A 55,021-nucleotide genomic window follows, 5' to 3' on the forward strand; every position below is an offset into this window, starting at 1 on the left:
GGGCGGCCCCCCTTTCCTGTGTTAGGGGGGCTACCCGGAGGGGGCGGCCCCCTTTTTTTTCTGTGTGAGGGGGGCTACCCGGAGGGGTGGCCCCCTTTTTGTTGTGTCTGGACCCTGTCCGGCAGAAGGAAAGGTCCACGGATGAGCGGCGGTCCCTCGTCTGCGTTTCGGGCCTAAAAGGTGTTGACGTGCCCAGCCGTACCGGAATTCGGGAAGCTGGGAACGCTCCCGCCAACGGCGTTCCCAGCCCAGCCTCAGCCTTGCCCAGGCGACAATGGCAGAGGGCGCTGCGAGCGCGCTGGTGGCCGCTGTCCCGCCCCGCGCGTCGCCTCTATCCACACCTGGTCTTCAAGAGGAGATATCCACAGGAGGCAGTCGGCGTGTGCGAGGCTTCCCGCCAGCTCAGTAGGGTTGGTTACGTGGACTTTCGTGCTGTCGAGCGCGCCATCATGGAGCGCGGTGTCGAGTGGGACTTCGAGCCGACCCTCGACCGGATCAAGGTGTTGCTCGAACTACTCGGCGAGCCGCAGCGCGCCTACCCGATCATTCACATCGCGGGCACGAACGGCAAAACCAGCACCGCCCGGCTCACCGAGGCGCTGCTGAGGGAGCGCAACCTGCGAGTGGGCCGCTACACCAGCCCTCACCTGGTGACGATGCGCGAGCGGATCGTCGTGGACGGCAAGCCGCTGAGCGAGGAGCGCTTCGCCGAGCTGTATGAAGAGATCATCCCGTATGTCGAGATGACCGACGCCGGTGGCCGCCGGATCCAGTTCTTCGAGCTCCTCACGGCCATGGCGTATGCCGGTTTCGCCGACGCTCCCGTGGACGTCGCGGTGATCGAGACGGGCATGGGCGGCTCCTGGGACGCGACGAACGCCGCCGACGGCACCGTGGCCGTCATCACGCCCATCTCGCTCGACCACACCGACCGGCTGGGCAAGGACATCGCGTCCATCGCCGGGGAGAAGGCGGGGATCATCAAGCCCGGCGCGACGGCCATCTTGGCCCAGCAGGAGCTGGAGGCCGCGGAGGTGCTGATGCGCCGGGTGGCCGAGACCGGCGCCGTGGTCGCGCGAGAGGGGCTGGAGTTCGGCGTGATGAGCCGCGAGGTCGCCATGGGCGGCCAGCTCCTCACCCTGCGCGGGCTCAAAGGCGTCTACGAGGAGGTCTACCTGCCGCTGTATGGGGCCCACCAGGCGAGCAACGCCGTGTGCGCGCTGGCCGCCGTGGAGGCGCTGACGGGCGGTGATGAGCCTCTCGACGTGGATCTGGTACGGCAGGCGTTCGCCACGGCCTCGTCGCCCGGACGGCTGGAGGTGGTACGGCGAGGCCCGACAGTCGTGATCGACGCCGCGCACAACCCCGGCGGCATGCAGGCGACGCTGGAGGGGCTGCACGAGTCGTTCGACTTCACGAAGGTGATCGGGGTCGTCGCCGTCATGCGGGACAAGGACGTCGAGACGCTTCTGGAGCTGCTGGAGCCGGTGCTGGCGGAGATCGTGGTGACGACGAACTCCTCGCCGCGGTCGATGCCCGCCGAGGAGCTGGGCGGGCTGGCCGAGGGGTTCTTCGGGGAGGAGCGCGTCCACGTGGTACCGCGGCTGGACGATGCCCTGGACAGGGGGATCGCGATCGCCGATGCGGAGGGCGAGTTCAGCGGCACCGGTGTGCTCGTGACCGGGTCCGTGGTGACTGCCGGGGATGCCAGGCTCTTGCTCAAGAAGGGCGAAGAGTGATGGCGTCGGCGTGGAGTAGCGGGGTGCGCAGACCGCGGCGCGTGTGAGGCCATTGCGCGGCGCGTGAGGTCATCGTGTCGTGCGTAGGGTCATGCCCCGTGTCTGGTATGCAGTTGGGCGCGTGCCGTCACGTGCGTACCACCGTGTGGCGTGCCTGCGGAGGGCCGGTCATCGTGAGCGCGTGTTGATTGCGACCCGCCCGTCGGACGGCGGTGCGCCGGGCGTGAGAGTGGCGATCACTCAGGTGAGCCGTGAGCGGCTGTGGCGAGTGGGCCAGAGCGTTCCCGAGCCCAGAGCAACCCCAAGCCGATGGCAACCGGGGATGAGCCGTGGCCCCATCCAGGCGAGCAGGACGAAGAGCCGCGGCTCGTGAACCGCGGGGTCACCACGAACCGCGGGACCACGGGACGGAACACCAACGGGACGCCGATGAGATGGGGCGCTATCGGGACGGACAGGGGTCGGGGCCTGGCGCGACGACGGGAGTGGCAGGAGAGCGGGAGAGGATGGAGGTTGGCGGCTCGGTCAGCCGGCCCAACCGGTCCGGCTGGCCAACCGGTTCAACCGGTTCAGCCGGTTCAGCCAGCTCAGCCAGCCAGGCCAGAGCAGGGACCAGCTAAGCCAGAGCACGTGGCAGCCACGTCAGAACGGGGATCTGCTAAGCCAACGCAGGTGCCGGCCAAGCCAGAGCAGGCGCCAACTAAGCCAGAGCAGGTGCCAAGCCAGGCCAGCCCAATGGATCGACCAGACCAGAGCACAGATCAGCCAGACCAGAGCAAGGGCCGCGCGAGCGGCACAATGAGGGCAGCCGCCTACAGGCGGCACCAAGCGGACGGCAAGCGGACGACATGGGTGGAAAGCTATGAAGTTCCAGGTCACACCGGGAATGCGGAGGCTGTGTGCGACCGTCCTCGGCATGGAGGCGATCGTGGCAGGCCTCGTCACCCCGGTGGCCATCACGGTCAACAAGGTCGCGCCGCCGCTCGCCGTGGCGGCGGGCGTAGGCGTCGCCGTGCTCTGCGTCGTGGTCGCGGGACTGCTCAAACGCCCATGGGCTTACGTCGCCGGCAGCCTCCTCCAGGTGGTCGCCATCGCGACAGGGTTGATCGTCCCCGCCATGTACTTCCTGGGGACGATCTTCGCAGCCCTGTGGATAACCGCGATTATCGTCGCTCGCCGTGTCGAGGGCGTGACTTCCCGCTAAAGTCGGCCTACATGGCCGTCCCCCCGATTCAGCGGTCCCAGCAGGCGGCTGCCGCGGGACCCGGTGCCCGGTCCGCCTGGCACGCCTCGTCCGCGCTGTTCGACGTCGTCATCGCGCTGCTCGTCCTGGCCGTGCTGCCGCTGGCGATCCTCGCCATCCCCAACACCGTCTCCGTGGTCGCCGACCTGCTGCCGCCGGACGTCGACCGGGTGGGGCTCATGCGCGCGCACGGCCTGTCCGTGCCCGCCACGATGCTGACGGTGCCGCTGGCCGCCGTCGCCCTGCGCCGGTTGAAGGTGGCGCACGTCCTGGTCGGCGGTCTGGCGTTGCTGGCCGCGGCCGACGCGCTGGGAGGGTTCGCCGGGTCGACGTGGATGGTCGCCGTGCTGCGCGTGGTGCACGGCGTCGGCGCCGGGCTGCTGGTGCCCGCGACGCTCGTGGCCGTGTGGGACCGCGGGCCGTACCTGCGGGCGCTGTGGGCGGGCGTGCTCGCCGCGAGCCTCCTCACCGCGCAGGCGCTGGCCCTGTGGCCGCTCGACGGCGCCAAGAGCTGGCAGATCACGCTGCAGCCGTACCCGCTGCTGACCGGCGTCGCGCTGGCCATGGCGGCCGCCTACCTGGTCCTGTGGGTCCTGCGCGGCGAGAGCGCCGCGCCCCGGCCGCGAGGCGTCGAGCGCAGCCGCCTGTCCCTGTCGGCCGTCCCCGCCGCGGGCATCGCCGCCCTGGCCATCGGCACCACCTACAGCGACTGGAGCGAGGGCCTGGTCGTGGTCGCCGCCCTCCTGTCCGTCGGGGCGCTGCTGGCGCTGGCCTCGATCGGCAACCGGGAGGGTCGCACGCTGGCGTACTCCACCGTCGCGGTCGGCGTGGTGCTGCTGCCGAGCGCCGCGCAGACGACCTACGTGGAGATGGGCGGGCTCGGCGGGCCGGGGCTGCGTGGCCTGTGGCAGCCGTTCCTGATCGCCGCCGTGCTCGCCGTGGCCGCCGCGATCCTGGTCGGGCGGTACGGCGCGGCCGACGCCAGATGGCCGGCCCCGCTGGGGCTGCTGGCCGTCGTGGCGGGGTTGTGCGTCGTCCGCATGGTGGTGCCGTCGCCTGCCGGCTGGCTGCTGGCCGTGCCGTTCGGGCTGCTGGCGGTGGGCGCGGCCGTGGCGTTGTCGGGTGCGATCAAGCAGGCCGGCGTCGGCGCCGCGCTGTTCGCGTTGACGCTGTGCTTCCCGGGGGTGCTGGCCGGGTACCTGCTCGGCACCGGCGTGCAGGTGAGCATGCTGCGCGCGGCGAGGGACGCCCAGCAGCTGGTCGACGGCTTCGTGGCCGCGCTCCACTCCTGGGCGCTGGTCGGCGGGTTCCTGGTCGTGGTGGTGATCGTCCTGTCGGCGCTGACCGCCCGCCGTTCCGAACGGGCGAAGCCGGACGGGGAGCCTCCGAAGGCCGGAGACGTGGAGGTCCAGGAGGCGTCGCGGACCGTGGAGAAGGAGGAGGCTCCTGTTCTCGCGGTGGCCGCCGTCGCGGGCGAGGCCCATCGCCCCGCGCAACCGCGGACCGACCAGAAGCCGGCCCACGAGCCAGCCCACGAGCCGATCCACCAGCCGGCCCGGGAGCCGGACCAGGAAACCTCCGGAGCAGTACGGCACGGCGTCTCGGATGGCGTCCCAGGTGGCGTCTTGGACGATGTCCCGGCGGAGGGCGTGAGCTCCGCGGCTGCCGGAGGCGACCCGTCGCCGAGCCGGCACCCAGGCGGGAAAGCGCCAGGGTCGGAGGCTCCCGACGCGCCGGCGGACCCTCAAGCCCCCGCGAAGCCGGCCGGCTTCCAGGATCCCGGCGAACCCGCCGCTCCCGAACCCGCCATCCCTGCACCTGCCATACCAGAACCCGCCACCGCCTCGCCGTACCGGGAAACCGTCCGGCGGGAGGGCGGCGGCCCGGGTGAGGAGGAGGACGACGCCCCCACCGGAGAGGTGCCCAGGATCCCGGCTTCGGAGGACGGCGAGGCCGGCACCGGACCGGTTCCCGTCGTGCCGCCCCCGTCCCCCTCCCCCGAGGACAGGGCGTAGTCGCTCGAAACCGGGAATCCGCCGCGTGACGGTAAGCTTTCGGCGACGTCCCCGCGAGTTCTGTCGCGACCATGATCTGTCGAAGGAGAATCTCTCGTGTCCGAGCGCACTCTTGTCCTGATCAAGCCCGACGGGGTGAAGCGTGGGCTCATCGGTGACGTGATCGCCCGCGTGGAGCGCAAGGGCCTGAAGATCGTCGCGATGGACCTGCGCACCCTCGACGTCGAGACCGCCAAGGCCCACTACGCCGAGCACGCCGAGAAGCCGTTTTTCGGCGAGCTCGTCGAGTTCATCACCTCCGGCCCGCTGGTCGCGATGGTCCTGGAGGGGCCGCGCGCCGTCGAGGCCTTCCGCGCGCTGGCCGGCGCCACCGACCCGGTGAAGTCCGCGCCCGGCACGATCCGCGGCGACCACGCCCTGGAGATCGGCGAGAACGTCGTCCACGGCTCCGACTCGCCGGAGTCCGCGGCCCGCGAGATCAAGATCTTCTTCCCGGACCGCTTCTAGCCCGCGAAGGCCCGCGGACGCCCCGCGGCAGCCGAAAGCCCGCGACCCGCGGAAGATCCGCAACCGCAACAGGCGAAAGCCCCACCTCCGACCGGCTGGACCCGACCGTGGTCCAGCCGGTCGGTCGTCTGACCGCAAAGCGGTCACACCAGAGAAACGCCAAGATTTTTCTAGCGCCCTGGTGCTCATCGTCCTCACGGGTGGGTACGTCACGTTACGATTCGAATGCGATCCGTATTCATTCGCGGACGACGTGACGGAAGGCCTCTTTCCCCATGGGCAGCAAGCTCGCCTTTCTCGGCCGTGACATGGCGGTCGACCTCGGCACCGCCAACACGCTGGTGTACGTGCGCGGCCGCGGCATCGTGCTGAACGAACCGTCCGTGGTCGCCATCAACACGGTGACCGGGAAGATCGTCGCGGTGGGCATCGAGGCCAAACGCATGATCGGCCGCACGCCCGGCAACGTCGTGGCGGTGCGCCCGCTGAAGGACGGCGTGATCGCCGACTTCGACGTCACCGAGCGAATGCTGCGGTATTTCATCCAGCGCGTCCACAAGCGCCGCCACTTCGCCAAGCCGCGCATCATCATCGCCGTCCCCAGCGGCATCACCGGGGTGGAGCAGCGGGCCGTCAAGGAGGCCGGCTATCAGGCGGGCGCCAGGAAGGTGTACATCATCGAGGAGCCCATGGCCGCGGCGCTGGGCGCCGGCCTGCCGGTGCACGAGCCGACGGGCAACATGGTCGTCGACATCGGCGGCGGCACCACCGAGGTGGCGATCATCTCGATGGGCGGGGTGGTGACGAGCCAGTCGATCAGGGTCGGCGGCGACGAGCTCGACCAGGCAGTGATCGCCTACGCCAAGAAGGAGTTCTCGCTCATGCTGGGCGAGCGCACGGCCGAGGAGATCAAGATGGCGATCGGCTCGGCGTGCGAGACCGGTGAGGACTGCCACGCCGAGATCCGGGGCCGTGACCTGGTGAGCGGCCTGCCGAAGACGATCGTGGTGTCGGCCGAGGAGATACGCAAGGCCACCGAGGAGCCGGTCAACGCCATCGTCGACGCCGTCAAGACCACGCTCGACAAGTGCCCGCCCGAGCTGTCCGGCGACCTCATGGACCGCGGCATCGCGCTGACCGGCGGCGGCGCGCTGCTGAAGGGCATGGACGAGCGGCTGAAGATGGAGACGGGCATGCCCGTCCACCTCGTCGACAACGCGCTCGACTCGGTCGCGCTGGGCTCGGGCCGGTGCGTGGAGGAGTTCGAGGCGTTGCAGCAGGTCCTGGTTCCGGAGTCGCGCACCTCATGAGGGACACGCGCCGCGCCCGGCTGATCCTCGGACTGCTGCTGACGGCGGCGCTCGTGATCCTGACCGTCGACCACCGCACGGGCGTCGGCTCGCCGCTGGAGCCCCTGCGCGCGGGCGGGTCCTGGCTGTTCGGTACGGCGGAGCGGTTCGGCGCGTCGGTGGTGCGCCCCGTGGGCGAGTTCTTCGGCATGCTGGCCGACGCCCCGCGGGCGCACGAGCAGATCAAGCGGCTGGAGGCCGACAACGCCCGGCTGCGGCGCGACCTGGTGACCAGCCAGCTCGACCGGAGGCGGTCCACGCAGCTGGAGAGGATGCTGGGGCTGGCGAGCCTGGGCCGCTACACCGTGGTGCCGGCGAACGTGGTGGCCCGCCGCGGCCATCCGGGGTTCGAGGACGCCGTGGAGATCGACGCGGGCGCCGACGACGGCGTTCGCAGGGACATGACGGTCCTCAACGGCCAGGGCCTGGTGGGCCGGGTCGTGCAGGTGTCGGCGACGACCTCCACGGTGGTACTGCTCAGCGATCCGGCCTCCGCCGCCGGGGCCCGGCTGGTGGACGGCGACGAGATCGGCGTGGTCAACGGCGTGGGTGACGGGGGGCGCCTGGTGCGCTTCCGGCTGCTGGACTCCACCGCGTCGCTGTCGCCGGGGTTGCGGCTGGTGAGCTTCGGCTCGCACAAGGGCACGCCGTACGTGCCGGGGGTGCCGATCGGGGTGATCGAGCGGGTCGAGGCCACGCCCGGCGAGCTCACCAGGATCGCGTACGCCAGGCCGTACGCCGACCTGACGGCCCTGGACGTGGTGGGCGTGGTGGTGGGCGGGCCCAGGCGGGACCCGCGCGGCGCGCTGCTGCCCGACGAGGCGAGGACGCAGCCGTGATCGCGGCGCTGACCGTGGTGGCGGCCATCCTGCTCCAGGTGACGGTCGTCAACCGGGTGCCGCTGCCGGGGGGCGGCGGGCCGGATCTGGTCCTGCTGGCGGTGGTGGGGCTGGCGCTGACGCGCGGCCCCGTGACGGGCGCGGTGATCGGGTTCTGCGCCGGGCTGCTGACCGATCTGGCGCCGCCGACCGCGCACGTGGCGGGGCAGTATGCGTTCGTCTTCGCCGCCGTCGGCTTCCTGGCGGGGCGGGGCGTGCGCGGCATGGTGCCGACCGTGGTCGTCTGTGTGCTGGTGGCGCCCCTGCTGGCCGCGGCCATCGGCGGCCTGATCGGCGACCCGCGCGTCACGCCGGACGTGCTGGTCAGGTCCCTGCCGGCGAGCGCCGTCTACACCCTCCTGCTGGCGCCGCCGACCGTGTGGCTGGTCACCCGGGTCCATCGGAGGTACAGGGCGTGAACCGGGTGCGTACTCGCCTGATGGTGCTGCACGTGATGGTCGTCGTCATGCTGGTGGCGCTGGGCGTGCGGCTGTGGCAGGTGCAGGTGGTGCAGGGCGAGGAGTTCGTCTCGGCCGCGGCCGAGACGCGCACGCGCAACGTCGTGGTGCCCGCCGTGCGCGGCCAGATCCTCGACTCCTCCGGCGTCCCGCTGGTGCGCAACCGCACGGCGCTGGTCGTGTCCGTCGACCGCAACCAGGCCCTGAAGGATCCCGGCGTGCTGCGCCGGCTGGCCGCGGTGCTGGACCGGCCGCTGGGGCAGCTGGAGAAGCGGATCCGGCTGTGCGGGCCCGGCGTGACCAGGCCGTGCTGGCCCGGCTCGCCGTACCAGCCGATCCCCATCGACGAGAAGGCCACCACCCGCGAGGCGCTGGCGATCCTGGAGCGGCAGGAGGAGTTCCCGGGCGTCACGGCTGAGATCCAGGCGGTGCGGGAGTATCCGGGCGGCAGGTCGGGCGCCCAGATGCTCGGCTACCTCCAGCCCGTCACCCAGGAGGAGCTCGAGAGGCGCGACGGGCTCAAGGCGGCCTTCTCCGGCGTCGACGTGGTCGGCCGCGACGGCCTGGAGGCGGTCTACGACGAGGCGCTGCGGGGCCGGCCGGGCCTGCGCAAGGTCCAGGTCGACCGGCTCGGCAAGGCGCTGGGCGTGGAGCAGCAGGTGGCGCCCGTCCCCGGCGACCATCTCATCACCAGCATCGACTCGCGCATCCAGAGGCTCGTCGAGCAGGCGCTGAAGAACGCCATGAAGAAGGCGCCCCGCGCGGACGGCGCGGCCGGGGTGGTGCTCGACCCGCGCACCGGCCGGGTCCTGGCGCTGGCCAGCGCCCCCGGCTACGACCCTGCGGTGTGGACGGACGGCATCTCGGAGGAGGAGTACCAGCGGCTGCTGTCGGAGAAGACGGGCAAGCCGCTGGTGTCGCGGGCGATCAACGGGCAGTTCGCGCCCGGCTCCACCTTCAAGGTCTCCTCGGTGGCGGCGATGCTGCGCGCCGGCTACCCGCTCAACGGCCGCTACCCGTGCCCCGGCGCCTACATGGTCGGCAACCGCGCCTTCCACAACTTCCGCGGCATCGGCCTGGGCACGCTGACGCTCCACATGGCGCTGGTGCGCTCGTGCGACACGATCTTCTACCGGGCGGCCTACGAGGAGTACCTGCGCGACGGCGGGCTCCACCCCAAGAAGCCGCCCCAGGAACGCTTCGCCAACACCGCCCGGGCCTTCGGCTTCGGCCGGCCCACCGGGATCGACCTGCCCGGCGAGTCCGCCGGCCGCATCCCCGACCGGGCCTGGAAGAAGAGCCTGTGGGCGCAGACCAGCGCCGACTCCTGCCGCCGCGCCCGCACCGGCTATCCCGAGGTCAAGAGCGCCTCCCGCGCGGCCTTCCTCAAGCGGCTGGCGTATGAGAACTGCGCCGAGGGCTACCTGCTGCGGCCCGGCGACGCGGCCAACTTCTCCATCGGCCAGGGCGACGTGCTGGTGACGCCGCTGCAGCTGGCCAGGGCGTACGCGGCGCTGGTCAGCGACGGCAGACTGCGCAGCCCGCGGATCGGCTGGGCGCTGGTGCGGCCCGACGGCAGGCTGGTCAGGAGGATCGACCCGCCGGTGGTGGGCAGGCTGCCCCTCACCGAGAAGGAGCGTGCCTACATCAAGAACGCCCTCAGCCAGGTGGCCTCCGACGGCACCGCGGCCGGGGCGTTCGCCGGCTTCCCCATGGACCTGGTGCGCGTGGGCGGCAAGACCGGCACGGCCGAGGTCTACGGCAAGGAGGACACCTCGTGGTTCGCCTCCTTCGCTCCCACGCGCAATCCCCGCTACGTGGTCGTCGTGATGGTGTCGCAGGGCGGCATGGGCGGGCAGACGGCGGCGCCCGCCGTACGGGAGATCTACGAGGGCATCTACGGGCTGACGGGCGAGGACCCGATCAAGCCCGCCACCAGGCTGCCGGTGATCGCCAGTGATGGGACGGTGCGCCGATGACCGATCGCACGCTGATGGTGGCCCCGCGCCGGAGCCTCGCCAGGCTCACGGCGCAGTCGGCGATGCGGCGGCTGGACGGGGTGCTGCTGGTCGCGGTGGGCGCGTTGTGCGTGATCGGCACGCTGCTGGTGTGGTCCTCCACCCGGACGTGGGCGCCCGGCTCGACCGGCCTGGTCAAGAAACACATGCTGAACCTGGCCGTCGGCGCGGTGCTGTCGAGCGCGGTGGCCATGCTGGACTACCGGCACGTGCGGATCTACGCGCCGTTCGTCTACGTGGTCACGCTGGCCGGCCTGGTGCTGGTCATCACGCCGGCGGGCACGGCGGTCAACGGGTCACATTCGTGGATCATGCTGGGCGGCGGCTTCGCCCTGCAGCCCTCCGAGCTGGCCAAGCTGGGCCTGGTGCTCATGCTCGCGACGCTGCTGGCCAAGCCGGCCAAGGACGGCGACCGGCCGCGAGCGCTGGACGTGCTGCTGTCGCTGCTGGCGGCGGGGGTGGCGATCGGCCTGGTGATGGCGCAGCCGGACATGGGCACCGCCCTGGTGCTGGCGGTCATCACCGTGGGCGCGCTGGTCCTCGCGGGCATGCGCAAGCGGTGGATCCTGGCGCTGGCCCTGACCGCGGCCGGGGCCGGCGCGGCCGTGTGGTGGCTGGAGCTGCTGGAGCCGTACCAGGTCGCGCGCTTCGCCGCCTTCCTCGACCCGAGCGTCGACCCGCGGGGCGTGGGCTACAACAGCACCCAGTCGCTGATCGCCATCGGGTCCGGCGGGCTGTACGGCAAGGGCCTGTTCGAAGGCGGCCAGACGACCGGGCGGTTCGTCCCCGAGCAGCACACCGACTTCATCTTCACCGTGGCGGGGGAGGAGTTCGGGTTCGTGGGGGCGCTGGCGGTGGTGATCCTGCTGGGCGTGGTGCTGCTGCGGGGCCTGCGCATCGCCCGGCAGTGCGGCGACCGCTTCGGCGCGCTGGTGGCGGGGACGATCGTGTGCTGGCTGGCGTTCCAGATCATGATCAACGTCGGGATGACCGTGGGGATCATGCCGATCACTGGACTGCCGTTGCCGTTCGTTTCCTATGGCGGGACCGCAACATTTGCGAATCTCATGGCTGTTGGTGTGTTGCAGGCCATCAGAATGCGCGATCGAGCGTTTAATTGATTTATGTTCCTGGTGTACTGCGCCGAGTGCGAGGAGCGGATGCTGCTCCCCGTGCGTCACGTGCAGGGCCTGCACAACCTGGCCGGCGGCGTGATCGCGGTGGAGCTGACCTGCTACGAGGGGCATCGCGTGATCGTGCTCACCGGCAGCGGCATAGACATCCCCGGCCCGGCCACGGTCTGAGCGCGGCTACGCTTGGACTATGCCTGTCGAGTCGATTTTCCCGCGCCTGGAGCCGCTGCTGCCCCTGGTGCAGAAGCCGATCCAGTATGTCGGTGGTGAGCTCAACTCGACCGTGAAGGACTGGGACGCCGCCGATGTCCGCTGGGCGCTGATGTATCCCGACGCCTACGAGGTGGGCCTGCCCAACCAGGGCGTCGCGATCCTCTACGAGATCCTCAACGAGCTGCCCGGCACGCTCGCCGAGCGCACCTACTCGGTCTGGCCCGACCTCGAGGCGCTGATGCGCGAGCACGGCGTGCCGCAGTTCACCGTCGACGGGCACCGGCCCGTGCGGGCCTTCGATGTGCTCGGGGTGTCGTTCGCCACCGAGCTGGGCTACACCAACCTGCTGACCGCCCTCGACCTGGCGGGCATCCCGCTGGAGGCCAAGGACCGCGGGCTGGAGGACCCGATCGTGATCGCGGGCGGCCACGCCGCGTTCAACCCCGAGCCGATCGCCGACTTCGTCGACGCCGCCGTGCTGGGCGACGGCGAGCAGATCAGCATCGCCATCACCGAGGTCGTCCGCGAGTGGAAGGCCGAGGGCCGGCCTGGCGGGCGCGACGAGCTGCTCATGCGGCTGGCCGAGTCGGGCGGCGTGTACGTGCCGAAGTTCTACGACGTCGAGTACCACCCCGACGGCCGCATCCGCCGCGTGGCGCCCAACCGGCCCGGCGTGCCGTGGCGCGTCCACAAGCACACCGTCATGGACCTCGACCAGTGGCCCTACCCGAAGAAGCCGCTGGTGCCGCTGGCCGAGACGGTCCACGAGCGGTTCAGCGTGGAGATCTTCCGCGGCTGCACGCGCGGCTGCCGCTTCTGCCAGGCCGGCATGATCACCCGCCCGGTGCGCGAGCGGTCGATCACCACCATCGGCGCCATGGTCGACAACGGCGTCAAGGAGTCCGGTTTCAACGAGGTGGGCCTGCTGTCGCTGTCGTCGGCCGACCACTCCGAGATCGGCGACATCGCCAAGGGCCTGGCCGACCGCTACGAGGGCAGCAACGTCTCGCTGTCGCTGCCCTCCACCCGCGTCGACGCCTTCAACATCGACCTGGCCAACGAGTTCTCGCGCAACGGCCGCCGCTCCGGCCTGACCTTCGCCCCCGAGGGCGGCTCCGAGCGCATGCGCAAGGTCATCAACAAGATGGTCACGGAGGAGGACCTGATCCGGACCGTGACCACCGCGTACTCCCAGGGCTGGCGGCAGGTCAAGCTCTACTTCATGTGCGGGCTGCCCACCGAGACCGACGAGGACGTGCTGGGCATCGCCGACCTGGCCAAGAAGGTCATCAAGGCGGGCCGCGAGGTCACCGGGTCGCGCGACATCCGCTGCACGGTGTCCATCGGCGGCTTCGTGCCCAAGCCGCACACGCCCTTCCAGTGGGCCGCCCAGGCCGACCACGAGACGGTCGACAGCCGGCTGCAGAAGCTGAAGGAGGCGCTGCGCTCCGACAAGGAGTACGGCAGGGCCATCGGCTACCGCTACCACGACGGCAAGCCCTCGATCGTGGAGGGCCTGCTGTCGCGCGGCGACCGGCGGGTCGGCAAGGTCATCCGCGCGGTGTGGGAGGACGGCGGGCGCTTCGACGGCTGGAGCGAGCACTTCTCCTTCGAGCGGTGGATGGCGTGCGCCGAGAAGGCCGGCGTCGACGTCGACTGGTACACCACGCGCGAGCGCGAGGAGAACGAGGTCCTGCCGTGGGACCACCTCGATGCCGGGCTCGACCGCGAGTGGCTGTGGCGCGACTGGCAGGACGCGCTCAACGAGGCCGAGGTCGAGGACTGCCGCTGGACTCCCTGCTACGACTGCGGCGTCTGCCCCACCATGGGCACCGAGATCCAGATCGGCCCCACCGGGCGGAAGCTGCTGCCGCTGACCGTCGTGTGAGTCGCCGCCCTGCAGGCGGAAGGCGGCCGTCAGGCCGTGCTCATCCTGGCCCAGTAGGCGCGCAGGTCCTCGCCCCGGTCGAAGAGGCCGGCCAGGGCGGGGACGCACGGCTCGATCACCCAGGGGTCGGTGATCCTGCGGGCGCCGGTGTGCCGTCCTGTGGCGTCGTAGAGCACCTCATACTGCAGCGTCGAGCTGAACAGGACCAGCTCCGGGACGGGCCCGTCGAGCTCGTAGGGGCGCACCGCGGAGGCCGGGACCACCCTGCTGTTCTCGCCCTCCTCGGCCCGCACCGCCAGCAGGGCCAGCTCCCAGCGCAGGTAGGGCGTGAACGGCTCCTCCACCACGCGGATGCGCCGGAAGTCGATCCGGTCGGGGTGGTCGGCGCGAAAGCCCGGGCGCATCTCCTCCACCAGCGCCATCGCCCGGTCCCAGTCGCCCGCGAGCATCGCCTGGTAGCTGGGCAGGTCCCGCTCGTCGAAGGCCTGGGCGCGCTCGAGCTTCCAGACGACTCCGCCGGCGACGTCGAACTCCCTGGTGAAGTCGGCCTGGTACGCGGCCGCGTCCATCGTCTTGCCGGGCGCGGAACGCACGCGCGTCAGAACATCACTCATGGGACCCGCCCTGCTCCCGCGTCAGTTGGAGTTGCCCCCGCTGGGCTGCACCACCGTCGCGGTCTCGGTCTTGCCCAGCCGGCGGATCACGATCTTCTTGCGCGGCTTCCGCTCCTGCCAGGGCTCAGGCGCAGGGGTGCTGCTCATGACACTCCTTACCGATCGTGTGGGGAACGGCCAGCCGTCAAAGTATGATCTCTCCAGTTTTTCATCAAGGACAGAATTCGCAGCCGGGCCGCGACGGATGGCGGGCGTAGACGTGCGCGTCGGGGTCGAGCAGGGTCAGCCCGTGGAAGTAGCCGGGAGGGACCGGCGTCAGGCCCGTGACCAGGGCGAGCACGTCGTTGGCCACCAGCTGCCCGGACAGCCCCGCCGACGGGCCCGTCACGCCGGGCCAGGCGTAGCCGGCCCCCGGCTGGGCCGGGATGCCGGCGCGGACGCACTCGAAGCACGGCCCGCCGGGGCCGAAGACCCCCACGCTCACCAGCGGGCCGTCGTACCCGCCGCTCACCCACGGGATCCCGCCCCTCGCGCAGGCGCGGCTGGCCCAGGTCCTGATCCCGTACGGCTCCCGCGGCCGGTCCGCGCACAGCGCCAGCACGTCGAAGCCGTCAAGGAGGCGGGCCAGGTCCCGCGGGCTCGTGACGGCGGCCCGCTCGGCGGTGACGTCGATCGCGGAGTTGAGGCGGCGTAGCCGCGCGGCGGCGACGTCGGCCTTGGGGCGGCCGAGGTCCGCCTCGGTGTAGAGGACCTGCCGGTTGAGGTTGGACAACTCGACCACGTCGGGATCCACCAGGTGCAGGCGCCCCACGCCGGCGGCGGCCAGCGACCAGGCCGCGTGGCTGCCGGTGCCGCCCAGGCCGAGGACCAGGACCCGGGCGCCCTTGAGTGCGAGCTGCGGCTCCCAGCCGTGGTCGCGCGGGGTGAGGTCGATCCAGCGGAAGTAGTCGCGGCTGCGGCTGTAGCGCTCCTTCTCCCGCGCGTCCAGCTCCTCGCACGGTCCCGGGGCGGCGTCCTCCACGTGGCCGGAGTCCAGCAGGACGGCGACGATGTCGTCCGCCTCCTCGCGGGTGAGGCCGATAAAGCGCGTTCGCAGCGCGGCGGCGACCTGGCCGGGGGAGCGGGTGCCGTCCATGAGCGTCAGCGCGGCCCACGCCCAGCCCTCGGGATCGGGGATCTCCGAGGCCACGCCGTACAGGACGCCGCCGAGCCTGACGGTGCCGTCGCCGAGGCGGTGAGGGGCGTGTTCCGGCTTCACGCGAGGGCGGCGCATCCGTCGATCGTCGGCAAATGCCGCATTTCCCGTCAAGATCCCACAAGTCGTGCGGAGCCGTACGACAAGATCTCGGAGGTCAGGACGGGGATGGCGGCTCTCGCATGGCCTTATTCTGAGGAGAAGGAAACGTGGAGGGGACGTCTCGTGTGCGGCGGGACCGACCCGACCGAGAAAGGAAGACATCGCTCTGAAACCTGTTCCCGACGGGCCCGCTCCCGCGCCGACGGTGCAGCGCCTGAGAGTGCGTTATGCCAAGCGTGGCCGCCTGCGCTTCGCCAGCCATCGCGACATCTCGCGGGCGGTGGAGCGGGCGGTGCGCCGCGCCGGCATCCCGGTGGCGTTCAGCGCGGGCTTCTCCCCGCATCCGAAGATCTCCTACGCGGGCGCCGCGCCCACCGGCGTGGCCAGCGAGGCCGAATACCTCGAGATCGCCGTCACCGAACGGTGCGACCCCGAGCGGGTGCGCGCCGACCTCGACGGGTCGCTGCCGCCTGGCCTCGACGTCCTGGAGGTCGTCGAGGCGCGATCGTCCGGCTTCGCCGAGCGGCTGGAGGCTTCGGTGTGGGAGCTACGGCTGCCCGGCGCGCAGGAGCCGGCCGCGCGGGCCGCGGCGGAGAAGTTCCTCGCCGCGGACATCGTGGAGGTGGAGCGCCTGACCAAGAAGGGCATCCGCCGGTTCGACGCCCGCGAGGCGGTGCTCGACCTCGCCGTGGCCGCCGCAGCGGAGGGAACAGCCAGAACCGCAGCTCAGGTGCCCGGGCAGTCGTGTGTCATACTGCGCATGGTTGTTCGGCACGTGACTCCTGCCGTTCGACCCGACGACGTGCTCGCAGGCTTGCGTCAGGTGGCCGACTTCGCGCCGCCGGTCCCCCCCGAGGTGACCAGGCTGGCGCAGGGACCGCTCGGCGCTGCCCGTACGCCTGCCGACCCGTTCGACCTTGACCGCGATACGACGCGCGGCGGCGAAGCGGGGCCGGCCGGCGAGCACGGCGGCGAGTAGGCGGGGCCACACGGCTCCGCCGATGACAGGACTTGGCGCCCGTGCCGCCCCTCCGGGCGGCGCAGGCGGACAACGAAACACGAGAGCTCCTGCGCGGCGCAGAGTCTGCGCCCGGGAGCTGACGGGAGAACGCCCGCATGCTCGAGAACGAGCCCGGCAACGGTGCCGCCGGCACCGACGGGGACACAACTGAACAGCAGTCCACCAGACGCCGCGGCGCCGCCAGCCGGCCCGCCGGCCCGCCTCCTCTGGACGACACCCCCAGCGTGATCGTCGCGGCCCCGGCCGAGTCCCCCGCCGGGGAGGCCAAGCCCAAGAAGGCCGTGACGCGCCGCCGTACCACCAAGAAGGCCGAGCAGGAGGCCGCGGAGACGCCGGTCGCCAAGGTCGTGGAGGTCGACCCCGAGACGGCCGCCGCGGTCAAGCCCGGCGGCAGGAGAGCCACCAGGGCTCCCGGCCCGCCCGCCTTCGACGAGCCCGAGGAGATCACGGTCGCCGCCGCTCCCGCGCCGCTCAGCGAGGCGGCCGTGGGGCGCATCGTCGTGCCCGCGCCCGAGGAGCTCGCGGTCAACGGCCGCACCAGGAAGGCCACCAGGCCGCCTGGACCGCCGCGCGTCGAGGACGAGACCGAGGCCGCCGCTGCTTCCGCGCCCGCCAAGCCGCGGCGCACGCGCAAGAAGGCCGAGACCGCCAAGGCTGAGGAGACGGCAGCCGCCGAGGCGGGGGCCGCTGCCCCGATCGCCGACGCCCCGGGCGAGGTACGGGACGCCGTGGGAGAGATCCCGCAGGCGTCGGCCGAGGCGGCCGAGAGCGTCGCCGAGCGAGCCGACGCCGAGGCGGAGGCACGGACGGAAGCCCAGGCTGAGGCGCAGGCCGGGGCGGAGGCGCAGCCTGCCGCTCGCACGGCGCGCGGCAGGGCCCGCACGACCCGCACGGCCACGGGGTCGACGCGGTCGCGGGCCAGGACGCGCGCCTCCTCCCAGGAGGCCGACGAGCCTGAAGCGGGCGCGCCCAGCGGCGACGCCAACGTGTCCGAGCGCATCGGCGCCGGCACGCCCGCCGCCGCCGAGGCGAGCGCCCAGGCCGTCGACACGACCGCTCAGCCGGCCGCGGGAGCGGGGGAAGCCGTCGGCTCCGGCGTCTCCGGAGGCGTCGGCGAGGGTGCTCCGGTCGCCGACGTCCTCGGCACGGGAGCCGCGATCGGCGGGGGCGTGGGCGAGGGCGCGCCGACCGGCGCCGCCCAGGCCGCCGCCACGCAGGCCGCCGCCGCACAGACCGGCACGGCCGCGGAGGCCGTGTCTCAGGCCGGTACGGCTGCCGCCGGTGTGGCGCGGGACGACGCCGAGGGCGCGGACGTCGACGAGGAGCTGCTGGAGGAGCTGCCCGAGGACGAGCCGCTGGACGACGAGCCGGCCGGCGAGGACCTCGACGAGGAGCCGATCAGCCGTCCCGGCCTGCTGGCCGACCCGTTCGGGTTCGCCGCGCGCCGCGAGGACCAGCCCGACGTCACCTTCCAGCGGCCCGCCACCATCTTCACGCCGCTGTTCCAGGCGCCCGACCCCAGCCAGGCCGTCCCCGCGCGCATCCAGGTCAACGCGCCGATCATCGGCGACGACGAGGTCGAGCTCGAAGAGCCCGACGACACCGCCGAGGAGGAGGCCGAGGACGCCGAGCGCGAGGACGGCGGCGGCCGCCGCAGGCGCCGCCGTCGCGGCGGGCGCGGGCGCGGCAAGTCACGCGAGCGCGACGAGGGCGACGAGGGCGACGAGGCCGAGGACGGCGCCGAGGAGGAGCAGTCCGAGGAGCAGCCGCAACAGGAGGAGGCAGAGGAGGAGGAGACGCAGGCCTCCACCTCGCGCAGGCGCCGCCGTCGCCGCCGTCGCAGCGGGGACGAGGACGCGGCCGAGCCGCTGAGCGACGACCCGCCCAACACGGTCGTCCGCATCCGCGCGCCGCGCGCCGGGCGGACCGGCTCGCTGCTGGAGGTGGCCGCCGACGGCGTGCAGAGCGTCAAGGGCTCCACCCGCCTGGAGGCCAAGAAGCAGCGCCGCCGCGAGGGGCGGGAGCTCGGCCGCAGGCGTCCGCCGATCATCACCGAGGCCGAGTTCCTGGCCCGGCGCGAGTCGGTCGACCGCATGATGGTGGTCCGCCGGACGGGCGACCGTACCCAGATCGCGGTCCTCGAGGACGGCATCCTCGTCGAGCACTACGTCAACCGCGAGGCCAGCCAGTCCTACGTGGGCAACGTCTACCTCGGCAAGGTGCAGAACGTCCTGCCCTCCATGGAGGCGGCGTTCGTCGACATCGGCAAGGGCCGCAACGCGGTCCTCTACGCCGGCGAGGTCAACTTCGACACCGCCGGGCTGGAGGGCCAGCCCAAGCGGATCGAGACCGCCCTGAAGTCCGGGCAGTCGGTGCTGGTGCAGGTCACCAAGGACCCGATCGGGCACAAGGGCGCGCGGCTGACCTCGCAGATCTCGCTGCCCGGCCGCTACCTGGTCTACGTGCCCGACGGCTCGATGACCGGCATCAGCCGCAAGCTGCCCGACAAGGAGCGCGCGCGGCTGAAGAGCATCCTGAAGAAGGTCATGCCGGACAACGCCGGGGTGATCGTCAGGACCGCAGCCGAGGGCGCCTCGGAGGAGGAGCTCGCACGCGACGTGGCCCGGCTGTCGGCGCAGTGGGAGAACATCCAGAAGCGCGCCAAGTCGGCCAGCCCGCCCGAGCTGCTGTCGGCCGAGCCCGACCTGACCATCCGGGTCGTGCGCGACGTGTTCAACGAGGACTTCTCCTCGCTGGTCGTGCAGGGCCAGGAGGCCTGGGAGACGGTCGAGGAGTACGTCAAGTACGTCGCCCCGCACCTGGCCGACCGCCTGTCGTACTGGCAGGAGGACACCGACGTCTTCGAGGCGCACCGCATCGACGAGCAGCTGGCCAAGGCGCTGGAACGCAAGGTCTGGCTGCCCAGCGGCGGCTCGCTGGTGATCGACAGGACCGAGGCCATGACCGTGGTCGACGTCAACACCGGCAAGTTCACCGGCCAGGGCGGCAACCTGGAGGAGACCGTCACGCGCAACAACCTGGAGGCGGCCGAGGAGATCGTCCGCCAGCTGCGGCTGCGCGACATCGGCGGCATCATCGTGATCGACTTCATCGACATGGTGCTGGAGTCCAACCGCGACCTGGTGCTGCGGCGGCTCCTGGAGTGCCTGGCCCGCGACCGCACCAAGCACCAGGTGGCCGAGGTCACCTCGCTGGGCCTGGTGCAGATGACGCGCAAGCGGGTCGGCCAGGGCCTGCTGGAGGCCTTCTCCACGCCGTGCGAGTGCTGCAACGGCCGCGGCCTGATCGTCTCCACCGAGCCGGTCGAGGCCAAGTCCGATGCGCGCGGCACGCAGGGCAAGATGGCCGTCGAGAAGGCGGTGGCGGAGAAGGTCTCCGCGGCCAAGGAGTCCGCCGGGCGTGATACTGTGACCGGTGCGCTTGATGACGTCCCCTCTGCCGACCAGGCGGGGGACGACCAGGCGAACCAGACTTCCGGCCGGGGGCGGCGACGCTCCCGCCGAGCCAAGTCCGCCGACTCCTGACGGCGGACGGCCGACGATCCGTCCGGTTCGACGAGGGTGCCGGTTATCCGGTACCCTGGTCAATCGGTGCGCCCGGCGGTGCGCCCAGTTCGCGCGCCTGACTGGCTCGTCGGTTCCAGACGGAGACGAGTGCAGGGCGCAGCATTCGGCAGTCAGCGGTCGCCCCTGTCCGGGGTCGGCCGAGGATCGCAACAGTAGACAGCAGAAGGGTTCCGCGGTGTACGCGATCGTTCGTTGCGGCGGCAGGCAGCAGAAGGTCTCCGTCGGTGACGTCCTTGAGATTGACAAGGTCGCCGGCGAGGTCGGGTCGACGGTTTCGCTGCCGACGGTGCTCGTCGTCAACGAAGGCGATGTGACCACCGAGGCCGGTAAGTTCACGGTCACCGCCGAGGTTCTCGGCGAGACCAAGGGCCCGAAGATCCGCATCCTGAAGTACAAGAACAAGACCGGTTACAAGAAGCGCCAGGGTCACCGCCAGCGGTACACCCAGGTGAAGGTCACCGGCATCGATCAGGCGTGATGGGGAGTTTGAGCAATGGCACACAAGAAGGGCGCATCGTCCACCCGGAACGGCCGTGACTCCAACGCCAAGCGCCTGGGCGTCAAGCGTTTCGGCGGCCAGCTGGTCAACGCCGGTGAGATCATCGTCCGCCAGCGTGGCACCCACTTCCACCCGGGCGAGAACGTCGGCCGCGGCGGCGACGACACGCTGTTCGCGCTGAAGGCCGGCCACGTGCAGTTCGGCTTCAAGGCCGGGCGTCGCGCCGTGAGCATCGTCCCGGTCGCGGAGTAAGCGGAGTAACCCGCCGCCTTCTGGCGTTGTATGAGGGGTGGATCGTCGCCGGTCCACCCCTCGTTCGCGTTTCGGCGCGCTTCCGTCCCAGCCGGCGCGCCACGTGCGGCGCCCGGCCCGGTGACCCGGGACGCGGCCGACAAGACGCGCGTCACGGCGGTCGGCCACGCACGCTCGCCGGCCGTCTCCCTGGACGGAGCCCGGCCACGTGCGGCGGTTGGGCCTCACCCGGCCCCGCCGTACACCATAAGGAAAGAAAAGAGGAGGCAGAATGCCGGACTTCGTGGATCAGGTGGTGCTGCACATCACCGCCGGCGACGGGGGCAACGGCTGCGCCTCCGTCCATCGCGAGAAGTTCAAACCGCTCGGCGGCCCGGACGGGGGCAACGGCGGCCGCGGCGGCGACGTGATCCTCGAGGTGGACCCCAGCACGGCGACGCTGCTGGACTACCACCGCCGCCCGCACCGCAAGGCCGAGAACGGCAAGCAGGGCCAGGGCGGGCACCGCGACGGCGCCAACGGGGCCGACGTCGTCCTCCCGGTCCCCAATGGGACGGTGGTCAAGGACGCCAGGACCGGCGAGGTGCTGGTCGACCTGGTGGGCGTCGGCACCCGCTACGTGATCGCGAAGGGCGGCCAGGGTGGGCTGGGCAACGCCGCGCTCGCCTCGCCCAGGCGCAAGGCGCCGGGGTTCGCGCTGCTGGGCGAGCCGGGCGAGTCGCTGGATGTGATCCTGGAGCTCAAGAGCGTCGCGGACGTGGCGCTGGTCGGCTTCCCGAGCGCGGGGAAGTCCTCGCTCATCGCGGCCATCTCGGCCGCGCGCCCGAAGATCGCCGACTATCCGTTCACGACGCTGGTGCCCAACCTGGGCGTGGTGACCGCGGGCGACACGGTGTTCACGGTGGCCGACGTGCCGGGGCTGATCCCGGGCGCGTCGCAGGGCAAGGGGCTGGGGCACGAGTTCCTGCGCCACGTGGAGCGCTGCGACATGCTCGTGCACGTCATCGACTGCGCCACCATGGAGCCGGGCCGCGACCCGATCACCGACTACGAGGTCATCGAGGCCGAGCTGCACGCATACGGCAAGCTGGAGGACCGGCCCCGGATGGTCGTGCTGAACAAGGCCGACGTGCCCGACGCGCGGGAGCTGGCCGAGATCGTCACGCCCGACTTCGAGGCCCGCGGACTGCGCGTGTTCACGATCTCGGCGGCCTCGCACGAGGGCCTGCGGGAGTTCGTGTACGCCATGGGCGAGTGGGTGGCCGCGGCGCGTGCCGCCAGGCCGGTCGAGGAGCCCACGCGGCTGGTCATCCGGCCCAGGCAGCTGGGCGATGCCGGGTTCACCGTGCGGCAGGTGGGCGAGAACACCTTCCAGGTCACCGGCGAGAAGCCCGAGCGCTGGATCAGGCAGACCGACTTCGCCAACGACGAGGCGGTGGGATACCTGGCCGACCGGCTGGAGCGCCTGGGCGTGGAGGAGGAGCTGGTCAAGGCCGGGGCGACCGCCGGGGCCGAGGTCATCATCGGCTCGCTGGAGGACGGCTACGTCTTCGACTGGCAGCCCACGCTGAGCGCCGAGTCGGTACGGCTGGGCCCGCGCGGCACCGACTCGCGGCTCGGCTGAGGCCCGTCTCGCCTGGCGGACACCGGGCCGGGCGGACTCGCGGACTCGGATAAGGTTCTGGACGTGCGGGAACAGCTCAGCGCGGCGCAGAGAGTGGTCGTCAAGGTCGGATCCTCCTCGCTGACCACGCCGCAGGGCACGATCGACGTCGACCGGGTCGACGCGCTCGTCGACGTGCTGGCGGCGCGCCGCAACCAAGGCACCCAGCTGGTCCTGGTCTCCTCCGGAGCCATCGCGGCGGGCCTGGGCCCGCTCGGCCTCACCTCGCGGCCGCGCGACCTGGCCACCCAGCAGGCGGCCGCCTCCGTCGGCCAGGGCGTGCTGGTCGCGCGCTACACCTCGTCCTTCGCCCGGTACGGCCTGCGCGTCGGCCAGGTGCTGCTGACGGCCGACGACATGATGCGCCGCTCCCACCACGTCAACGCCCAGCGGACCCTCAACCGCCTGCTGGAGCTGGGCATCGTGCCGGTGGTCAACGAGAACGACACGGTGGCCACCGACGAGATCCGCTTCGGCGACAACGACCGGCTGGCCGCGCTGGTGGCCCACCTGATCAGGGCCGACGCGCTGGTGCTGCTGTCGGACGTCGACGCGCTCTACGACGGGCCGCCCTCGCGGCCGGGCGCCCGGCGGCTGGCGGAGGTGCGCACTTCGGAGGACCTGGCCGGGGTGGAGCTCGGCACCTCCGGGCGCGTTGGCACCGGCGGCATGGTGACCAAGGTCCAGGCGGCCAGGATCGCGACCGGCGCGGGCATCCCGGTGGTGCTCACCGCCGCCGCGCACGCCGCGCAGGCTCTGGCCGGGGCCGACGTCGGCACGTTCTTCCACCCCGGAGGCCGGCATCCGGGCACGCGCCTGCTGTGGCTGGCCCACGCCACCACCGGGCGCGGGCGGCTCCACCTCGACGAGGGCGCGGTCGAGGCGGTCGTGGCCAGGCGCAAGTCGCTGCTGCCCGCGGGGGTCGTCTCCGTCGAGGGCGACTTCGCCGCCGGCGACCCCGTCGACCTGTGCGGGCCGCGGGGCGGCGTGGTGGCGCGCGGGCTGGTGAACTTCGACGCCGAGGAGATCCCCGGCCTGCTCGGGCGCTCGACCAGGGAGCTGGCCAGCGAGCTCGGCCCGGAGTACGAGCGCGAGCTGATCCACCGCGACGACATCGTCATACTGGAGACCCACGCTTAGTCATCGAGTCATCGGGCCGCGCGCTGAGCAGTCGCGCCGAAGGCGCGACCATAAACACGGAGTGAGGCAATGAGCACAGAATTCCTGAAGGTCGCCCGCGCGGCGCGAGAGGCCGCCGCCGAGCTGGCCCCGCTGCCGAGGGCGCCGAAGGATCGGGCGTTGCGCGCCATCGCCGACGCGCTCGTCGCCCACGCCGGCGAGATCGTGGAGGCCAACGCGCTGGATGTGGCCAAGGCGCGCGAGTCGGGCACCTCGGCGGCGATGATCGACCGGCTCCGGCTCGACGCCGGGCGCGTGGAGGCCATCGCCGAGGCCGTCCGCCAGATCGCCGACCTGCCCGACCCGGTCGGCGAGGTCGTGCGCGGCAGTACGCTGCCCAACGGGCTGGAGCTGCGCCAGATCCGCGTGCCGCTGGGCGTGATCGGCATCATCTACGAGGGCCGCCCCAACGTGACGGTCGACGCCGCCGCGCTGTGCCTCAAGAGCGGCAACGCCGTCCTGCTCAGGGGCTCCAGCAGCGCGTATGAGTCCAACACGGCGCTGGTGCGCGTCATGCGGCAGGCGCTGGAGGGTACCGAGGTGCCCGCCGACGCCGTCCAGCTCGTCCCCGGCGTGACCCGCGAGTCGGTCAAGGACCTCATGCGGGCCCGCGGCCTGGTTGACGTGCTGATCCCGCGCGGCGGCGCGTCGCTGATCAACTCGGTGGTGGAGGAGTCGACGGTCCCGGTGATCGAGACCGGCGTGGGCAACTGCCACGTCTACGTCGACAAGGACGCCGACCTGGACCAGGCGCTGGCGATCCTGCTCAACGCCAAGACCCAGCGCCCGTCGGTGTGCAACGCGGCCGAGACGCTGCTGGTCCACGCCGAGGTGGCCGAGGCGTTCCTGCCCAGGGCGCTGGCCGCGCTGGCGGAGGCGGGCGTGACCGTGCACGGCGACGCCCGGGTGGCCGCCTACGGCCAGACCGTCCCGGCGACCGAGGACGACTTCTACGCCGAGTACCTCTCGCTCGACATCGCCGCCGCCGTCGTCGACTCGCTCGAGGACGCCGTCACGCACATCAGGAAGTACGGCTCGGCCCACACCGACGCCATCGTCACCCGCTCCCAGCAGGCCGCGCGCCGGTTCGTCGCGCTGGTCGACTCGGCGGCCGTCGCGGTCAACGCCTCCACGCGCTTCACCGACGGCGGGGAGTTCGGCTTCGGGGCCGAGATCGGCATCTCCACCCAGAAGCTCCACGCCCGCGGCCCGATGGGCCTGCCCGAGCTGACCTCCACCAAGTGGGTCTACACCGGCGAAGGACATCTGCGGGGATAAGCGGAAATGCTGGTGCGGGCCCCGTGGACGGCGGGGCCCGCCCTCTTTCCGGCCCGGCGTGTCCCCGTGACCGGGCGGGGTCCGGCCCACTTGACTGGGCGCATGGAGATCGTGATCGCCCTCGCCTTCTCTGCCGCCGTGCTGCTGGCCGCGGACCGGTTGCTGCTGTGGCTGGAGAGCCGCGGCCACGTCAACTGGCGTCGCAAGGGCCGCAGGAGGCTCACCGAGGAGCCCACCGCCGAACTCGACAGCCTGCTGTCCAACAACCGGTAGTGTCGGCGCGCCTTCCGTCAAGGGCGGTGCCGGCGGCGTTAAAGTTGTGCCCTTATGGGCGCAGGGGAGGGACGGTGAGCAAGCTCGGCAAGGTCGGGCCCTACACCCTTCTCGAAAGGCTCGGCCGAGGCGGGATGGGCGAGGTCTATCTCGCTGTCAGCCGCCGTGGCGAGCGGGTCGCCATCAAGGTGCTGCGCGACCTCGTTGAGAATGATTCGTCGAGGATTCGGCTGGATCGCGAGGTCCGGGCGTTGCGGCGGGTCGAGAGCCCCTACGTCGCCCGGGTCCTCGACGCGGACCTCGACTGCGCCCGGCCGTATGTGGTCATGGAGTACATCGACGGGGACACCCTCCTGCACCGCGTACGGCGCAGCGGCCCCCTGTTCGGCGTCGAGCTGCTCGAAGTGGCCCACGGCATCGCCGCCGCGCTCGCGATCGTCCACGCGGCCGGGATCGTCCACCGCGACCTCAAGCCCGCCAACGTGCTGATGAGCCCCGACGGGCCGGTCCTCATCGACTTCGGGATCGCGCAGGTGCGTGACGCGACGCGGCTGACGCTGACCGGCACGTTCCTGGGCACGCCCGGCTACGCCCCGCCGGAGCTGTTCGCCGACGAGCAGGTGGCCGAGCCCGCCGACGTCTACGCCTGGGCGGCCACGGTGGCCTTCGCGGCGACCGGCCGGCCCACCTTCGGGCGGGGGACGGCCGAGGCGCAGATGTACAACGTGCTCAACGGGCAGGCCGACCTCAAGGGCGTCCCGGCCGGGCTGCTGCCGCTGGTGCGGGCCTCGCTGAACCGCGAACCCGCCAAGCGGCCCACCGCCGCCATGCTCGCCGACCGGCTGGCGCGGCTGCTCAAGGCCGCCGCCGAGGCGCCGCCCCGGCCCCGGCAGCCCTCGGAGGCCGGGCGGCCGGGACGGGCGGCCAGGACGGGGGAGCAGGACAAGGTGCCGCCGCCGCGCGGACGCTCGACGGGGGACGGGCGCGGATCGGGCCGCCCCTCGCTGGAGGGGCGGGGCGGCGCCGCCCTGGCCCGCTCGCTCGCGGAGGGCAGGGGCTCCGCCCCGCCCAAGGGAGTGCCCGGCAAGGGCGCCTCGGGGTCGGCGTCCGGCAGGGGCGCGCCGGGGTCCGGGAAGGCGGTTCCGGCGGCCGGTGGCAGGGGCGCGGTGGCCGGCCGGCCGCCGGCGGGGGCCGCCGCCGCTCTGGCGCGCTCGTTCGCCGAGGGGCGTGCCGCCCGTTCCCCGGAGGAGCGCAAGGCGGCGCGGAGCCGTACCGGCCAGGAGGGGAAGGCGCGGGTAGCCAGGAGCGCGGCGCGGGCGGCGGACGAGGCGCCCGCCATGGCTCTCCCCGCGGGCAACATGGCGCTGCTCGCGCTGGCGATCCTGGCGGTGCCGGGCGTGGTCGCCACGGTGATCTGGCCGGTGGCGACCTTCGGCATCACGGCCACGCTGGTGATCCTGACCAGGACGTTGTGGTTCGGGCACCGCGTGGTGCACAAATACGCCTCGCGGAAGGCGCGGATCGTGCTGCGGGTGCTGACGTTCCCGTTCGTCGTGGTCGCGGCGGCCGTCACCGTGGTCGTCTGGCCGGGGCTGCCCGCGGGCGCCGTCGCGGCGGTGACCGTCTGGGTGGTCGCGGGCGGGCAGCTGGGGCCGGACTGGTGGCAGCAGACCGCGCCGATCATCGCCGCCGGCGTGGTGTTCGGCGTGGTTTGCGGCGCGATCCTGGGCCGCGAGATCGAACGGGTCGGCGCGCGGCTGCCGGACCTGCGCCGCGACGGGCTGCGGGCGCTGGCGGTGCTGGGCGGCTTCGTCGCCCTGTGCGCGGCGGCCGTGCGGGGGATAGCACTGCTGCTGTGAGTCCGATTCCGGTGAGTCCGAGGTGGGCGCGGGGTCCCCACGCCCGCCCCGGGAGCGCCGTTCAGCCCTCGCGGCGGGCGAAACGGTTGAAGATGCGCTCGCCGGCGCTCACCGCGCCTTCGGCCACGTCGCGCAGCACGCCGATGAACGGGTCCTGCGACTCCGACCACGAGCGGCGGTAGGACTCGGCGGCGGCCCTGACCTCCTCGGTGACGCGCGCGTTGGCGTCGTCCTCGCGGCGCGGGTAGTCCCCCGCCAGGATGCGCTCGTACTCGCCGCTGCGCTGCCACTTGTCCAGCTCCGCCACGCGCACGACCGCGAACGGGTGGGTGGTGCCGAGCAGGTTGAGCACCTTCAGGAAGCCGTCGCGCAGGTCGCCGGCGGTGTCGTACTCGGCGTACTGGGCGAGGAAGGCCTCGATGTTCATCTCGTGGGTGTAGTCGCCGCCGGCGAGCTTCATCAGCGCACGCTTGGCCGCCTCCGGGTCCTGCCCGGTCAGCAGGCCGCCCCGGTCGCTGGACAGCTCCGACTTGCGGTACCACTCCTCCAGGCCCGCCACGATCGCGCGCAGGCCGATGTAGCCGAGCGGGATCCACGCCACGCGGGTGGCCAGGCGGGTGAGGATGTCGAGCATGGTCCGGTAGACCGCGTGACCCGACAGGATGTGGGCCGTCTCGTGGCCGACGACGAAGCGCTGCTCCTCCTCGTTCATGAGGTTGAGCAGGCCCGTCGTCACGACGATGAACGGGTCGTCGAAGCCGATGGCCTTGGCGTTGACCGAGGGGTCCTGCTGCACGTAGATCTCGGGGACCCGGTGCAGGTCGAGGATGTACGCGGCGTCGCGGCCCATGTCGTAGAGGGAGCGGAACTGGGTCTCGCTCACGCGCACGGCCGAGGCCAGGTACATCAGGCGCAGCCGGCGCTCGCTGATCAAGCCGGACATCTGCTTGAGCACCGTGTCGAACCCGCTCAGCTTGCGCAGAGCGACCAGCGCGGACCGGTCCGCGGGGTGTTCGTAGGCACGAGACGAGATGCCGGGCAGTTGTACTCGGTTGCGATCCGGGGTGGTCGTCATGCGGGCATGCTACGTCCGTGGCGAAGGCAATGCGCGCTTTTGTGGAGGGGGTGGTGTGAACGCCGGCGGATGTTTGCGCGTATGGTCCGTTCCATGATGAACGCGCCACGTGGGGAGGGTAAGCGCCGTTTGGGCGTTATGGGCGGCACCTTCGACCCGATCCACCACGGTCACCTGGTGGCGGCCAGCGAGGTGGCCCACCACTTCGACCTCGACGAGGTCGTCTTCGTGCCGACCGGCCGGCCGTACCAGAAGGACGAGCGGCAGGTGTCGGCGGCGGAGGACCGGTACCTCATGACGGTCATCGCCACGGCGTCCAACCCCCGCTTCTCCGTCTCCCGCGTGGATGTGGACAGACCGGGTCCGACCTTCACCATCGACACGTTGCGTGATATTTCAGCCATTTACGGGCCGGACACGGATATCTACTTCATCACCGGCGCCGACGCCCTGGCCGCCATCCTGCACTGGCGCAACGCGGACGAGCTGTTCGAGCTGGCCCACTTCGTCGGCTGCACCCGCCCCGGGCACCACCTCCACGACCCGGGCCTGCCGGAGGGCAAGGTGAGCCTCATCGAGGTGCCGGCGCTGGCGATCTCGTCGTCGGAGTGCCGCGAGCGCGTGGCCGCCGGGGAGCCGATCTGGTACCTCGTGCCCGACGGCATCGTGCAGTACATCAACAAGCGGGGGCTGTACCGCAAGACGGACTCCTGACCAGCCACGGAACTACTCGCCTTCATGATCAGGGCACAGCGAGGGCACATCCCTGGACATGGCCTCCATCGCCACGCGGACTCTCGTGCCGGCGTCCGGCCACAGGTGGGAGGAGGTGTTCAAGGTCGTGCCGGCCGAGCTGTGCCCAAGGAGGTGCCGGACGGCCTTGACGCTCTCGCCGTGCCTGATCAGAGCGGACACGGCACGGCCTTCAGCCGGACCACCGGCTCGGTGAGGCGATAAACCCGTCTAAGGCACGTTCGAGACGATCTCGCAGCGGGTCGCGATGTCGATCCCCGCCTCGCCGTCGCAGTCGTCCGGAGCCCCCCGGCCGCCGTCAAGGAAGTCGTTGCGGGGCCCGGCCCGGAGAGTGTCGACACCGTCGCCGCCGTCGAGGCGGTCATTGCCGCCTGCCGTTCCGACAGTCATGGTGACGTCGAAGTCGGTGTTGTCACCGAACAGCGTGTCGTTTCCCCCTCCGCCGGAGATCACATCGTTCGCCGCGCTCGTGACGGCGGCATTCACGACGGCGCTGTCCCCGACCAGGAAGTCGTCCGCGGTGCCGCCGACAATGAGGTCGCTGCCGGAACCGGTGGCGCTTCCCCCCGCGGGGTCATTGATGTTGTGGTCTCCGAGCGCGGCGAATCCGCCGTCGGTGCCCAAGTTCAGGGAGTCGTTCCCGTCGTTTCCGCTCGCGTTCCGGGCGGCGTTGCTGTCACCGATCAGGAGTTCGCTACCGGGTCCGCCCAGGAGAATGTCGTTCCCCGCGCCAGAGGCGTCACCGGCGGTCGAGCCGGAGTCTCCGACCAGGTGTTCGTCGCCGGTGCCGCCATCGGCGCCGCCGACCAGCAGATCCTTGCCGCCACCGGATGCGGTGAGCCCGCGGCTGTCGCCGGTCATGAGGTCGTCACCGTCGCCACCGAACAGCTGGTCTCGGCCCCCGCCCGTGGCGGTACCGCTGGGGGCGAAGCTGTCACCGTTCATGAGGTCGCCGCCGTCGCCGCCGAAAAGGCGGTCGTTCCCACCGCCTGACGCGTTTCCCGTCTGGCGGAAGATGTCGCCGTGCACGCCGTCATCACCGGCGCCGCCGTCGATCTGGTCGTCCCCGAGCCCGCCGGCGATGACGTCGTTTCCCGCCAGGCCGCAGATCAGGTCGTCGCCCTGCAGGCCGTCGATGACGTCTGGACCCGCGGTTCCGATGATCACGTCTCGGCCCGCGGTTCCGCTCGTGGGCGTGTTGGGCGTCGCGATGATCGTGGCCGGCGATCCAAAGCACGTCGGCGGCTGCGCCATGGCGTCGGCGACCTCGGACCAGACCATCATCCCTGCCATGAGGACGCCGGCAAGCCCTGCTGCGACGATCGGCCTGCTGGCTTTCCTCGAGCCGGTGGATCCCGCTGCCTCCGCTCGGTCACGGGTCTCCACGTGGTGGTGCGCGGATCTCGCTTTCCATGTAATCACGATGAGTAGTCTTATCAGGACTAAGAGTGATGAGTGCTCCACGCCACACCGATGGAGACCGGTGAGAGCCTGGGGTGGGTGCTCATGGTCCAGACCACTGCTCATGGAAGGACGCCGAGAGGCGGACATGTGTCCCGGCCAAGGGTTCCGGAGGAAGGCCAGGGCCAAGGTTGCAGCGTTCGCGCTACGTCAACAAGCGGAGCTGTACGGTAAGGCGGACGCTTGACCGGCGTGCGGCGGCAGGAAGGCGGAGGCTCATGGCGGACGAGCAGATCCCGACCATCGGCAGGTGCTATTCGTGCAAGCGAGCCTTCCACTACAGGCTCGCGAGCGTCGTGACGGTCGCGATCGACCCCGAGACCGGCCTGCCGCCCGGCATGACCGTGCTGGGCACCTTCCGCGAGCCGGCGCCGGAGGCCGAGGCCAGGGCGGTCAGGGAGCCGATCTGCCCGGCCTGCGTGGACAGGGCGAGGCGGTTCGAGGAGTCCACGCAGCCCTCCGCCCTCCGGCTGGACCCCTGACCGAAGGACCCGCGGGACCGTGACCGGCCGTCATGACGGCGGCTATGACGGCGGTGTCGTGCTCTGGGCCATCGCCGCCTCCACCGACGGGTAGCAGACGAAGCGGCCGGCCAGCCCGGCCGCGCGGAGCACGCGGTCGAAGACGGGTTGCGAGCAGGCCAGCCGCAGCGTCCCGCCCACGGTCGTCGCGTACAGGTCCAGGCCGATCAGCGACGACAGCCCCGCCGCGCCGATGAACGACAGGCGCGACAGGTCCACGACCGCGTTCACGGAGTCGCGGTCGAGCGATTCCACGACGAATTCGCGGAATGTGGCGTCGGTGGCGATGTCGAGATCCCCTTCGACCTCGATGACGACGAACCCGTCCGCCAGGCGCCGACGCAGTTCCAACGGCATGGCCCTCTTTCCCGCTGCGCGTCGGATGGCGGGATTTTCTTGCGGCACGCCGTACGGCGGGCGAGGCGATCGGGAATCGACGCGCGGCATTGGGTCCGGGCGGGCAAGGGTGACCCGCGCTCACGGCTGCGGAGTGTACTCCGGCCGGACGGCGCCCACCATAAAAGCATCAAGGACGTTGCCATCAGCAAACGGACTTTTATCGGGCTTAATCGCGATATGACCGGAATGCTGCCGGATACTGTCGGATATTTCCGAATGCTGACATCTGGACACGTTGCGCGCACGGGCCTACCGTTGCGGCGGAAGAGCTGTCGGGCGGCCCAGGGCAGCGCATAGTGGCCGCCCGCAGTCCCTCCTGCCACATGCGTGCCCGCCGGGCCCGGTACTTTGGCCGCGGAAGGGTAACCTGGAGGGTAGTTCCGTCAATCTGGAGGACAGACCCGCATCGTGACCGCATCCGACAGAGCCGTCCAGCTGGTCAGGATCGCCGCCGAGGCCGCGGCGGACAAGCTGGCCGATGACATCCTCGCCTACGACGTCAGTGAGCAGCTCGTCATCACCGACGCCTTCCTTCTCTGCTCCGCCTCCAACGATCGCCAGGTCCGCGCCATCGTCGACGAGATCGAGGAACGGATGCGGGTGGAGGCCGACGCCAAGCCCGTGCGCCGCGAGGGCGAGCGCGAAGGCCGCTGGGTGCTCCTCGACTACCTCGACATCGTCGTGCACGTCCAGCACGAGGAGGACCGCACCTTCTACGCCCTGGAGCGGCTGTGGAAGGACTGCCCGGCCATCGCCCTGCCCGAGAGCGTCGTGCAGGCCAACATCCAGCGGGCCAGGGCGTGAGCCGGAGGATCGTCTGCCTCCGGCATGGGCAGACCCTCTGGAACGTCGAGAAGCGCTTCCAAGGCCACACCGACATCCCGCTCGACGAGACCGGCATCGCGCAGGCCGCGAGGGCCGCCTCGCTCCTGGCCGCGCTGCGCCCGTCGCTCATCGTCTCCTCCGACCTGCAGCGCGCCCACGACACCGCCCTGGCGCTCGCCCGCCTGGTCAACCTCGACGTGGCCGTCGACAAGGACTTCCGCGAGCGCGGCGGCGGCCTGTGGGAGGGCCTGACGCGCGAGGAGATCGCCGAGCGGTGGCCGGAGGAGTACCTCGCCTGGGAGGCCCCCGAGGGTGAGGACGTCGCCGTCGTGGCCGAGCGTGTCTCGGCGGCCATGCGCCGCTGGGCGGCCAGGCTCGACGACGGCGGCCTGCTCGTGATCGCCTCGCACGGCGCGGCGCTCCGGCTCGGCATCTGCGCGCTCCTCGGGCTGCCGCAGGAGCTGTGGTCGGCCATCGGCGGGCTCGGCAACTGCTCGTGGTCGGTGCTGGAGGAAGGGCGCAAGGGCTGGCGGCTGCTGGAGCACAACGCCGGCACCCTGCCCGAGCCGGTGCACAGCGACGACCGGCCGGAGGCCGAGGGCTAGGAGCCTGTACGGCTCGTGCCGTACAGGCTTCGATTAGGCGAATGCCCCGGAGAACCGATATGCTCTCCGAGCGCCGCAACGGGTGAGCTCGAAGCGGTGACCAGGGGCTATGGCGCAGTTGGTAGCGCGCCTCCATGGCATGGAGGAGGCCTGGGGTTCGAGTCCCCATAGCTCCACCACTGGGCGCTCTGTGTGAGGATGAGCGCAATGGAGTCTTACGTCGAGCGTGCGCCGTTGCCGGAGCTGGCCGGGGTGGTGCGCACGGTCTGGCTCCAACGCACCGGCGAGGCGCCGTACGTGCAGCGGCACCTGCCCACGGGCGGGGTCGAGATCCACTTTCCGATCGGCGGCGCTCCCCGGCTGCTGGGTCCGCTGACCGGTCCGGAGATCGAGGTCATTCCGGCGCACACCACGATCGTGGGCGTGCGGTTCCAGCCCGGGGCCGCGCCGCCCCTGCCCACGGTGCTGGACGACCTGGTGGACCAGTGCCCGGACTTGACGGAGCTGTGGGGAAGCTCGGCGGACCGCCTCGTGGAGGCGATGGGCCGGGCCGGGTCGCCCGAGCGGGCGCTCATGGTCTTGCAGGCCCACCTCGTGCGGGAGTTCCGCGGTGGGGCCCGCGTGGATCCACTGGTGGGCGAGGCTGTGCGGGCGCTGATGCCCTGGCACCCGGTCAGCATCGACGCCCTGGCCGACCACCTCGCGCTGTCTCCGAGCCAACTGCGCCGCCGCTGCCTGCACGGGTTGGGCGTGAGTCCCAAGGTGCTCCAGCGGACGTTGCGGTTCCAGGGATTCCTCGCGCTCGCCCAGGCCGGCGCGACTGCCACCGGCCGGCGTGGCTCGGACGGCATGGCGGGGCTGGCGGTCGACGTGGGGTACGCCGATCAGGCACACCTCAGCCGGGAATGCCTCCGGCTGACCGGCCTCACCCCGAGCCGGCTACTCGGCGGAGAGCTCGACCGGTGCGCCTGCGGCCATGATCACTCCGCCTCGTACAGGCCCTTCCTCGCCACCCGTGGCAGACCGCCGCTACGGCGCTGAATCCGCGCGTTTTGTTCAAGACTCGTCGTCAGGCCGCTCGTAGTCTCGGCTCGTGACCGAGTTCCGCGATGCACTCGACGGCGAGTCGTTCAGCCCCGGATCACCGGGCTATGAGGCGATCCGCCGCCCGGCCGACCCCGCCTACCGGGAGGTGCGCCCCCGGCTCGTGGTGCTGTGTCGCTCGGTCTCCGACGTCCGCCGAGCCATCGCTCACGCGGCGGCCACCGGTGACCGCCTCGTTCCCCGCGGCGGAGGGCACTGCTTCGCGGGCCGATCGTCGACGGACGGGATCGTGCTCGACCTGTCCGGCCTCGACGGCATCTCCGTGACGGGCCGGGTCGCCACGATCGGCGCCGGCGCCCGCCTGGGGCAGGTGTATGCGGCATTGCACGCCCACGGCCGCACCTTGCCGGCCGGGTGCGGTCCCACCGTCGGCGTCGCCGGCCTCACTCTCGGCGGCGGGATCGGTCTGCTCGGGCGCGAGCACGGGCTGACCTGCGATCACCTCGTCGGCGCGCAGGTCGTGCTCGCCGACGGCCGTGTCGTGGACTGCGACCACGACCACGAACCGGATCTGTTCTGGGCGCTGCGCGGCGCGGGCGGCGGCCAGTTCGGCGTGGTCACGTCGCTGCGGTTCGCCACGGTGCCGGAACCGACGACCACCCGCGTCGAGGCGCACTGGCCGGACACCGCGATCGAGGACCTGGTCGCCGCCTGGCAGGCCTGGGCGCCGGACGCCCCAGACGAGCTCACGGCGAACCTCACCGTCGTGTCCGACCCCGGCGCACCCATCCGAGCCACCCTGTTCGGCGCCGCCACCCTCGACGAGGAACAGACACGGGAACTGCTGCGGGACTTCACCGACCAGGCGATCGAGTTGCGGGCCGGCATGCCCTACTCGGACCTGAAGCGCACCTTCGCCGACATGGACCCGCGGGACCTGCCCGCACGCGCCCTGCGGATCCGGTCGGAGTTCTTCTCCCACGCGATGCCCGGCCGCACCATCGCATCGCTGCTGACCCAGCTCGGCGAACCCCGGCCCGCGGGCCGGCGACAGCTCACGTTCACCGCGATGGGCGGGGCCTACAACCGGGTCGCCGAGGACGCCACCGCCTTCGCCCACCGCGGCGAGCGTTTCTTACTCGAACACGTCGCCGGCTCGACCGACCCGTGGGTCGATCGCTCCTGGGCGACCGCCCACGCCCACGGATCGGGGCGCGTCTACCCCAACTTCCCCGACCTCGCGCTCGACGACTGGGCCGAGGCCTACCACGCGGGCAACCACGCCCGGCTGGCCGCGGTCAAGAACACCTACGACCCGCACCGGTTCTTCGACTTCCCGCAAGCCATCTGATCGACAGCGAAGGAAAGAATCCTATGATCCTCGTCACCGGCGGGCTGGGCATGATCGGTGCCCACACCGCCCGCGCGCTCGTCGACCTCGGCCATGAGGTCGTCGTCACCGCCCACCGCCGGGCCGAGGTCCCGTCGTTCCTCTCCGGCCGGGTCGCCGTGGAAAACCTCGACGTCACCGACCGGGACGCCTTCCTCGCTCTGGCCGATCGCCACGACATCGGCGACATCGTCCACCTCGCCGGCACCATCCCCGACGAGGACCCGGTCGCCTTCTTCCGCACGGACACCACCGGTCTGCTCAACGCGCTGGAGGCCGCCCGCACCTGGGGCGTGCGCAAGTTCGCCGTCGCCGGCAGTCTCGGCGTCTACATCGGCCGGAGCGAGAACCCGTGGCACGAGGAGCTCGCACTGCCCACCGTGGACCTGCCGCACCTGATCGTCGCGTTCAAGAAGGCCGTCGAGCCGCTCACCACCCACAGCCTCCAGGGCAGTGGCGTCCAGCCGGTCGTGCTCCGGATCGGAAGCGTCTGGGGACCGCTGATGGATCCGGAATCACCGTTCAACCACATCCCGCCGTACATCAGTGCCGTGCTCCGCGGCGACGAGCCGCCGCCGCTGCACGCCGACGACGGCGGCGACAGCTGCTACGCACCCGATGCCGGGCGAGCGATCGCGCTGCTGACGACCGCGGAAACGCTGCGGCACACCACCTACAACGTGTCCAGGGGCCGGCCGTTCACCAACCGGGAGCTCGCGGACGCCCTGCGGGCGATCACGCCCGGACTGGAACTCGATCTGCTGCCCGGGCGGCGGAGCGGCCCCGGATCCGGCGCCGACCCCTACCTCGACATCACCCGGCTCACCCGTGACACCGGCTTCGCGCCGGACTTCGACATCGCCACGGCGGTCGCCGACTACGTCGCCTGGCGCGCCGGCAACCCTCGCTGAAGGAGCTCACATGCTCGACCCCAACGTGCGCCGCGTACTCGACGGCACGTCGATCGCCCACCTCGCCACCGTCCTCCCGGACGGTTCGCCCCACACCACTCCTGTTTATGTCGGCGCCCACGGCGACCGCATCGTCTTCTTCACCGGTCCGGGCATGCGCAAGGCACGCAACCTGCGCCGCGACCCTCGGTGCGCGCTGTCCATCGCGCCCGTCGACAACCCGTTCCAGCCCGTCGTCATCCGTGGCCGGGTCGTCGAATGGCTCGACGGCGACGCGGCGTGGGAGATCGTCGACCGGCTGGCCATGAAGTACACCGGCACGCCCTACCCCCGAGGAGACGAGCGCATCGTGGCCGTGATCGAGCCCGAACGGCAAAGCGTCGGCGTCGGTTGAGAAAGGATCGCGGACGTGCGGGACGCGGCGGCGCCCGTCACGCATGGGAGGCGACGAAGCGGTCCATGATGCGTTCCGCGTTCGCCGTGATCGTCAGCGACGGGTTCGCCAGGCACGTCGAGCCCGGCAGGACCGATCCGTCCACGCAGTAGAGGTTCGGATACCCCAGGACCCGCCCGTCGAAGTCGGTGGCCCGGCCGTGCACCATGCCGCCCAGCGGATGCCACGTGTTCGCCGCGCCCAGGCCCGGCCCGCTGCCCTCGTCGTAGTCCGGCAGGCCGTTGAACAGGTGCCCGTGCCTGCCCTCGGTCTGCCACCACAGCCGCGTGACCAGGTCGCGGCCCGCCCGCTCGCCCTTGGTCTCCATCAGCCCGTAGGGCCACCACACCCGCCCCGCTCCCGTGGACGGGTCGTAGCGGATCTCTCCCCGCTCGGGGGTCAGCGTGGTGACCAGGTGCGCGGTGGTGCGCGGCAGCCAGGCGGGCACCGGCGCCGCCTCCCAGGCCATGGACGCCCGGCAGTAGGGGTTGGCGTCGTCGAAGAACTTCGTGTCGCCGGGCCCGCCCTGGGCGTACCCGACGTCCTTGCGCAGAGTCGAGCGGGCCACGAGGAAGTCGCCGTTGTTGCCCCAGCCCTTGCCGGCCGTGTCCGGCAGGCGGCCCAGCCACCCGTGGTGGCGCGCGACGAGGAGCAGCGAGGTGGTGTGGACCGAGCCGGCGGCCAGGAAGAGGAAGTCGGCGGCGAACGTCCTGGTCTCCAGCACCGTCCCGTCGACGTCGATGTTGCGCGCCCTGACCTCGAAGCGCTCGCCGGCCTCCCGGATCTCCGTGACGACGTGGAGGGGCAGGATCGAGCAGTTCCCGGTGGCGGCGGCCCAGGCGAGGTAGTTCTTGTCGACGCTGTTCTTGGCGCCGGAGTTGCTGCCGTGCGGCCCCTCCCCGATCGTGTGGCATCTTGGCGCCTGCCCGGCCAGCTCCGCGCGGATGACGTCCCAGTCCACCGCGAAGGGGATCTTGACCGGCGTGCTCCCGAACTCCGCCTGGTACTCCAGCCACGCCCGCGCGCCCCTGTACTGCGGATGCGCCAGGATGTCGTCGGGCACCGGGGTGACGCCCAGGTTCCGCCGGGCGCGCGGCCAGTAGACCGTGTCGAAGTCCGTGTACGGCAGAGCCGCCGGATAGACCTGCTCCCAGTCGGCCCTGCGCGGCTGCGGCATGAACATGCCGATCACCAGCGAGCCGCCGCCCACGCCGGTCCCCGACAGCACGTCGATGCCCTCGCCGTGGTGCTTGGCGACGAGCCCGGCGCGCTTGCCGATCGGCGTCGCGCCCGGCAGCAGGCCCAGGTGCGGCCGGTCGCTGAACCAGGCGGCCCGCCAGTCGGGCCGCGTGATCGTGCAGAAGGTGTCGCCGGCGGGGGAGACGTCCCAGCGGCGGCCGCGTTCGAGGACCGTCACGCGCATCCCGGCCTGGGCGAGCCGGCAGGCGGCGACGGCCCCACCGAAGCCGCTGCCGACGACCAGCGCGGTCCTCCCTTGGAGGGCGGGCACCGGGCCGTAGGCGGCCAGGGCGCGTTCGCGGCCCATGACGCCGGAGGCGACGGCGGCCCCGGCGCCGATCGCGGTGACGCGGAGGAAGCTGCGGCGGGTGGGGTGGGTCATGGCGAGGCTCCCGAAGCGGACGTGCTCGGCCTCGCGCCTGGCCGGACCAAGAAGAGGGGCGGTCCCCGATGGTCCCCGATGCGAGGAGCATCGCTCCCAGGGCCTCCGATGTCAAGCAAGCGCTTGGCCTAATCGACCGGGGCTACCGTAGGCAGAGTGCGCGTGGCGACATGGAACGTGAACTCCGTCAAGCAGCGGATCCCCCGCCTGCTGCCCTGGCTCGACCAGCGGCGGCCCGACGTCGTGTGCCTCCAGGAGACCAAGCTCGCCGACGACGCCTTCACCCGGCTGCTCGGCGAGCAGCTGGCCGAGCGGGGCTACGAGGCGGCCCCGCACGGCGAGCCGCGGTGGAACGGCGTGGCCATCCTGTCCAGGGTGGGCCTGGAGGACGTGGTCGCCGGCCTGCCCGGCGCGCCCGGCTTCCCCCACCAGGAGGCGCGGGCGGTCGCGGCCACCTGCGGCGGGATCCGCGTCCACTCGGTGTACGTGCCGAACGGGCGCGCGCCCGGCTCGGACCACTACCACTACAAGCTCGCCTGGCTGGAAGCCCTGCGCGCGGCGGTCGCGGCGGGGCCGGAGGCCCTCATGGTCTGCGGCGACATGAACATCGCGCCCGCCGACGAGGACGTCTTCGACCCCGGCGCCTACGTCGGCCAGACCCACGTCACGCCGCCCGAGCGGGCGGCGCTGGCCCGGCTGCGGGAGCTGGGCCTGCGCGACGTGGTGCGCGACCGCTGGCCGGGCGAGCGCGTGTTCACCTACTGGGACTACCGCGCCGGGATGTTCCACCGGGACCTGGGCATGCGCATCGACCTGATCCTGGCCTCGGCGCCGGTGGCCGGGCGGGTGCGGGCCGCGTGGGTGGACCGGCAGGCCCGCAAGGGGACCGGGCCCAGCGACCACGCCCCGGTGATCGTGGACCTGGACGAGGCGCCGGACGGGGACATCGGTCCCGTGGTGCCGCCCCCGTCCGCGCCCGCCCTCGGGAAGGGAACGGCGAAGCTGCCTCAGGCACCGTCGTGAGCCGGTCGTCGTGAGCCGGTCGCCGTGAGCGGATCGCCGTGGGCCGGTCGTCGTGGAGCCGGCCGCGGGTCGGCGACGCCGTACCCCTCGCGAACCCCGAGGAGCGAACCCGCCAGCACCCATGCCGATGGCTGAACGGGCGGATTTGTCGGGCGGATCCTCGTCCGGTCTGCTACCTATGTCCGATGTGATGATCCGCGCCTTCGCGGCCGGCGACGAGGCGTCCCTCGTGACGGCCTGGAACCACAGCCTGCCCGCCGACCCGACGACCGCCCAGTGGCTGCGCGACCGGGTGCTGCTCGACCCCAACTTCGACCCCGAGGGCCTGCGCGTGGCCGTGGTGGACGGCGAGGTGGCGGGCTGCGCCTACGCCGTCCGCAGGCTGGTGCCCCTGGGAACGTCGCTGGAGCCCGAGACCGGGTGGATCCCGTTCTTCTTCGTCGCGCCCGGGCACCGGGGGAGAGGGCTGGGGCGGCGCCTGGTGGAGGAGGCCCTGGCGTTCCTGACGGCTCATGGCCGTACACGGGTGGACTTCGCCGGATACACGCCGAACTACGTGCTGCCGGGCGTCGATCCCGAGGCCTACCCCTCGGCGCTGCGGCTGCTGACCGGGCTGGGCTTCGCGCCGGTCGCCACGGCGGTGGCCATGGACCGCCGCCTCGTCGGCTACGTCACGCCGCCGGAGGTGCGCGAGCTGCTGCGGCGCCGCGTCGCCGAGGGCTACGAGTTCCGCGCTCCGTCCGACGGGGAGCTGCCGGAGCTCGTCCGTTTCGCCACGGAGCAGTTCTCTCCGGACTGGGGCCAGCTGATCCGGAAATTTCCGGACAACAGGCGGCTGGTCATCGCGCGGCGCGACCGGATCACCGGCTTCGCGGCCTACGGCGCCTACCCCGGCACGCCCGACCGGTTCGGCCCCCTCGGCGTCGACGCCCGCGAGCGCGGCACCGGCCTGGGCAAGATCCTGCTGCACCAGGCCATGACCGCCATGCGCGCCGAGGGCCTGCACGCGGCGTGGTTCCTGTGGACCGGCGAGGACAGCCCCGCCGCCCGCCTGTACGGCGGCGCCGGCTACGCCGTCACCCGGCGCTTCCACGTCATGCGCTGGACCCGGGAGCAGGCCCGGGAGCAGGCCCGGGAGCAGGCCCGGGAACGGTAGGCCGCCGCCGGGCTCAGGAGCGATAGGCCGCCGCGACGGCCTCGGCCGCGGCGGCGATCCCGGCCCGCAGCTCCGCCGGGGCCAGCACCTCCACCTCCGGGCCCAGCCGCAGGAACTCGCTCACCGCGTGCTCGACGCCCTCGATCGGCACCACCGCCGTCACCCACCCCTCGGCGTCCGGCTCCCCGGCCGTCTCGCGGGCCGCGCGTGCCATGCCGGGCGTCATCATGTTCTCCATGCGCCGCATGCCGCGCGGCGACAGCCGTACCGTGGCCTCGCCCTGACGCAGCCGCGCCTCGAAGGCGGTCAGGTACTCGCGCCAGTAGGCGGCCAGGTCGAAGCCGCCGGGCCGGTCGAAGGACTCCTCCAGCGGCTGCAGCTCCTGGATCTCCCAGACGCGGTAGGTGCGCACGTGCTCCCCGCTGCGGGCCACCACGTACCACCGGCCCGCCTTGACCACCAGCCCGTACGGCTCCAGCCGCCGGGTCACCAGGTGGGGCGCCTCCCAGCGGCGGTAGCGCACCCGTATCGCGCGCTGGTGCCAGACGGCGTCGGCCACCGCGGGCAGGTAGGGGAGCGGGTCGCGGTCGCGGTACCAGGCCGGGGCGTCGAGCAGGAAGCGCTCCTGGATGCGCCCGGCCCGGTCGCGCAGCTCCTCGGGCAGCGCGGCTTTGAGCTTGAGCTGGGCGGCGGCCATGACCGAGCCCAGGCCGAGCTCGGCGGCCGGGCCCGGCAGTCCCGCCAGGAAGATCGACTCGGCCTCGTCGGCCGTCAGCCCGGTCAGGCGGGTGCGGTAGCCGTCCAGCAGCCGGTAGCCGCCCGAGGGCCCGGCGTCGCCGTACAGCGGGACCCCGGCGGCGTGCAGCGACTCCATGTCGCGGTAGATCGTGCGCACCGACACCTCCAGCCGCTCGGCCAGCTCCCTGGCCGTCATCCGGCCCCGGGTCTGCAGCAGCAGGAGGATCGACAGCAGGCGGGAGGCGCGCATACCGCTGACAATAGGTGTCAGCGACGACGGTTTAGCGTGCCCGCATGAACGACTTCGACTTCCTCGAGGGCACCTGGACCTCCACGCACCGCTACCTGAGCAAGCGGCTGGCGGGATGCGACGAATGGGAGGAGTTCACCGGCCGCACGGTGGCCACGCGGCACTGGAACGGCATGGCCAGCGTGGACGAGATCTTCTTCCCGGAAAGGGGCGACCACGGGCTGACCATCCGGATCTACGACAAGGACACCGATCTCTGGTCGATCTACTGGGCGAGCAGCAAGACCGGCAAGCTGGACCCGATCCCGGTGGTCGGCCGGTTCGAGGGCAACCGTGGTGAGTTCTACTCCGACGAGGTCTTCGAGGGCACGCCGATTCGGTGCCGCTTCGTCTGGACCGTCCTGGACAAGGATCACCTGCGCTGGGAGCAGGCGTTCTCCGCCGACGGGGAGCGCACGTGGGAGACCAACTGGGTGACGGACTTCACGCGCGCGTAGCCCACAGCACGATGCCGATCGAGATCGCGGCCACCAGAAGCAGCAGCCCGCCGACGAGGACCACCCACCACCACGCGGACCGGGGCGGCTTGGCCTCGACCTGTGGCACGTCGGGGAACATGTCGGGGGTGTACGGCAGGCGCTGCGTCCGTGGCGGATCCGGGATCGGCGGCTGCGGCGTGACCGCCTGGCCGGGGGTGGGCCAGCGGTGCCGGATGGTGCGATCTGGATCAGTCATGGCTTCTCCCACTATAGCCCGATGATCTATGGCGGGCCCGGCCGTGCGCCACGGGGCGCGGACGCCCTCGGGTCCCGCCTGGCGATCAGCGGGGCGGGGGACCGGGGTAGTGGCCTGGGTGGGGCCCCGGGTACGGCGCGGGCGCCGTGCGCGGCGTGACGACCCCGGCCACGAGCAGGCCCACCCCGGCCACGAACAGCAGCGTGTGGAGCAGGCTCGTCAGCATGAACAGGGAGGTCGTGGCCTGGAACCCGAAGGCCTCGATGATCACCCTGGCGAACAGGGAGGGCAGGAGGCTAACGATCACCCCCAGGAGGAGGACGACGCAGCCGGTCGCCCCCAGCACGGCCGCGCGCCCATGGGAGCGCCTGGCCCGCAGGGTTAACACGATTCCCGTGACCAGCGCCGCGAGCTGCAGGAGGAATCCGACGCCTGCGACGCCCATGCTTACGATGCTCATGATCCGAGACCTTACGCGAGCCGCTCGCCGATGTGGCAGGCCGTACCGGCCGATGGACGTCGGAGGGTGCGGCGGGGACCTTTCGCGAATTGCCGGGCCCCTTCCCGTAACCGCGCCTTGCCGCGTCTTTTCGTGACTTTCCGGACTTGAGGGGAAATTTCGGGAAATTCGCGGTTTCGGGGTGGCGGACTCGCGGGCGGAGCGGAAAGTTGTCGGTGGAGCCGGATAGCTTTGGCGGCGTCATGGACGTTTCCAGAGTCGGCGACGGGCTCATCGGCAGAGACCACCCTGCCGCGCTGCTGCGCGCCGAGATCAGCCGGACCGTGGCCAGCCACGGCGGGCTCGTGCTGGTCACCGGCGAGCCCGGCATCGGCAAGACCACGCTGCTGACCAGCGCCGCCGAGGAGGCGCGGCGGCAGGGCGCGCTGGTGCTCAGCGGCTCGTGCTGGGATTCCGAGGCCGCGCCCGGCTACTGGCCGTGGGTGCAGGTCATGCGCGCCCTGCGGCGCAGCGACGAGGGGGCGCTGGCCGAGCAGGCCGTCGGCACGCGCCTGGCCTCGCTGATCGGCGAGGAGACCGACGCCTTCCAGGTCTACGACTCGGTCACCACCGCGCTCGTCACCGTCTCCCAGCGCCGGCCCGTGATGGTCGTGCTCGACGACCTGCACTGGGCCGATCCCGCCTCGCTCAGGCTGCTGGAGTTCGTGGCGCAGCACGCCTGGTTCGAGCGGCTGCTGCTCGTGGGGGCCTACCGCGACGCCGAGGCCGAGCCGATCCCGCTGCTGTCCAGGGCCACCACGATCGGCCTGGCCGGGCTGGAGCGCGCCGACGTGGGGCGGCTGATGGCGCGCATCACCGGCCTGGAGCCGCCCGAGGAGCTGGTCGCCGAGGTCCACGCGCGCACGGGCGGCAACCCGTTCTTCGTCGAGCAGACCGCGCGGCTGTGGCACGGCGGCGGCTCGGCCACCGCCGTCCCGCCCGGCATCCGCGACGCCGTGCGCCGCCGCCTCGACCTGCTTCCCGCCCCCGTGGCGGACCTGCTGGGCCAAGCCTGCGTGCTCGGCCGCCAGTTCCACCGCCGCGTCCTGGCCGTGCTGGCCGGCCAGCCCGTCCCCCTCACCGACCGCCTGCTCGACCAGGCCGTCGCCGCCCGCCTCCTGACCGTCCAGGGCGGCGGCGTCTTCGCCTTCGCGCACGACCTGGTCCGGGAGACGCTCTACGACTCCCTCCCCGACGCGCGGGAGCGCCACGCGCGGCTGGTCGAGGCGCTGGACCTCGACCCCGACCTGACCTCCCACGTCCTGCCCGCCGACCTGGCCCACCACGCCCACCTCGCGGGCGACCTGCTGCCCTCCTCGCGCGTGGTCGAGCTGTTGCTCGCCGCCGCCCAGGACGCCGCCGCCCGGCTGGCCCGCGAGGAGGCCGCCGCGCACTACCGCCGCGCCCTGGAGGCCGCCTCCGGCTCGCCGCCGCAGCGCCGGGTGGGCATCATGCTCGACCTGGCCGGCACCCTGGCCCACCTCGGCGACGACGAGGGGGCGCGGCGGCACTTCGACGACGCGCTCGCGGTCGCGCGGGAGAGCGGCGACGCGGCGCTGCTGGCCCGGGTCGCGCTGTCGGCCCGCAACCCGGCGCACACCGCGTACGGCCCGCGCGACGATGTGCTGCGGGAGGCCTACGCGAAGCTCGTCGGCGACCCGGCTCCGGCTGTTGCGGGTACGGAGGGCGACCTGGGGGCGGTGGGCGACGACGGCCCGGGATCTCCGGCGGGCCACGACGCCGCGTCCACCGACCTGCTGGCGAAGGAGCTGGCCATCCACCTGGCCGTGACCGCGAGGGACGACCACGACGACGACGCGCTGGCCCTGAGCCTGTGGGCCTACCACGACGTGATCTGGGGCCCGGGCACCGCCGCGCAGCGCGTCGCGCTCACCGACGAGCTGATCTCGCTCTACCGGCGCACCGGCGACCTCCACGCCGAGCACTTCGCCACCGCCCTGCGCTGGGTCGCGCTGCTGGAGGACGGCGACCCCCGCTTCCCGCAGTCGTTCCACGCCTACGTCACCGCGGGCGAACGCAGCGACATGCCGATGCTCAAGATCAGCACCGCGGTCGACAGGAGCATCGTCGCCGCCCTCACGGGCCGCTTCAACGAGGCGTGGGCGCTGCTCGACGACCCGAGCGTGGCCGAGCACGCCCGCGATCACTCCTTCTTCTGCCACATGCTCGACCACCACCGCTGGACGCTGAGCCTCCTGCAGGGCCGCACCGGCTCCCTGGAGGAGATCCACCGCGCCCTGCGCGCCGGCACGCATCCCTGCCCGGTGCTCCTGGAGGCCATCACGGCCGTCCACCTCGGCGACGTCGACGCCGCGTTCCGCCACCTCGCCGAGGCCACCGCGCGCGGCGAGGGCAGCATCCGCATGGCCGAGCCGCTCCGCCTCCGGCTCCAGGCCCAGCTCGCCTCGGCCACCGGCGACCCCGAGCTCTGCTCCCGCGCCCGCGCCTCCCTCACGCCGCACCGCGGCCGTTGGGCCGTCTCCCTCTACGGCTGGGACGTCAGCGGCCCGTTCGACTACTGGCTGGGGCTGGTGGAGCTGGCCGACGGCCGCCGCCGGGCCGCCGTCGAGGCCTTCACCGCCGCCCGCCGCGCCGCCGACCAGCTGGGCGCGCGCCCCTGGTCCACCCTGGCCTCACTCGGCCTGGCCCAGGCGCTCGCCGCCTCCGGCTCCGCCGAGGAGGCGAGCAGGACGCGGATCCGCGGCGGGGCGCTCGGCATCGCGGGGGAGCCCGGTGAATCCCCGCATCGTGAAGCGGCGACGGGAGCCCTGCCAGGGCGGGAACCGGACGCCATGGGCGCGGCGGATGCCGCGTCGGGGCCCGGCGCGGTGGACGAGGACGCTGTGCCGGGGTCCGGCGGCGGGGGCGTTGATGCCGAACCGGCTCTGCAGGGGCGGCCTTTCGCCGGCGGGCACTCCCAGCTCGACGCGCTCTCCTCGGCGGACGGGGTGGGCGTGGCCGACGGCCGGCAGGTGCTGAACCTGGTCCGGCTGGTCCGGCGCGAGGCGGTGGCGCTGGGCATGGGGCACGTGGCCGAGCAGGCCGAGCAGCTGGTCCGGGATGCCGGGCGCGGGCGGCCGGCCGTACCGGCGGGAGACGACGACACGGACGGCGGCACCGACGATGAGGCGATTGGCGGCGCGGACGACGGTGCGACCGATGGCGCGAACGACGGCGCGACGGTGTCCAGGAGCGCTTCGCCGTACACCGATCATGAAGAACGGCGGAGCGTCCCCGAGTGGCACAGCGGCGAGTTCCGGCGCGACGGTCCCGTGTGGCGGCTCGGGTTCGGCGGTCGCGTCGTGCACATGCCGGACGCCAAGGGGCTGCGCGACCTCCACACGCTGCTGGCCCGGCCCGGCGTGGAGGTCGCGGCGACGAGGCTGCTCAACCCGGACGGCGGCGACCTCGTGGTCGCGGCGAGCCGCCTGGGCGGTGACGCGGTCCTCGACGAGGAGGCCAAGGCGCGCTACCGGCGTCGCCTCGAGCGCCTCGACGAGGAGATCGACCGGGCGACCCAGCTGGGGGACGACCGGAGGGCCGCCGAGTACGACCGCGAGCGTGCCGCCCTGCTCGACGAGCTGCGTGCCGCCGCCGGCCTGGGCGGACGCCCGCGACGGCTCGGTGACGAGGCCGAACGCGCCAGGAAGACGGTCACCGCGCGGATCCGCGACGTGCTCCGCCGGCTCGACCGCGTCCATCCCGAGCTCGCGCTGCACCTGAGAACGAGCGTCGTGACGGGTTCGAGCTGCCGGTACCAGCCGGAGCAGGAGGTGGCCTGGCGCCTGTGACGGCCCCGCGCCGCGGTCCCCTGGTCCCTGGTCCTCGGTACTTCACGCGGACCTGCGGCTCCGCTCGCGCTCAGTGCCGCGTGTGCCCCGCCATGGCGCGGCTTCTCTCTCCGCATGGCAAAGCCCCCGCTCTCCTCGGCGGCGAGGGCTCCTTTCGAGGTCGCGGGTTCCGCTAGTCGGTTACGCGACGTAGGGCGTCTTTTCCACCTGGAGTTTGGGAACCTCACGTCGGCCTTGGATGCCGATTGGGAACTGTGCGCGCAGCTGCTGCGCATCAGCATCGGTGACCTGGTATCGGGACAGGATCTTCTCCAGTCCCCAGGAGCGGGACAGGCCGATTACCTCGATCCCGATCAGGCGTCCGTCTTCGGTTTCGTCGACGAAGGTAAGGTCCTCGATCTCTCGGGTAGCCGCCACTGGCTCATCGAGCAACGTCACGTATAGGGCGTCGGCGTCTAGGTCGTAGTCGATTCGCACGGCCATCTCCTATTCTCCGAGCCAGAACGCGGTCACGATCACCGTCTCATCGACGGTCAGCACCACTTGTAGTATGCGTTGCCCCCTGGCGTATCCCAAGACTTTCACCTTGCCGGGGTCTGCCGGCCTGGGCGGTGGGATCCGGCGGCGAAGCGCGTTTCTGATGTCCTCTTCAGTGATGCCGCGCTGCTCACAGCGTTGTTTGACGTGATAGGTAAGGGTCGGTTCGTCCATCACGCCTGTCCTTGTGGAGGCGTGGGGATGGCTCTCAGATCGAGGTCATGCACACGCTCGTCGTCGATGACGAGCGTGAGGGAGTAGTCGCCGTACTTAGGGATCGGGAGCGTCAGCGGTATCGCGATGCCCAAGCCGGTCTTCCAGTGCAGAGGAACAGACTCGATCTTCGGCGGGGCCTTCAGTGTGGCACGGATGGTGAGGAGGTTGCCGTCTTCCCCGGTGAACTCAAGTCGAAGCCGGTGAGCTTGGCCCGGGGTGTCGGTCGAGTCAAAGGTAATCCGGATGGCAAGGCCCAGAGGGTGAGACGTCGGCACGACCGGTGCGTGGATAGTGTCGACTCCAGCACCGAGGATGTCCAAGACCCCTGGCAGCTGCCGAACGAACTGCGCTGGGATCATGAAGTCGAGCTTGGGCATGGATGCGCTCTCCGATAAGTCGGTCTGAGCGACTCACCGTACACGTACAACTACTGTGCGGTGGGGCGTTTCCATACTTGAGACTCAGACAGCTCAAGCGCTGTAAGCGCTGGCGTGGTGGGTAGCCTGGGGCCGGTGCCCGGCTGTGGAGAAGCGGCCGGGCACCCGTGCGTACGGCTGCGCTTAGGAAGCGCGGTCAACCGGCCTTCCGATCTTGAGAGTCAGCGCCGGGTCATGGACCACGCACCGTCCGCCGTGACGGTGGCGTAGCGGGTCCCGGCCGGGAGGATGACACGCCCCCTGTAATCGCCGATCTCGTTGACGAGCAGACGCAGGTACCTGCCGCGGTTGTCGAGCGCCCACACGATGAAGTTCCCCTCGCCGCTGTGGCGCAGCGTCAGGCGGCGCAGGCCTTGCTCGGCGAGGCGAGGCTCTTCGTGCATGTTGACAAGGAATCGACGGCCTATGCGACATGGCAACCGGGCGCGGGAGGCCATGATGCCTCCTTCGCGCCCGGTTCGGCTGAGGTGTCCAGCGCCCTAGCGGAGATCGTTAACGACGTTTACCCAGCTAGAGGCGATAGGTCGTCACTTGCGGTTGTAGAGCCGCATCGTCAGCGTGCCGAAGATCGCGATGCAGACGGCGGCGGCGATGAGGACCCAGGCGATCTCGCCCGAGTCCGTCGTCCCGCCCATGAGGGACCGCACGGCCGAGACCAGGTGCGTGATCGGGTTGACGTTCACGAAGGCCTGCAGCCAGCCCGGCATCGTGGACGGGTCGACGTAGACGTTGCTGAGGAACGTGAGCGGGAACAGCACGAGCATGCTGACCCCCATGACGGACTTCTCGCTGCGCAGCAGGAGCCCGAACATGGTCCACACCCACGAGAAGGCGAAGGAGAAGCCCACCAGCAGCGCGATCCCGGCGACGACGCCCACGACCCCGCCCGGCGGGCGGAAGCCCAGGATCAGGCCGACGACGAGGATCACGGTCGAGGCCATGGTGTAGCGGAAGGCGTCGCCCAGCAGGTAGCCGACCATGGGCGCCGGGCGCCACATGGGCAGGCTGCGGAAGCGGTCGAAGACGCCGCGTTCGATGTCCTTGTTGACCTCCACGCCGGTGTACATGGTGATCATGACGACGCTGGAGACCATGATGCCCGGCAGGACGAACTGGATGTACTGGCTGGGGGAGCCGGCCAGCGCGCCGCCGAACAGGTACGTGAACATCAACGTCATCATGATCGGGAAGGCGGTGACGTCGAAGAGCTGCTCGGGGACGTGCTTGATCTTGAGCATGGCGCGCCAGCCGAAGGTGAGGGACGCCGACCAGGCGCTGGGCCGGGGCGGGCGCGACTGGCGCGACAGGACGGCGCCGACGGTCTCGGCGACGGGGGTGTAGGTCTCGGTCGTGGTCATGGTGTCTCCGTAGGGGCGTCAGGCGGCGGGCTTGTCGGTGAGGGCGAGGAACACCTCGTCGAGGCTGGGCTGGCCGAGGGAGAAGTCGTCGACGACGATCCCGGCGCGCGACAGCTCCATCAGGGCACGGGAGGCCTGCTCGGCGGCGGCCTCGTCGCGGCCGTTGCCGATGATGCGCGCCGTGAGCGCCACCGGGTCGGCGTCGATGTAGACGGGGGCGCCGAGCGCCTCGGCGAGCAGGCGCTCTGCCTCGGGCCGCCGGTGCGGGTCGCGCAGCCGTACGTGCACCGAACCCGCGCCGATCGAGGACTTCAGCTGCCCCGGCGTGCCCTCCGCGATCACCTTGCCGTGGTCGATCACCGCGATGCGGCTCGCCAGCCGGTCGGCCTCCTCCAGGTACTGGGTCGTGAGCAGCACCGTGGTGCCGTGGGCGACGACGATCCTGACGATGTCCCACACCTGGTTGCGGCTGCGCGGGTCCAGGCCGGTGGTCGGCTCGTCGAGGAAGAGCAGGTCGGGGGTGTTGAGGATGCTGGCGGCGATGTCGATGCGCCGCCGCATGCCGCCGGAGTAGTTCTTGACCTGCCGGTCGGCGGCGTCGGTGAGCCCGAACGCCTCCAGCAGCTCGCGGGCCCGGTCGGCCGCGGCGGCCTTCCTGTGCCCGAGCAGGCGGCCCAGCAGCACGAGGTTCTCCATGCCGGTCAGGTCCTCGTCCACCGAGGCGTACTGCCCGGTCAGGCTCACCCGGCCGCGTACGGCGTCCGCCTCGCGCACCACGTCGTGGCCGAACACCCGCGCCTGGCCCCCGTCCGGGCGCAGCAGCGTGGCCAGCATCCTGACCGCGGTCGTCTTCCCGGCGCCGTTGGGCCCGAGGACCCCGTACACCGCACCCGCGGGGACGGCCAGGTCCAGGCCGTCGACCGCGCGGTTGTCGCCGAAGACCTTCACCAGTCCCGACGTCTCAATGGCAAGATCGCTCATCTGTTTCTCCTAGGACACGTACGGCCGGGCGGCCCGGGCCTCGCGCAGCGCGAGCGCCCACCACGTGAGCTGGTCGAGCATGGCCTCGGCCGCCCGCAGGTGCTCGTCCCGCGCGCGCGTGCAGGTCATCAGGTCGATGCCGACACCGTCGCGCACGGTCATGGCGTGAAGCTCGGTGAACACCGTGCGCAGCTGCTCGACGGCGAAGACGCCGTCGGACCCGCTGCCGTAGGAGACGAATCCCACGGGCTTGGCCCGCCACTCGTCGTAGGCACAGTCGATCGCCTGCTTGAGCGAGGCGGGGAAGCTGCGGTTGTACTCCGGCGTGACGACCACGAACGCGTCGGCCCGCCCCACGGCCGCGGCGAACTCGCGCATCACCGGGTCCGGGCAGCGGGGGTAGCGTGCGGGGAAGGCGTAGTCGGCCAGGTCGACGACGGTGACCTCGAGCTCGGGCCGCCCGCTCGCGTGGTCGGCGAACCAGCGGGCGACGGTGTCGCCCACTCGTCCCTCGCGGGTGCTGCCGACGATGACGGCCACGCGCAGCGGTTCGGTGCTCACATCCCTAAGGCGCGAGATCTCCGCTAGATCGGATCTAGCGGAGATCTCTTTCGCCGTACGGCTGCCGCGTGGCCGTCAGAGCGTGTCAGGAGAGCGTGACGGACAGGCGTGCCTCAGCGCGTGACCGTGAGGAAGGTGCGGGCCGTACCGCCGTCCTGGCAGGAGACGACCACCGCGTGCCTGCCCGGCCTGGCGGCGGTGAGCGCCGGGGTCCAGACCGCGGCCGGCGCGGCGGCCTCGTGGCGGCGCGGCGTGAAGGCGGCGGACGTCACGGCCCGCACGCGACCGGTGCCGCAGACGGCCGTGACGGTGACCTGGCCACCCGCCCGGACGGTGACCGGGCGGACGCCCGCGCCGGCGTCCACGTGCGACAGGGCGACGGGCGGGGCGGTGGCGGTCGGCGTCGGGGTCGGAGCCGGGGAGGTCGGGGAGGCCGAGGGCGTGGGGGACGTGGGGGACGCGGTGGGAGCGGGCGTCGGGGAGGTCCCGCCGGAGCCGAACACCACGTCCGAGCAGGAGTAGAACGCCTCCGGGCTGTCGCTGCGCTGCCAGATCGCGTAGATGAGGTGGCGGCCGGTCCTGACGGGCAGGGTCGCCTCCATGACGTAGGAGCCGTTGGCCATCGAGGGGTCCTGCTGCCGGTGGAACGGCTTGGCCTCCAGGTCCGACCACTTCAGCGGCTTGGCGGGATCGTAGCCGGGCTTGGTGAGGTAGAGCTCGAAGCTGCCCCTGTGCGGAGCCGTACCGCGGAAGGTGAAGGTGAACCTTCCGCCGGAGGGCAGCGCGGCGGCGGGCCAGTCGGCGCGGGCCTGGTCGAGACCGCGGTACTTGTCGCGCCCGGCGCTGCACAGCCTGCCGTCGGGGATGAGCTCGCGGTGCCGTCCGGCCGCGTTGGCGAGGTTGACCTCGTTCCAGTCGTAGAGCGGCTGGGTGCCGCCGAGCGCCACGGCCTGCTTGCAGGCGGCGGACCTGGGGCTCTCGGGGCCTTCCAGGTAGCAGACCATGGCCCGGCTCGGCGGGTTGTTCATGGTGCCGTGGGCGTGGGCGGCGCCGGGGGTCAGGGTGAGCGCGACGGGAACGGTCAGGAGTGCGGCGAGGAGGGCTTTGCGTGTGATCTGCATGCGAGCCACCTTGGACCGCGCGAAAGGCGGACATAGGGCTCTTGAGCCGGCGTTAAGGACGCCTTAGCCGCCTCTTCAGCCCGCTCGCGGGGCGCGTGCGCAGCCACAGCCCGATCTGGGCGCCGCCCAGCGACGAGCGGTCGACCTTGATCCAGCCGCCGGTCGACTCGGCCAGCCGCCGCGCGATGTCCAGCCCCAGGCCCGTCGAGCCGGCGCCGCTGGCGCCGCGCTCCAGCGCGGTCTCGGGGTCGCGGATGCCGGGCCCCGCGTCGGCGACGAGGATGCCCACCGCGTCGGCGCCTTCGTGCAGCGTCACGCTGAAGGCCGTCCCCTCGGGCGTGTGGCGGAAGACGTTGCCGAGCAGCGCGTCCACGGCGGCGGTCAGCTCGCTCGCCGCGACCGGCACCCGCACCGGCAGCTCCGCGCCGATCAGGTCCCACGGCCGCCCCTGGTCCTCGGCCAGCGCCGACCAGAACGTCAGCCGCTCGCGCAGCACCTCGGCGGCGTCGCAGGCGGTGGCCCGCGACGGCCGCCTGGCCGTGGAGATGACCGCGTCGACCTCGCCCTCCAGCCGGGCCAGCGCCTCCCGGCTCGGCTCGGCGTCGGGGCCGAGCTGGTCCAGGCTCAGCCGCAGCGCGGTCAGGGGCGTGCGCAGCCGGTGCGACAGGTCGGCGACCAGTTCCCGCTCGGCGGCCAGCAGCCGGGTGATCTGGTTGGCCATGGAGTTGAACGCCTGCCCCGCCGCGACCAGCTCCGGCGGCCCCTCGGGGTGGATGCGCACGCCGAGGTCGCCCTTCCCGAGCGCGGCGGCGGCCGAGCCGAGCTGCCGCGTGGCCCGCACGACCCGCGCGCCCAGCCGGTCGCCCACGATCACCGAGCCCAGCACGAGCACGGCGGCCAGCACGGCCAGCACGGCCCACGCCGTGCCGACGCCGCGCGTCAGCTCGTCCGACGGGACGAACACCTCGATCACCGCGCTCCTGCCCTCCTCCAGCGCCACCGGGCGCAGCAGCACCACGCCGGAGTCCAGTTCGAGGGTCGTCGCCCGGGTCTGCGCCGAGGCGGCGGCCACCTCGGCGGCCGGCGCGTGACCGGCGCCCGTGGTCCTGCCGTCGACGTGGATGGCCAGCAGGCCGCGCCGCCCGGCCTCGGTGCTGGCCATGGCGTGGCCCAGGTCGGCGTCCGCGGTGGTCAGGGCCAGCACCGGCACCAGGGCCGCGGCCTGCCGTTCCGCGTCGCCGAGCGCCCCGCCGTACGCCGCCTCCTTCACGATCAGCCCGAGCGGGACCAGGAAGGCCAGCGCCACCATCGAGGTGACGGCGACGACCAGGAGAGCGAGCGTGGCCCTCATCGCGGGCCCCTACCGGGGAGCGCAGAGCATGACGCCCACGCCGCGCACGGTGTGCAGGTACCGCGGCCGGGCGGCGCTCTCGCCCAGCTTGCGGCGCAGCCACGACAGGTGCACGTCGATGGTCTGGTCGTCGCCGTAGGACTGCCGCCACACCTCGGCCAGCAGCTCCCGGCGGCTCACCACCCGGTCGGCCCGCGCGGCCAGGTAGGCGAGCAGGTCGAACTCGCGCCTGGTCAGCGCCAGCGCCTGCCCGTCGAGCGTCGCCTCCCGCCTGCCGACGTCCACGGTCAGCCCGCCCACGTGGAGGATCTGGGGAGGTACGGCGGAGCGGGCCCGCCGCAGCACGGCGTCCAGCCTGGCCCCGAGGTGGTCGGCGGAGAAGGGCTTGACCAGGTAGTCGTCGGCCCCGGCGCGCAGCAGCCTGACGATCTCGGCCTCGTCGTCGCGCGCGGTGGCCACGATGACCGGCACGTCGGAGATGCCGCGCACCATCCGCAGCGCCTCGGAGCCGTCGAGGTCGGGCAGCCCCAGGTCGAGGATGACCACGTCCGGCGGGCGTTGCGCGATCTCCCGCAGCGCGTCCAGGGCGCATCCCGCGCTGCGCACGGCGTGGTCGCGCCTGCCGAGCTCCTGGATCATGGCCGAGCGGACGAAGTCGTCGTCCTCCACCACCAGAACCGTCGCCATGCGCCCCAACGGTAGCCGCCGTTACTGTAGGGGAGTGCGGCGAGTCGTGAGATTTGTGGTGATCTGGTGTGGAGCCACCGCGATCGCCGTCTTCATCTCCTGGTTCGCCGTGCGCGACGTGCTGCGCGTGGAGTTCGTGGACGACGTACGGCTGGACGCGATGCGCGCCCAGACCTTCCCGGAGCGGGACCCCACGGCGCCCCCGACCCGGACCGCGCTGCCGACCCCGGTCAGGACGGCCTCGCCGGCCCCGATGCGGACCGCGAGGCCCAGCCCGGCGCCCCGCCGTACCACAGAAAAGCCGCCCAGCCGGGCACCCGAGGACGTCAGGGTGGTGCGGGTGAAGCGCGGCGAGGTGGCGTTCGGCCTGGGCGCCTCCGGCTGCCGCCTGGTCTCGGCGACCCCGGCGGCCGGTCACACGGCCAAGGTCACCGAGCACCCCGACTGGGTCAGGGTCGACCTCGTCGCCGACGACGGCCACGGCACCGCGGTGTTCTGCGTCAGCCGGGAGCGCCGCACCGACACCTGGGACTACTGACGCACCGACACCTGGGACTGCCGGACCGCTGAGCCGCCGGACCTTCCGGCGTCCCGGAACCCCTGGCAGCCGGGACCCTGGCAGCCGGGACCCCTGACGGCTCCCGCCGCCCCGGAGGCCCCCTACGCCGAGCGGCGTACCCGCCCCGCCTCCCGCGGGGCGATTCGCCGCGCCCCTCCCGATGACACCGTGACGGGTATGGACCGCCTCACCAAGACGCTCGGCTGGCTCTCGCTGCTGTACGCGCCGGCCTTCCTCGCCGGCGCCCTGCTGCACGCCGGGGTACGGCTCGGCCCGCTGAGCACACCGCCGGTGCCGCCCGCCGTGGTCGTCGAGACGCTGTGCGGGCTCGCGATGCTGGCCGCCGGGTACGGCGTGCTGACCGGCAGGCCGTGGGCGCGCGAGGGGGTCGCCTACGCGCACGCGGGCACCCTGGCGGGCGTGCTGCTCGGCATCGTCGCGACCGCGCTCGTGCCCGGCTCCGACACCCCGCTGACCTCGTGGTACCACAGCGTCATGGCCGCCGCGCTGGCGCTCGGGCTGGGCGTGGTCCTCTACTCCTCCAGGGCGCGCAGGTAGGCCGCGGCCTCGCCGATCCGGTCCTCGCTGAACACGCGGATGCCGTGGAGCTCCAGCAGCGCGGTCGTCACCCCCCGGCCCGGGGTGCGACGGCCGCGGAAGGTGCCGTCGTAGACGGTGAGCGAGCCGCACGAGGGGCTGCCCTCCTTGAGCACGGCCAGCCGTACCCCAAAAGACTGCGCCACGGCGAGCGCGGCCTGCGCTCCGGACAGGAAGGCGGCGGTCACGTCCTCGCCGGAGGCGGTGAGCACGCGGGCCGCCCCGGCCAGCACCGCGGACCCGTCCGCGCCGCCCTCGATCTCGGCGGCGGGACGCGGTACGGGCAGCCCGCCCTCGACCTCGGGGCAGAACGGCACCAGCCGCCCCTCCTCGCGCCAGGCGGCCAGGTGCTCGTCGGCGCTGGTCTTGGCGCCGCCGTCGTAGCGCACGCGGCGGCCCACG

The 55,021-nt window shown here is 72.1% G+C and carries 56 protein-coding genes and 1 tRNA gene (1 of these 57 cut by a window edge); 35 read left to right on the forward strand and 22 right to left on the reverse strand.

All coding sequences use genetic code 11. From position 1 onward, the window contains the following. Positions 1-449: 449 nt before the first annotated feature. From BSB02_RS26410 to BSB02_RS26460, 11 genes are all read left to right on the forward strand, one after another. On the forward strand, positions 450-1,739 hold the full coding sequence (locus tag BSB02_RS26410) for a bifunctional folylpolyglutamate synthase/dihydrofolate synthase (RefSeq protein WP_084963007.1): 1,290 nt from the start codon (positions 450-452) through the stop codon (positions 1,737-1,739). An 862-nt stretch (positions 1,740-2,601) separates the two neighbouring features. Beyond that, positions 2,602-2,943 (forward strand): DUF4233 domain-containing protein, encoded by a 342-nt coding sequence (locus BSB02_RS26415; protein WP_084963009.1) that lies wholly within the window; start codon positions 2,602-2,604, stop codon positions 2,941-2,943. Positions 2,944-2,954: 11 nt separating this feature from the next. Next, a complete protein-coding gene (locus BSB02_RS26420) occupies positions 2,955-4,997 on the forward strand; it encodes an MFS transporter (RefSeq protein WP_084963011.1) in 2,043 nt (680 codons plus the stop codon). Between the two features lie 96 nt (positions 4,998-5,093). After that, a complete protein-coding gene (gene ndk / locus BSB02_RS26425) occupies positions 5,094-5,504 on the forward strand; it encodes a nucleoside-diphosphate kinase (protein WP_084963014.1) in 411 nt (136 codons plus the stop codon). 275 nt (positions 5,505-5,779) lie between these two features. Beyond that, positions 5,780-6,814: a rod shape-determining protein gene (locus BSB02_RS26430; protein WP_084963015.1), complete on the forward strand. Its 1,035-nt coding sequence runs from the start codon at positions 5,780-5,782 to the stop codon at positions 6,812-6,814. Beyond that, the gene (gene mreC, locus BSB02_RS26435; RefSeq protein ID WP_084963017.1) at positions 6,811-7,692 is read left to right on the forward strand and encodes a rod shape-determining protein MreC; all 882 of its coding nucleotides are present in this window, start codon (positions 6,811-6,813) and stop codon (positions 7,690-7,692) included. The genes BSB02_RS26430 and mreC overlap by 4 nt, the downstream gene beginning before the upstream one ends. Further along, positions 7,689-8,150, forward strand: a complete 462-nt coding sequence (gene mreD, locus BSB02_RS26440) for a rod shape-determining protein MreD (protein WP_084963019.1) — start codon at positions 7,689-7,691, stop codon at positions 8,148-8,150. The genes mreC and mreD overlap by 4 nt, the downstream gene beginning before the upstream one ends. Before the next feature lie 20 nt (positions 8,151-8,170). Further along, positions 8,171-10,168, forward strand: a complete 1,998-nt coding sequence (gene mrdA, locus BSB02_RS26445; protein ID WP_420855890.1) for a penicillin-binding protein 2 — start codon at positions 8,171-8,173, stop codon at positions 10,166-10,168. Beyond that, on the forward strand, positions 10,165-11,328 hold the full coding sequence (gene rodA, locus BSB02_RS26450; protein WP_084963023.1) for a rod shape-determining protein RodA: 1,164 nt from the start codon (positions 10,165-10,167) through the stop codon (positions 11,326-11,328). Before mrdA ends, rodA begins: the two co-directional genes overlap by 4 nt. Positions 11,329-11,331: 3 nt before the next feature. After that, on the forward strand, positions 11,332-11,511 hold the full coding sequence (locus BSB02_RS26455; protein ID WP_084963025.1) for a hypothetical protein: 180 nt from the start codon (positions 11,332-11,334) through the stop codon (positions 11,509-11,511). Between the two features lie 19 nt (positions 11,512-11,530). Beyond that, the gene (locus tag BSB02_RS26460; RefSeq protein WP_084963026.1) at positions 11,531-13,441 is read left to right on the forward strand and encodes a TIGR03960 family B12-binding radical SAM protein; all 1,911 of its coding nucleotides are present in this window, start codon (positions 11,531-11,533) and stop codon (positions 13,439-13,441) included. Between the two features lie 29 nt (positions 13,442-13,470). Here BSB02_RS26460 and BSB02_RS26465 read toward each other — a convergent pair whose 3' ends face one another. From BSB02_RS26465 to BSB02_RS26470, 3 genes are all read right to left on the reverse strand, one after another. Next, the gene (locus tag BSB02_RS26465; RefSeq protein WP_143591178.1) at positions 13,471-14,055 is read right to left on the reverse strand and encodes a DUF6879 family protein; all 585 of its coding nucleotides are present in this window, start codon (positions 14,053-14,055) and stop codon (positions 13,471-13,473) included. 21 nt (positions 14,056-14,076) lie between these two features. After that, positions 14,077-14,202 carry a hypothetical protein gene (locus BSB02_RS43135; protein ID WP_276206357.1) on the reverse strand — a complete coding sequence of 42 codons (126 nt, stop codon included), beginning with the start codon at positions 14,200-14,202 and terminating at the stop codon, positions 14,077-14,079. A gap of 64 nt (positions 14,203-14,266) precedes the next feature. Beyond that, positions 14,267-15,328 carry a HesA/MoeB/ThiF family protein gene (locus BSB02_RS26470; protein ID WP_143591180.1) on the reverse strand — a complete coding sequence of 354 codons (1,062 nt, stop codon included), beginning with the start codon at positions 15,326-15,328 and terminating at the stop codon, positions 14,267-14,269. A gap of 229 nt (positions 15,329-15,557) precedes the next feature. Between BSB02_RS26470 and BSB02_RS26475 the strand changes: the two genes are divergently transcribed. From BSB02_RS26475 to BSB02_RS26510, 9 genes are all read left to right on the forward strand, one after another. After that, entirely contained in the window at positions 15,558-16,331 is a 774-nt protein-coding gene (locus BSB02_RS26475) for a TIGR03936 family radical SAM-associated protein (RefSeq protein WP_084963032.1), read from the forward strand. Positions 16,332-16,468: 137 nt separating this feature from the next. Continuing rightward, positions 16,469-19,918 carry an Rne/Rng family ribonuclease gene (locus BSB02_RS26480; protein WP_240506669.1) on the forward strand — a complete coding sequence of 1,150 codons (3,450 nt, stop codon included), beginning with the start codon at positions 16,469-16,471 and terminating at the stop codon, positions 19,916-19,918. A 217-nt stretch (positions 19,919-20,135) separates the two neighbouring features. After that, the gene (rplU, locus tag BSB02_RS26485) at positions 20,136-20,438 is read left to right on the forward strand and encodes a 50S ribosomal protein L21 (RefSeq protein WP_084963034.1); all 303 of its coding nucleotides are present in this window, start codon (positions 20,136-20,138) and stop codon (positions 20,436-20,438) included. A gap of 15 nt (positions 20,439-20,453) precedes the next feature. Then, the gene (rpmA, locus tag BSB02_RS26490) at positions 20,454-20,711 is read left to right on the forward strand and encodes a 50S ribosomal protein L27 (RefSeq protein WP_084963036.1); all 258 of its coding nucleotides are present in this window, start codon (positions 20,454-20,456) and stop codon (positions 20,709-20,711) included. A gap of 271 nt (positions 20,712-20,982) precedes the next feature. Continuing rightward, complete coding sequence (obgE, locus tag BSB02_RS26495; RefSeq protein ID WP_084963038.1) at positions 20,983-22,335, forward strand: GTPase ObgE; 1,353 nt, start codon at positions 20,983-20,985, stop codon at positions 22,333-22,335. A 63-nt stretch (positions 22,336-22,398) separates the two neighbouring features. Next, positions 22,399-23,514: a glutamate 5-kinase gene (proB, locus tag BSB02_RS26500; RefSeq protein WP_084963041.1), complete on the forward strand. Its 1,116-nt coding sequence runs from the start codon at positions 22,399-22,401 to the stop codon at positions 23,512-23,514. Positions 23,515-23,583: 69 nt separating this feature from the next. Then, positions 23,584-24,831 (forward strand): glutamate-5-semialdehyde dehydrogenase, encoded by a 1,248-nt coding sequence (locus BSB02_RS26505; protein WP_084963043.1) that lies wholly within the window; start codon positions 23,584-23,586, stop codon positions 24,829-24,831. A 102-nt stretch (positions 24,832-24,933) separates the two neighbouring features. Then, positions 24,934-25,104 carry a hypothetical protein gene (locus tag BSB02_RS41125; protein ID WP_169729439.1) on the forward strand — a complete coding sequence of 57 codons (171 nt, stop codon included), beginning with the start codon at positions 24,934-24,936 and terminating at the stop codon, positions 25,102-25,104. 74 nt (positions 25,105-25,178) lie between these two features. Then, positions 25,179-26,963: a serine/threonine-protein kinase gene (locus BSB02_RS26510; RefSeq protein WP_084963044.1), complete on the forward strand. Its 1,785-nt coding sequence runs from the start codon at positions 25,179-25,181 to the stop codon at positions 26,961-26,963. A gap of 61 nt (positions 26,964-27,024) precedes the next feature. Here the strand turns inward: BSB02_RS26510 and BSB02_RS26515 are convergent, their stop codons facing one another. Continuing rightward, positions 27,025-28,038, reverse strand: a complete 1,014-nt coding sequence (locus tag BSB02_RS26515; protein ID WP_084963046.1) for a M48 family metallopeptidase — start codon at positions 28,036-28,038, stop codon at positions 27,025-27,027. 81 nt (positions 28,039-28,119) lie between these two features. Here BSB02_RS26515 and nadD point away from each other — a divergent pair, with 81 nt between their 5' ends. Further along, complete coding sequence (gene nadD, locus BSB02_RS26520) at positions 28,120-28,752, forward strand: nicotinate-nucleotide adenylyltransferase (protein ID WP_084963048.1); 633 nt, start codon at positions 28,120-28,122, stop codon at positions 28,750-28,752. A gap of 12 nt (positions 28,753-28,764) precedes the next feature. On the opposite strand, the gene BSB02_RS26525 is transcribed toward nadD, so the two are convergent. Further along, positions 28,765-28,953: a site-specific integrase gene (locus BSB02_RS26525; protein ID WP_084963050.1), complete on the reverse strand. Its 189-nt coding sequence runs from the start codon at positions 28,951-28,953 to the stop codon at positions 28,765-28,767. A 48-nt stretch (positions 28,954-29,001) separates the two neighbouring features. Then, positions 29,002-30,075 carry a calcium-binding protein gene (locus tag BSB02_RS43140; protein WP_158088730.1) on the reverse strand — a complete coding sequence of 358 codons (1,074 nt, stop codon included), beginning with the start codon at positions 30,073-30,075 and terminating at the stop codon, positions 29,002-29,004. A 395-nt stretch (positions 30,076-30,470) separates the two neighbouring features. On the opposite strand from BSB02_RS43140, the gene BSB02_RS26535 reads away from it, so the two are divergent. Next, positions 30,471-30,734: a hypothetical protein gene (locus BSB02_RS26535; RefSeq protein WP_084963054.1), complete on the forward strand. Its 264-nt coding sequence runs from the start codon at positions 30,471-30,473 to the stop codon at positions 30,732-30,734. 42 nt (positions 30,735-30,776) lie between these two features. On the opposite strand, the gene BSB02_RS26540 is transcribed toward BSB02_RS26535, so the two are convergent. Continuing rightward, a complete protein-coding gene (locus tag BSB02_RS26540; RefSeq protein WP_158088731.1) occupies positions 30,777-31,130 on the reverse strand; it encodes an STAS domain-containing protein in 354 nt (117 codons plus the stop codon). A gap of 450 nt (positions 31,131-31,580) precedes the next feature. On the opposite strand from BSB02_RS26540, the gene rsfS reads away from it, so the two are divergent. The 7 genes from rsfS to BSB02_RS26575 all read left to right on the forward strand — a co-directional run bounded on the left by rsfS (position 31,581) and on the right by BSB02_RS26575 (position 36,341). Further along, positions 31,581-31,976, forward strand: coding sequence for a ribosome silencing factor (rsfS, locus tag BSB02_RS26545; protein ID WP_084963058.1), 396 nt, complete (start codon positions 31,581-31,583; stop codon positions 31,974-31,976). After that, positions 31,973-32,602: a histidine phosphatase family protein gene (locus BSB02_RS26550; RefSeq protein WP_084963060.1), complete on the forward strand. Its 630-nt coding sequence runs from the start codon at positions 31,973-31,975 to the stop codon at positions 32,600-32,602. The genes rsfS and BSB02_RS26550 overlap by 4 nt, the downstream gene beginning before the upstream one ends. 103 nt (positions 32,603-32,705) lie before the next feature. Further along, positions 32,706-32,781: transfer RNA gene (locus BSB02_RS26555), tRNA-Ala, on the forward strand. A gap of 28 nt (positions 32,782-32,809) precedes the next feature. Next, complete coding sequence (locus BSB02_RS26560; RefSeq protein WP_084963063.1) at positions 32,810-33,643, forward strand: helix-turn-helix domain-containing protein; 834 nt, start codon at positions 32,810-32,812, stop codon at positions 33,641-33,643. A 52-nt stretch (positions 33,644-33,695) separates the two neighbouring features. Further along, entirely contained in the window at positions 33,696-34,997 is a 1,302-nt protein-coding gene (locus BSB02_RS26565) for an FAD-binding oxidoreductase (RefSeq protein WP_084963064.1), read from the forward strand. A gap of 23 nt (positions 34,998-35,020) precedes the next feature. Further along, positions 35,021-35,947 (forward strand): NAD-dependent epimerase/dehydratase family protein, encoded by a 927-nt coding sequence (locus BSB02_RS26570; RefSeq protein WP_084963066.1) that lies wholly within the window; start codon positions 35,021-35,023, stop codon positions 35,945-35,947. 10 nt (positions 35,948-35,957) lie between these two features. Next, positions 35,958-36,341 carry a PPOX class F420-dependent oxidoreductase gene (locus BSB02_RS26575; protein ID WP_084963068.1) on the forward strand — a complete coding sequence of 128 codons (384 nt, stop codon included), beginning with the start codon at positions 35,958-35,960 and terminating at the stop codon, positions 36,339-36,341. A 37-nt stretch (positions 36,342-36,378) separates the two neighbouring features. Here BSB02_RS26575 and BSB02_RS26580 read toward each other — a convergent pair whose 3' ends face one another. Then, positions 36,379-38,001 (reverse strand): GMC oxidoreductase, encoded by a 1,623-nt coding sequence (locus BSB02_RS26580; RefSeq protein WP_084963070.1) that lies wholly within the window; start codon positions 37,999-38,001, stop codon positions 36,379-36,381. A 156-nt stretch (positions 38,002-38,157) separates the two neighbouring features. Between BSB02_RS26580 and BSB02_RS26585 the strand changes: the two genes are divergently transcribed. After that, positions 38,158-39,024: an exodeoxyribonuclease III gene (locus BSB02_RS26585; protein ID WP_206184903.1), complete on the forward strand. Its 867-nt coding sequence runs from the start codon at positions 38,158-38,160 to the stop codon at positions 39,022-39,024. Between the two features lie 190 nt (positions 39,025-39,214). Continuing rightward, the gene (locus BSB02_RS26590) at positions 39,215-40,180 is read left to right on the forward strand and encodes a GNAT family N-acetyltransferase (protein ID WP_206184904.1); all 966 of its coding nucleotides are present in this window, start codon (positions 39,215-39,217) and stop codon (positions 40,178-40,180) included. 13 nt (positions 40,181-40,193) lie between these two features. On the opposite strand, the gene BSB02_RS26595 is transcribed toward BSB02_RS26590, so the two are convergent. Further along, on the reverse strand, positions 40,194-41,168 hold the full coding sequence (locus tag BSB02_RS26595; RefSeq protein ID WP_084963075.1) for a helix-turn-helix transcriptional regulator: 975 nt from the start codon (positions 41,166-41,168) through the stop codon (positions 40,194-40,196). Between the two features lie 44 nt (positions 41,169-41,212). Between BSB02_RS26595 and BSB02_RS26600 the strand changes: the two genes are divergently transcribed. Continuing rightward, the gene (locus tag BSB02_RS26600; protein WP_084963077.1) at positions 41,213-41,665 is read left to right on the forward strand and encodes a hypothetical protein; all 453 of its coding nucleotides are present in this window, start codon (positions 41,213-41,215) and stop codon (positions 41,663-41,665) included. Here the strand turns inward: BSB02_RS26600 and BSB02_RS26605 are convergent. Both BSB02_RS26605 and BSB02_RS26610 read right to left on the reverse strand, forming a co-directional pair. Beyond that, positions 41,652-41,903, reverse strand: coding sequence for a hypothetical protein (locus BSB02_RS26605; RefSeq protein WP_084963079.1), 252 nt, complete (start codon positions 41,901-41,903; stop codon positions 41,652-41,654). The two genes, BSB02_RS26600 and BSB02_RS26605, sit on opposite strands and share 14 nt — an antisense overlap. Before the next feature lie 85 nt (positions 41,904-41,988). Next, positions 41,989-42,363 carry a hypothetical protein gene (locus BSB02_RS26610; protein ID WP_143591184.1) on the reverse strand — a complete coding sequence of 125 codons (375 nt, stop codon included), beginning with the start codon at positions 42,361-42,363 and terminating at the stop codon, positions 41,989-41,991. Positions 42,364-42,605: 242 nt separating this feature from the next. Between BSB02_RS26610 and BSB02_RS26615 the strand changes: the two genes are divergently transcribed. Further along, the gene (locus tag BSB02_RS26615; protein WP_084963084.1) at positions 42,606-46,214 is read left to right on the forward strand and encodes an AAA family ATPase; all 3,609 of its coding nucleotides are present in this window, start codon (positions 42,606-42,608) and stop codon (positions 46,212-46,214) included. Positions 46,215-46,394: 180 nt separating this feature from the next. On the opposite strand, the gene BSB02_RS26620 is transcribed toward BSB02_RS26615, so the two are convergent. The 10 genes from BSB02_RS26620 to BSB02_RS26665 all read right to left on the reverse strand — a co-directional run bounded on the left by BSB02_RS26620 (position 46,395) and on the right by BSB02_RS26665 (position 53,463). Then, on the reverse strand, positions 46,395-46,691 hold the full coding sequence (locus tag BSB02_RS26620; RefSeq protein ID WP_158088732.1) for a DUF2283 domain-containing protein: 297 nt from the start codon (positions 46,689-46,691) through the stop codon (positions 46,395-46,397). Positions 46,692-46,700: 9 nt separating this feature from the next. Further along, positions 46,701-46,925 carry a DUF4258 domain-containing protein gene (locus BSB02_RS26625; RefSeq protein WP_084963088.1) on the reverse strand — a complete coding sequence of 75 codons (225 nt, stop codon included), beginning with the start codon at positions 46,923-46,925 and terminating at the stop codon, positions 46,701-46,703. Next, on the reverse strand, positions 46,925-47,344 hold the full coding sequence (locus BSB02_RS26630) for a DUF6941 family protein (protein WP_084963091.1): 420 nt from the start codon (positions 47,342-47,344) through the stop codon (positions 46,925-46,927). Before BSB02_RS26630 ends, BSB02_RS26625 begins: the two co-directional genes overlap by 1 nt. Positions 47,345-47,565: 221 nt before the next feature. Then, positions 47,566-47,787, reverse strand: coding sequence for a hypothetical protein (locus BSB02_RS26635; protein WP_084963093.1), 222 nt, complete (start codon positions 47,785-47,787; stop codon positions 47,566-47,568). Positions 47,788-47,931: 144 nt separating this feature from the next. Then, positions 47,932-48,762, reverse strand: coding sequence for an ABC transporter permease (locus BSB02_RS26640; protein ID WP_084963095.1), 831 nt, complete (start codon positions 48,760-48,762; stop codon positions 47,932-47,934). 18 nt (positions 48,763-48,780) lie between these two features. Continuing rightward, the gene (locus tag BSB02_RS26645; RefSeq protein ID WP_084963097.1) at positions 48,781-49,743 is read right to left on the reverse strand and encodes an ATP-binding cassette domain-containing protein; all 963 of its coding nucleotides are present in this window, start codon (positions 49,741-49,743) and stop codon (positions 48,781-48,783) included. A gap of 9 nt (positions 49,744-49,752) precedes the next feature. Then, a complete protein-coding gene (locus BSB02_RS26650) occupies positions 49,753-50,304 on the reverse strand; it encodes an NADPH-dependent FMN reductase (protein WP_084963098.1) in 552 nt (183 codons plus the stop codon). A 113-nt stretch (positions 50,305-50,417) separates the two neighbouring features. Next, positions 50,418-51,425: a lytic polysaccharide monooxygenase auxiliary activity family 9 protein gene (locus tag BSB02_RS43145; RefSeq protein ID WP_084963100.1), complete on the reverse strand. Its 1,008-nt coding sequence runs from the start codon at positions 51,423-51,425 to the stop codon at positions 50,418-50,420. A gap of 52 nt (positions 51,426-51,477) precedes the next feature. Beyond that, a complete protein-coding gene (locus BSB02_RS26660) occupies positions 51,478-52,776 on the reverse strand; it encodes a HAMP domain-containing sensor histidine kinase (protein ID WP_084963102.1) in 1,299 nt (432 codons plus the stop codon). Between the two features lie 9 nt (positions 52,777-52,785). Beyond that, positions 52,786-53,463 (reverse strand): response regulator transcription factor, encoded by a 678-nt coding sequence (locus tag BSB02_RS26665; RefSeq protein ID WP_084963358.1) that lies wholly within the window; start codon positions 53,461-53,463, stop codon positions 52,786-52,788. A 46-nt stretch (positions 53,464-53,509) separates the two neighbouring features. Between BSB02_RS26665 and BSB02_RS26670 the strand changes: the two genes are divergently transcribed. Beyond that, the gene (locus BSB02_RS26670) at positions 53,510-54,001 is read left to right on the forward strand and encodes a hypothetical protein (protein WP_143591189.1); all 492 of its coding nucleotides are present in this window, start codon (positions 53,510-53,512) and stop codon (positions 53,999-54,001) included. Between the two features lie 198 nt (positions 54,002-54,199). Continuing rightward, positions 54,200-54,580: a hypothetical protein gene (locus BSB02_RS26675; protein ID WP_084963106.1), complete on the forward strand. Its 381-nt coding sequence runs from the start codon at positions 54,200-54,202 to the stop codon at positions 54,578-54,580. On the opposite strand, the gene BSB02_RS26680 is transcribed toward BSB02_RS26675, so the two are convergent. Next, positions 54,556-55,021, reverse strand: the 3' portion of a protein-coding gene (locus BSB02_RS26680; RefSeq protein WP_084963108.1) for a 2-thiouracil desulfurase family protein. The gene runs 29 nt beyond the window's last position; the window shows 466 of its 495 coding nt (coding positions 30-495); the start codon falls outside the window, past its right edge; the stop codon is at positions 54,556-54,558. The genes BSB02_RS26675 and BSB02_RS26680 overlap by 25 nt on opposite strands.

Origin of the sequence: Thermoactinospora rubra, from assembly GCF_002093975.1 — a bacterium.
Lineage (GTDB): Bacteria > Actinomycetota > Actinomycetes > Streptosporangiales > Streptosporangiaceae > Nonomuraea > Nonomuraea rubra_A.

What these genes read in the sequence shown, in the direction of transcription:
- BSB02_RS26575 (WP_084963068.1), top strand. Translation starts at nt 35,958, where the DNA reads ATGCTCGACCCCAACGTGCGCCGCGTACTCGACGGCACGTCGATCGCC.
- BSB02_RS26625 (WP_084963088.1), bottom strand. Translation starts at nt 46,925, where the DNA reads ATGGACGAACCGACCCTTACCTATCACGTCAAACAACGCTGTGAGCAG.
- BSB02_RS26515 (WP_084963046.1), bottom strand. Translation starts at nt 28,038, where the DNA reads ATGACGACCACCCCGGATCGCAACCGAGTACAACTGCCCGGCATCTCG.
- BSB02_RS26420 (WP_084963011.1), top strand. Translation starts at nt 2,955, where the DNA reads ATGGCCGTCCCCCCGATTCAGCGGTCCCAGCAGGCGGCTGCCGCGGGA.
- BSB02_RS26460 (WP_084963026.1), top strand. Translation starts at nt 11,531, where the DNA reads ATGCCTGTCGAGTCGATTTTCCCGCGCCTGGAGCCGCTGCTGCCCCTG.
- mrdA (WP_420855890.1), top strand. Translation starts at nt 8,171, where the DNA reads ATGGTGCTGCACGTGATGGTCGTCGTCATGCTGGTGGCGCTGGGCGTG.
- BSB02_RS26640 (WP_084963095.1), bottom strand. Translation starts at nt 48,762, where the DNA reads ATGACCACGACCGAGACCTACACCCCCGTCGCCGAGACCGTCGGCGCC.
- nadD (WP_084963048.1), top strand. Translation starts at nt 28,120, where the DNA reads ATGGTCCGTTCCATGATGAACGCGCCACGTGGGGAGGGTAAGCGCCGT.
- BSB02_RS26600 (WP_084963077.1), top strand. Translation starts at nt 41,213, where the DNA reads ATGAACGACTTCGACTTCCTCGAGGGCACCTGGACCTCCACGCACCGC.
- BSB02_RS26415 (WP_084963009.1), top strand. Translation starts at nt 2,602, where the DNA reads ATGAAGTTCCAGGTCACACCGGGAATGCGGAGGCTGTGTGCGACCGTC.
- BSB02_RS26610 (WP_143591184.1), bottom strand. Translation starts at nt 42,363, where the DNA reads ATGAGCATCGTAAGCATGGGCGTCGCAGGCGTCGGATTCCTCCTGCAG.
- BSB02_RS26480 (WP_240506669.1), top strand. Translation starts at nt 16,469, where the DNA reads ATGCTCGAGAACGAGCCCGGCAACGGTGCCGCCGGCACCGACGGGGAC.
- rodA (WP_084963023.1), top strand. Translation starts at nt 10,165, where the DNA reads ATGACCGATCGCACGCTGATGGTGGCCCCGCGCCGGAGCCTCGCCAGG.
- BSB02_RS41125 (WP_169729439.1), top strand. Translation starts at nt 24,934, where the DNA reads ATGGAGATCGTGATCGCCCTCGCCTTCTCTGCCGCCGTGCTGCTGGCC.
- BSB02_RS43135 (WP_276206357.1), bottom strand. Translation starts at nt 14,202, where the DNA reads ATGAGCAGCACCCCTGCGCCTGAGCCCTGGCAGGAGCGGAAGCCGCGC.
- BSB02_RS43140 (WP_158088730.1), bottom strand. Translation starts at nt 30,075, where the DNA reads ATGATGGTCTGGTCCGAGGTCGCCGACGCCATGGCGCAGCCGCCGACG.
- BSB02_RS26570 (WP_084963066.1), top strand. Translation starts at nt 35,021, where the DNA reads ATGATCCTCGTCACCGGCGGGCTGGGCATGATCGGTGCCCACACCGCC.
- mreC (WP_084963017.1), top strand. Translation starts at nt 6,811, where the DNA reads ATGAGGGACACGCGCCGCGCCCGGCTGATCCTCGGACTGCTGCTGACG.
- BSB02_RS26580 (WP_084963070.1), bottom strand. Translation starts at nt 38,001, where the DNA reads ATGACCCACCCCACCCGCCGCAGCTTCCTCCGCGTCACCGCGATCGGC.
- BSB02_RS26535 (WP_084963054.1), top strand. Translation starts at nt 30,471, where the DNA reads ATGGCGGACGAGCAGATCCCGACCATCGGCAGGTGCTATTCGTGCAAG.
- BSB02_RS26465 (WP_143591178.1), bottom strand. Translation starts at nt 14,055, where the DNA reads ATGAGTGATGTTCTGACGCGCGTGCGTTCCGCGCCCGGCAAGACGATG.
- BSB02_RS26645 (WP_084963097.1), bottom strand. Translation starts at nt 49,743, where the DNA reads ATGAGCGATCTTGCCATTGAGACGTCGGGACTGGTGAAGGTCTTCGGC.
- obgE (WP_084963038.1), top strand. Translation starts at nt 20,983, where the DNA reads ATGCCGGACTTCGTGGATCAGGTGGTGCTGCACATCACCGCCGGCGAC.
- BSB02_RS26455 (WP_084963025.1), top strand. Translation starts at nt 11,332, where the DNA reads ATGTTCCTGGTGTACTGCGCCGAGTGCGAGGAGCGGATGCTGCTCCCC.
- BSB02_RS26410 (WP_084963007.1), top strand. Translation starts at nt 450, where the DNA reads ATGGAGCGCGGTGTCGAGTGGGACTTCGAGCCGACCCTCGACCGGATC.
- BSB02_RS26540 (WP_158088731.1), bottom strand. Translation starts at nt 31,130, where the DNA reads ATGCCGTTGGAACTGCGTCGGCGCCTGGCGGACGGGTTCGTCGTCATC.
- BSB02_RS26590 (WP_206184904.1), top strand. Translation starts at nt 39,215, where the DNA reads ATGATCCGCGCCTTCGCGGCCGGCGACGAGGCGTCCCTCGTGACGGCC.
- BSB02_RS26470 (WP_143591180.1), bottom strand. Translation starts at nt 15,328, where the DNA reads ATGCGCCGCCCTCGCGTGAAGCCGGAACACGCCCCTCACCGCCTCGGC.
- BSB02_RS26665 (WP_084963358.1), bottom strand. Translation starts at nt 53,463, where the DNA reads ATGGCGACGGTTCTGGTGGTGGAGGACGACGACTTCGTCCGCTCGGCC.
- BSB02_RS26595 (WP_084963075.1), bottom strand. Translation starts at nt 41,168, where the DNA reads ATGCGCGCCTCCCGCCTGCTGTCGATCCTCCTGCTGCTGCAGACCCGG.
- BSB02_RS26675 (WP_084963106.1), top strand. Translation starts at nt 54,200, where the DNA reads ATGGACCGCCTCACCAAGACGCTCGGCTGGCTCTCGCTGCTGTACGCG.
- BSB02_RS26605 (WP_084963079.1), bottom strand. Translation starts at nt 41,903, where the DNA reads ATGACTGATCCAGATCGCACCATCCGGCACCGCTGGCCCACCCCCGGC.
- rpmA (WP_084963036.1), top strand. Translation starts at nt 20,454, where the DNA reads ATGGCACACAAGAAGGGCGCATCGTCCACCCGGAACGGCCGTGACTCC.
- BSB02_RS26505 (WP_084963043.1), top strand. Translation starts at nt 23,584, where the DNA reads ATGAGCACAGAATTCCTGAAGGTCGCCCGCGCGGCGCGAGAGGCCGCC.
- BSB02_RS26660 (WP_084963102.1), bottom strand. Translation starts at nt 52,776, where the DNA reads ATGAGGGCCACGCTCGCTCTCCTGGTCGTCGCCGTCACCTCGATGGTG.
- BSB02_RS26635 (WP_084963093.1), bottom strand. Translation starts at nt 47,787, where the DNA reads ATGCACGAAGAGCCTCGCCTCGCCGAGCAAGGCCTGCGCCGCCTGACG.
- BSB02_RS26630 (WP_084963091.1), bottom strand. Translation starts at nt 47,344, where the DNA reads ATGCCCAAGCTCGACTTCATGATCCCAGCGCAGTTCGTTCGGCAGCTG.
- BSB02_RS26615 (WP_084963084.1), top strand. Translation starts at nt 42,606, where the DNA reads ATGGACGTTTCCAGAGTCGGCGACGGGCTCATCGGCAGAGACCACCCT.
- BSB02_RS26430 (WP_084963015.1), top strand. Translation starts at nt 5,780, where the DNA reads ATGGGCAGCAAGCTCGCCTTTCTCGGCCGTGACATGGCGGTCGACCTC.
- BSB02_RS26560 (WP_084963063.1), top strand. Translation starts at nt 32,810, where the DNA reads ATGGAGTCTTACGTCGAGCGTGCGCCGTTGCCGGAGCTGGCCGGGGTG.
- BSB02_RS43145 (WP_084963100.1), bottom strand. Translation starts at nt 51,425, where the DNA reads ATGCAGATCACACGCAAAGCCCTCCTCGCCGCACTCCTGACCGTTCCC.